The sequence below is a fragment of the Hyunsoonleella ulvae genome (genome assembly GCF_016827605.1).
GTDB classification, from domain to species: Bacteria; Bacteroidota; Bacteroidia; order Flavobacteriales; family Flavobacteriaceae; genus Jejuia; species Jejuia ulvae.
The window spans coordinates 288356-346026 of sequence record NZ_JAEPJQ010000003.1 but is presented as its reverse complement, the minus strand read 5'-3'; the positions used below and the strand labels follow the sequence as shown (position 1 = coordinate 346026).

Annotated in this window: 43 protein-coding genes and 1 riboswitch (2 of these 44 running past the window's edge); of the genes, 10 read left to right on the top strand and 33 right to left on the bottom strand. The window is 35.1% G+C overall.

Features of this window, described 5'->3' with window-relative positions:
• The 21 genes from metH to JS605_RS10390 form a co-directional block, all read right to left on the bottom strand.
• Window positions 1-568, bottom strand: partial view of a methionine synthase gene (gene metH, locus JS605_RS10490; protein WP_203257676.1) — the beginning only. It extends 2105 nt beyond the left edge of the window; the window shows 568 of its 2673 coding nt (coding positions 1-568); its start codon is at window positions 566-568; the stop codon falls past the left edge of the window.
• Between the two features lie 40 nt (window positions 569-608).
• Window positions 609-1193 (bottom strand): hypothetical protein, encoded by a 585-nt coding sequence (locus JS605_RS10485; protein WP_203257675.1) that lies wholly within the window; start codon window positions 1191-1193, stop codon window positions 609-611.
• Window positions 1194-1215: 22 nt separating this feature from the next.
• Window positions 1216-2229, bottom strand: a complete 1014-nt coding sequence (locus JS605_RS10480; protein WP_203257674.1) for a hypothetical protein — start codon at window positions 2227-2229, stop codon at window positions 1216-1218.
• Between the two features lie 69 nt (window positions 2230-2298).
• Entirely contained in the window at window positions 2299-3309 is a 1011-nt protein-coding gene (locus tag JS605_RS10475; RefSeq protein ID WP_203257673.1) for a homocysteine S-methyltransferase family protein, read from the bottom strand.
• Between the two features lie 57 nt (window positions 3310-3366).
• Entirely contained in the window at window positions 3367-4257 is an 891-nt protein-coding gene (gene cysM / locus JS605_RS10470; RefSeq protein WP_203257672.1) for a cysteine synthase CysM, read from the bottom strand.
• Window positions 4241-4984, bottom strand: a complete 744-nt coding sequence (epsC, locus tag JS605_RS10465) for a serine O-acetyltransferase EpsC (RefSeq protein ID WP_203257671.1) — start codon at window positions 4982-4984, stop codon at window positions 4241-4243. The genes cysM and epsC overlap by 17 nt, the downstream gene beginning before the upstream one ends.
• A gap of 124 nt (window positions 4985-5108) precedes the next feature.
• Complete coding sequence (locus tag JS605_RS10460; RefSeq protein ID WP_203257670.1) at window positions 5109-6164, bottom strand: NAD(P)/FAD-dependent oxidoreductase; 1056 nt, start codon at window positions 6162-6164, stop codon at window positions 5109-5111.
• A gap of 39 nt (window positions 6165-6203) precedes the next feature.
• Window positions 6204-6782 (bottom strand): precorrin-2 dehydrogenase/sirohydrochlorin ferrochelatase family protein, encoded by a 579-nt coding sequence (locus JS605_RS10455; RefSeq protein WP_203257669.1) that lies wholly within the window; start codon window positions 6780-6782, stop codon window positions 6204-6206.
• Between the two features lie 3 nt (window positions 6783-6785).
• Complete coding sequence (gene cobA, locus JS605_RS10450; RefSeq protein WP_203257668.1) at window positions 6786-7547, bottom strand: uroporphyrinogen-III C-methyltransferase; 762 nt, start codon at window positions 7545-7547, stop codon at window positions 6786-6788.
• Between the two features lie 6 nt (window positions 7548-7553).
• Window positions 7554-9659 (bottom strand): HEPN domain-containing protein, encoded by a 2106-nt coding sequence (locus JS605_RS10445; RefSeq protein ID WP_203257667.1) that lies wholly within the window; start codon window positions 9657-9659, stop codon window positions 7554-7556.
• Window positions 9660-9830: 171 nt separating this feature from the next.
• Complete coding sequence (locus JS605_RS10440; protein ID WP_203257666.1) at window positions 9831-11078, bottom strand: sulfate adenylyltransferase subunit 1; 1248 nt, start codon at window positions 11076-11078, stop codon at window positions 9831-9833.
• Window positions 11079-11221: 143 nt separating this feature from the next.
• Window positions 11222-12127 carry a sulfate adenylyltransferase subunit CysD gene (cysD, locus tag JS605_RS10435; protein ID WP_130964606.1) on the bottom strand — a complete coding sequence of 302 codons (906 nt, stop codon included), beginning with the start codon at window positions 12125-12127 and terminating at the stop codon, window positions 11222-11224.
• A 121-nt stretch (window positions 12128-12248) separates the two neighbouring features.
• The gene (locus JS605_RS10430) at window positions 12249-12869 is read right to left on the bottom strand and encodes a phosphoadenosine phosphosulfate reductase domain-containing protein (RefSeq protein ID WP_203257665.1); all 621 of its coding nucleotides are present in this window, start codon (window positions 12867-12869) and stop codon (window positions 12249-12251) included.
• Between the two features lie 10 nt (window positions 12870-12879).
• Window positions 12880-13125 (bottom strand): DUF2061 domain-containing protein, encoded by a 246-nt coding sequence (locus JS605_RS10425; RefSeq protein ID WP_371870108.1) that lies wholly within the window; start codon window positions 13123-13125, stop codon window positions 12880-12882.
• Window positions 13126-13304: 179 nt separating this feature from the next.
• On the bottom strand, window positions 13305-13718 hold the full coding sequence (locus JS605_RS10420; protein WP_203257664.1) for an RrF2 family transcriptional regulator: 414 nt from the start codon (window positions 13716-13718) through the stop codon (window positions 13305-13307).
• Window positions 13719-13771: 53 nt separating this feature from the next.
• A complete protein-coding gene (locus JS605_RS10415) occupies window positions 13772-15067 on the bottom strand; it encodes a POTRA domain-containing protein (RefSeq protein ID WP_203257663.1) in 1296 nt (431 codons plus the stop codon).
• 59 nt (window positions 15068-15126) lie between these two features.
• Complete coding sequence (locus tag JS605_RS10410) at window positions 15127-15924, bottom strand: PhzF family phenazine biosynthesis protein (protein ID WP_203257662.1); 798 nt, start codon at window positions 15922-15924, stop codon at window positions 15127-15129.
• 1 nt (window position 15925) lies between these two features.
• Window positions 15926-17098: a trans-sulfuration enzyme family protein gene (locus JS605_RS10405; protein WP_203257661.1), complete on the bottom strand. Its 1173-nt coding sequence runs from the start codon at window positions 17096-17098 to the stop codon at window positions 15926-15928.
• Between the two features lie 422 nt (window positions 17099-17520).
• Complete coding sequence (locus JS605_RS10400; protein ID WP_203257660.1) at window positions 17521-18192, bottom strand: hypothetical protein; 672 nt, start codon at window positions 18190-18192, stop codon at window positions 17521-17523.
• A 12-nt stretch (window positions 18193-18204) separates the two neighbouring features.
• The gene (gene thrA, locus JS605_RS10395) at window positions 18205-21603 is read right to left on the bottom strand and encodes a bifunctional aspartate kinase/homoserine dehydrogenase I (protein WP_203257659.1); all 3399 of its coding nucleotides are present in this window, start codon (window positions 21601-21603) and stop codon (window positions 18205-18207) included.
• A gap of 172 nt (window positions 21604-21775) precedes the next feature.
• Window positions 21776-23050: an O-acetylhomoserine aminocarboxypropyltransferase/cysteine synthase family protein gene (locus tag JS605_RS10390; RefSeq protein ID WP_203257658.1), complete on the bottom strand. Its 1275-nt coding sequence runs from the start codon at window positions 23048-23050 to the stop codon at window positions 21776-21778.
• A 157-nt stretch (window positions 23051-23207) separates the two neighbouring features.
• A riboswitch (SAM riboswitch) is annotated at window positions 23208-23332 on the bottom strand.
• 353 nt (window positions 23333-23685) lie between these two features.
• Here JS605_RS10390 and JS605_RS10385 point away from each other — a divergent pair.
• Complete coding sequence (locus JS605_RS10385) at window positions 23686-24594, top strand: NAD(P)/FAD-dependent oxidoreductase (protein ID WP_203257657.1); 909 nt, start codon at window positions 23686-23688, stop codon at window positions 24592-24594.
• Between the two features lie 267 nt (window positions 24595-24861).
• Window positions 24862-25530 carry a hypothetical protein gene (locus tag JS605_RS10380; RefSeq protein ID WP_203257656.1) on the top strand — a complete coding sequence of 223 codons (669 nt, stop codon included), beginning with the start codon at window positions 24862-24864 and terminating at the stop codon, window positions 25528-25530.
• A 453-nt stretch (window positions 25531-25983) separates the two neighbouring features.
• Here the strand turns inward: JS605_RS10380 and JS605_RS10375 are convergent, their stop codons facing one another.
• The 3 genes from JS605_RS10375 to JS605_RS10365 all read right to left on the bottom strand — a co-directional run bounded on the left by JS605_RS10375 (window position 25984) and on the right by JS605_RS10365 (window position 28735).
• On the bottom strand, window positions 25984-26220 hold the full coding sequence (locus JS605_RS10375) for a hypothetical protein (RefSeq protein WP_203257655.1): 237 nt from the start codon (window positions 26218-26220) through the stop codon (window positions 25984-25986).
• A gap of 232 nt (window positions 26221-26452) precedes the next feature.
• Window positions 26453-26875 (bottom strand): Imm44 family immunity protein, encoded by a 423-nt coding sequence (locus JS605_RS10370; RefSeq protein ID WP_203257654.1) that lies wholly within the window; start codon window positions 26873-26875, stop codon window positions 26453-26455.
• Between the two features lie 315 nt (window positions 26876-27190).
• Window positions 27191-28735, bottom strand: coding sequence for a hypothetical protein (locus JS605_RS10365; RefSeq protein WP_203257653.1), 1545 nt, complete (start codon window positions 28733-28735; stop codon window positions 27191-27193).
• A 150-nt stretch (window positions 28736-28885) separates the two neighbouring features.
• Between JS605_RS10365 and JS605_RS10360 the strand changes: the two genes are divergently transcribed.
• Together JS605_RS10360 and leuB are read left to right on the top strand one after the other, a co-directional pair.
• Window positions 28886-30061, top strand: a complete 1176-nt coding sequence (locus JS605_RS10360) for a 2-isopropylmalate synthase (protein WP_203257652.1) — start codon at window positions 28886-28888, stop codon at window positions 30059-30061.
• An 81-nt stretch (window positions 30062-30142) separates the two neighbouring features.
• Window positions 30143-31261 (top strand): 3-isopropylmalate dehydrogenase, encoded by a 1119-nt coding sequence (gene leuB / locus JS605_RS10355; protein ID WP_203257651.1) that lies wholly within the window; start codon window positions 30143-30145, stop codon window positions 31259-31261.
• 121 nt (window positions 31262-31382) lie between these two features.
• Here the strand turns inward: leuB and JS605_RS10350 are convergent, their stop codons facing one another.
• The 8 genes from JS605_RS10350 to JS605_RS10315 form a co-directional block, all read right to left on the bottom strand.
• Window positions 31383-33047: an alpha-amylase family glycosyl hydrolase gene (locus JS605_RS10350; RefSeq protein WP_203257650.1), complete on the bottom strand. Its 1665-nt coding sequence runs from the start codon at window positions 33045-33047 to the stop codon at window positions 31383-31385.
• 5 nt (window positions 33048-33052) lie between these two features.
• A complete protein-coding gene (locus JS605_RS10345) occupies window positions 33053-34927 on the bottom strand; it encodes an alpha-amylase family glycosyl hydrolase (RefSeq protein WP_203257649.1) in 1875 nt (624 codons plus the stop codon).
• A gap of 78 nt (window positions 34928-35005) precedes the next feature.
• Complete coding sequence (locus JS605_RS10340; RefSeq protein ID WP_203257648.1) at window positions 35006-36970, bottom strand: glycoside hydrolase family 13 protein; 1965 nt, start codon at window positions 36968-36970, stop codon at window positions 35006-35008.
• A gap of 10 nt (window positions 36971-36980) precedes the next feature.
• Window positions 36981-39098: a glycoside hydrolase family 97 protein gene (locus JS605_RS10335; protein ID WP_203257647.1), complete on the bottom strand. Its 2118-nt coding sequence runs from the start codon at window positions 39096-39098 to the stop codon at window positions 36981-36983.
• Window positions 39099-39119: 21 nt separating this feature from the next.
• Window positions 39120-41429 (bottom strand): glycoside hydrolase family 65 protein, encoded by a 2310-nt coding sequence (locus JS605_RS10330; RefSeq protein ID WP_203257646.1) that lies wholly within the window; start codon window positions 41427-41429, stop codon window positions 39120-39122.
• On the bottom strand, window positions 41410-42099 hold the full coding sequence (gene pgmB, locus JS605_RS10325; RefSeq protein ID WP_203257645.1) for a beta-phosphoglucomutase: 690 nt from the start codon (window positions 42097-42099) through the stop codon (window positions 41410-41412). Before pgmB ends, JS605_RS10330 begins: the two co-directional genes overlap by 20 nt.
• A gap of 72 nt (window positions 42100-42171) precedes the next feature.
• The gene (locus JS605_RS10320; RefSeq protein ID WP_203257644.1) at window positions 42172-43530 is read right to left on the bottom strand and encodes an MFS transporter; all 1359 of its coding nucleotides are present in this window, start codon (window positions 43528-43530) and stop codon (window positions 42172-42174) included.
• Window positions 43531-43684: 154 nt separating this feature from the next.
• On the bottom strand, window positions 43685-44758 hold the full coding sequence (locus tag JS605_RS10315) for a LacI family DNA-binding transcriptional regulator (protein WP_203257643.1): 1074 nt from the start codon (window positions 44756-44758) through the stop codon (window positions 43685-43687).
• Window positions 44759-45006: 248 nt separating this feature from the next.
• On the opposite strand from JS605_RS10315, the gene JS605_RS10310 reads away from it, so the two are divergent.
• The 6 genes from JS605_RS10310 to JS605_RS10285 all read left to right on the top strand — a co-directional run bounded on the left by JS605_RS10310 (window position 45007) and on the right by JS605_RS10285 (window position 56547).
• Window positions 45007-47952 carry a SusC/RagA family TonB-linked outer membrane protein gene (locus tag JS605_RS10310; RefSeq protein WP_203257642.1) on the top strand — a complete coding sequence of 982 codons (2946 nt, stop codon included), beginning with the start codon at window positions 45007-45009 and terminating at the stop codon, window positions 47950-47952.
• A gap of 10 nt (window positions 47953-47962) precedes the next feature.
• Window positions 47963-49567: a RagB/SusD family nutrient uptake outer membrane protein gene (locus JS605_RS10305; protein ID WP_203257641.1), complete on the top strand. Its 1605-nt coding sequence runs from the start codon at window positions 47963-47965 to the stop codon at window positions 49565-49567.
• Between the two features lie 17 nt (window positions 49568-49584).
• Entirely contained in the window at window positions 49585-50718 is a 1134-nt protein-coding gene (locus JS605_RS10300) for a SusE domain-containing protein (protein WP_203257640.1), read from the top strand.
• Window positions 50719-50742: 24 nt separating this feature from the next.
• On the top strand, window positions 50743-52419 hold the full coding sequence (locus JS605_RS10295) for a SusE domain-containing protein (protein WP_203257639.1): 1677 nt from the start codon (window positions 50743-50745) through the stop codon (window positions 52417-52419).
• 82 nt (window positions 52420-52501) lie between these two features.
• Entirely contained in the window at window positions 52502-55819 is a 3318-nt protein-coding gene (locus tag JS605_RS10290; RefSeq protein ID WP_203257638.1) for an alpha-amylase family glycosyl hydrolase, read from the top strand.
• Window positions 55819-56547 carry a hypothetical protein gene (locus tag JS605_RS10285; RefSeq protein ID WP_203257637.1) on the top strand — a complete coding sequence of 243 codons (729 nt, stop codon included), beginning with the start codon at window positions 55819-55821 and terminating at the stop codon, window positions 56545-56547. Before JS605_RS10290 ends, JS605_RS10285 begins: the two co-directional genes overlap by 1 nt.
• A 90-nt stretch (window positions 56548-56637) precedes the next feature.
• On the opposite strand, the gene argH is transcribed toward JS605_RS10285, so the two are convergent.
• On the bottom strand, window positions 56638-57671 hold the 3' portion of the coding sequence (gene argH, locus JS605_RS10280) for an argininosuccinate lyase (protein WP_203257636.1). Its footprint extends 241 nt past the window's final position; only the last 1034 of its 1275 coding nucleotides appear in the window; its start codon lies beyond the right edge, outside the window; it ends in the stop codon at window positions 56638-56640.

Below are 57671 nucleotides of genomic sequence, written 5' to 3'. Positions count from 1 at the left end.
AAATGATGTCTTCTGAGGGAAAGCCAACTTTATTTACTAAAACATCATAAGAACGTTTGGCTATTTCAATCCTACGCTCATAATTATCAGCTTGCCCAACTTCATCAAAAGCCATAACGATTACCGCAGCCCCATAACGTTTAATTTGTGTAGCTTCCCAAATAAATTTTTCTTCGCCTTCTTTTAAAGAAATAGAGTTTACAACACATTTTCCCTGCACCACTTGCAAACCTGCCTCAATAATTTCCCATTTGGAACTATCAATCATGATGGGCACACGACAAATATCAGGTTCGGCTGCTATCAAGTTTAAGAAACGTACCATCGCTTCCTTTCCATCAATCAAACCATCATCCATATTAATGTCGATAATTTGAGCTCCTCCATCCACTTGATGTCTTGCTATATCTAAAGCCTCATCAAATTTCTCTTCCTTTATTAAACGCAAAAACTTTCTTGAACCAGCAACATTGGTACGTTCTCCAACGTTTATAAAGTTGCTATTCTCATTTAAAACCAAAGGTTCTAAACCTGATAACTTCATGTATTTTGATCGATATATTTTCATTACCCCCTCCGTTTCCAATATTCTTTTTAACTACAAAACTCTAAAAACTATTAATACAACCAACTATTTCTTCGTAACCACTACTTTGTGATATTTGATGCCTGTAAGCGACTTTTAAGCATTTGATTAAATTATTTGGCAATATGTGCTCATTATTTTTCTTCACTGCCTTATAAACTTTGTGCGTTTTACCTGTTAAATTATATGAATAAAGAAACATATTCTTAAAACTAGGTTTTATCGATATGCGGTAATTAATACTAATAGGTGTTTTTGAAAAATCTAATAGTTTTGAAATACCATCCATATAGAAAACTTTTTCTTTTTCCCTTAATACCAGAAGAGGCCTTCTAAGTTTAAATATTCTAAAACAGTAATTATCTAATTCAAAACCCCAATAGTCTTTGTCAATTCTTTTTTTGAGTTTTTGACCTTCTTCATTCTTTAATTTCAAAACAAAACTACCAGTAGATGACCAACTATAATCTAAATATCTACCTGCTAATTCTTTAATACCATTCTTATAATCGTTACTTGATTTGTACAAATAAACTTTTAAATGTTTTTCTTGAGATAATAGATTCAAAAAAGAAAACAAAAAAAGTACCATGAAGAATTTATTCATAAATAATCTGTTTAGACTAGAGTTATTTTATTAGTTTACTTATCTGCTTCAAATCTTTAGGTTTGACATTGTGGGAGTTCTCTTGAGTCATATAGATAACATCACCAGATAAACTATTTATAATTGATAAAATCTTAATTTGATTAAATCTAGTATACATCAAATAATATATATTCTCTTTGTTCAAAATTTTAGTGTTCAATTCATTATTAGAAACAACTTTATATTGAAAATCATAATCTTTAAACTGTTTTTCAGGAGTTATCGTATTTTTATAAATACTTTTCATTGGATCAATTTTCTTTAATATCCAATCAGGAGTATAAAGTACTTGGTTCCTCAATTCACTTAACTTAACTTTATTTTCAATTCCATCACGAATTTTAAGGTTTTCAAATTTATTTAATTTAGTATTTAGTATTTGAAGGTAATTCTTTATGTATCCAAGGTCAAAATTATAATATCCCGATTTTTCTGGATTCTTTTGATTTAATTTTTTATAATTCATCATTGATAAAACCAATGGATTTATTAATCCAGATGAATGAACAAAATCCCTTATTAACCTGATATTTGGAGTGAAAAAAATCTCTGCTATTGTTTTCGGATACAGTTCCCCCTTTTTGCCAATCACATGATTAATTAAAGCCAATTTAAACTCTATATACACGGCCTTGATATCCTCTCGAACTGTAAACTTTTCTTTGTTAAGATAATTATTATTGATTAGTTTTATTATTGACTTATCAACCGAATAAAAAAAATCTCTTTTTTTATCATATTCCTTTTCTGTGACGAACTCAATCTTATTAAAAGTCCAAATCTCACTTATTACATTTTTAACTTGATCTAACTTTAAGTCAAAATTATCAGGTATGACAAAATAAGTTATCGTTTTTTTTAGATCGTTGAAAACCTTCTTATCATGTTCCTTCACATATAAGTTTATTGGTGATGTACTATGCCCAATATTAACTTGAGAACTTGACTTTAATCCACTAATTACTACTAAGAAAAAGAATACTAATTTTTTCATTCAGTTTGTATTTAAATTTATTCAATAATATTTTAAATTTTAAAGCTGCACATTAAAAACATGCTTCGGCTATGTTCTGCACAGGGGTTCAGCATAACGACGCGGTTTATATTTAGCTGCAATATCTGCTATCACTTTTATATGCTCAGGAGTTGTCCCACAACATCCCCCAACAATATTCATTAAATTCTTTTTTAAATACTCTTCAATTTGTGCACCCATTTCCTCAGGAGTTTCGTCATATTCTCCAAAGGCATTTGGTAATCCCGCATTTGGATGTGCCGAAACAGCAAAGTCTGTTTTATTTGCAATCGCTTCTAAATGCGGCTGTAGTAAATTAGCACCCAAAGCACAGTTAAAACCAACAGATAATAATGGCACATGTGATACCGAAATCAAAAAGGCTTCGGCTGTTTGTCCTGACAAGGTACGCCCCGAGGCATCTGTAATAGTACCACTAAGCATTATAGGGACTTCTATATTACGCTCTGCTTTTACTTCTTCTATAGAAAATAAAGCTGCTTTGGCATTTAAAGTATCAAAAACCGTTTCTACCAACAATATATCGGCACCACCATCTAATAACGCTTCAACTTGCTGCTTATAAGCGATGCGCAGTTCATCGAACGTTACAGCACGATATCCAGGATCATTTACATCTGGAGACATACTTGCGGTACGGTTTGTTGGACCAATAGACCCCGCTACAAATCTTGGTTTGTGTGGTTCCTTTGCAGTAAACTCATCAGCTACTTCTCTGGCTATTCTTGCAGATTCGTAATTAAGCTCGTATACCAAATCTTCCATTTGGTAATCTGCCATAGCGATAGTTGTACCAGAAAATGTATTGGTCTCTGCAATATCGGCACCGGCTTCAAAATACTTGGCATGAATGGTTTTTATAGCTTCAGGCTGCGTTATAGATAACAAATCGTTATTACCTTGTAATGGTGTTGGATAATCCTTAAAACGTTCCCCTCTATAATCTTCTTCCGTAAATTTATAGGCCTGTATCATAGTACCCATGGCACCATCTAATATTAAAATACGCTCTTTTAAAGCCTCGTATATTTTTGACATTTTCAATTTCTTTGACATTTACAGGGTTTTTAAAACCTTGTAGAAAAATTTCAGATATTATTCAAACAATGTTGATGATAAATACCTATCGCCTCTATCACAAATTATAGCTACTATAATACCTTCATCAATAGACTCTGCTGTTTTTAAAGCACAATACATAGAGCCACCACTGCTCATACCCGCAAAAACACCTTCCTCTTTAGCCAAACTTATGGTGGTAACTTTAGCATCTTCTTCAGAAACATCAATAACAGTATCCACTCTAGACCTATCGAAAAACTTGGGTACATAATCTGGCGACCATTTTCTAATCCCAGGAATCCTAGCACCATCAGCTGGTTGTGCGCCTACTATTTGTATATCTGGATTTTGTTCTTTTAAAAACCGCGATGTACCCATAATAGTTCCAGTAGTACCCATAGTCGCTACAAAATGAGTGATCTTACCTTGGGTATCTCTCCAAATTTCTGGGCCTGTGGTTTTATAATGCGCCTTCCAATTGTCATCATTTTCAAACTGATTCAACAATGTATAGCCTTTTTCATCACGAAGTTTAAATGCTAAATCTCGTGAGCCTTCGATACCTATATCCGCAGGTGTTAAAATAACCTCAGCACCATAGGCACGCATGGTTTTCACGCGCTCTTCAGTAGAATTCTCGGGCATAATCAACACCATATTTAAACCTAAAAGCTTCGAAATAAAAGCTAATGCAATCCCTGTATTTCCACTTGTAGCTTCAACTAAAGTGCCACCCTTTTTTATGTCGCCGCGTTTTAAAGCTTCGTTTATCATATTAAACGCAGGTCGGTCTTTTACACTGCCTCCTGGGTTATTCCCTTCTAACTTCAAAAACAATTTCACACCATCTTTTTTAAGCAGATGTGTTACTTCTACCAAAGGTGTATTTCCAATCTGGCCAATAATGCTATTCTCGAATGCCATTCTTTTTCGGTCTTATTTTGATTTCAGTTTGATAGGTTACCAATGAATTTTCTGGAACAGATTGGGTAATCCAAACGTTAGCTCCAATAATACTATTTGCCCCAATTACAATGTCGCCACCCAATACCGTAGCATTGGCGTAAATGCACACACCATCTTCAATTGTGGGATGACGCTTTGTTTTTGCCAAACTTTTTGACACGGAAACACCTCCTAAGGTTACACCTTGATAGATTTTAACATCTTTTCCTATAATAGAAGTTTCGCCAATTACAATACCAGTACCGTGGTCTATATAAAATGACTCTCCAATAGTTGCACCAGGATGGATATCAATTCCTGTGATGCCATGAATATATTCACTCATCATTCTTGGCAAAATTGGCACATTTAGTTTATAAAGTGCATGACTTAGCCTGTGAATAGATATGGCATGAAATCCAGGATACGCTAAATAAATTTCTTGTACAGAATGCGATGCAGGATCATTCTGCTCAAACGCAATAGCATCCAAATCCAATTTTTGTCTAATCTCGGGTAATTCTGCTTTAAAACTTTCCCATATAGCAGCACCGTTCTCTATCTCTAAAGCAGTAAGAATCTTTAAAAACGTTTTTTCCAAATACGCCCCGTGTTCCTCTTCCTGCGCACAATCAAACAAAGAATAAAACAAGCGTTTTGTAAACGTTTTAACCGTATCTTTTAAGCAAACATTATAGCTTTTCATCACATTAAATTTCGGTTGATAAAAATATAACTAATCCCTGAAACAATTTTACTTATTTAAATATTAAATCCCGCGAACTTAAAAAGAAACTCGCGGGATAATGGTATTATAAAAAGCTAAATATCTAATTTATAGCTTGAACAACCGCTTTAGGTGCTTCTTTTCGTGTGCCATCAAAACCATTAACACCAGAAACTGTTGTATATTTTAAAACAAACTTCTTACCCGGATTAATAATTTTGTAAGCTGCTTGACACATAATAGTAGCCTCATGGAATCCACAAAGAATTAACTTTAACTTCCCAGGGTAGTAGTTACCATCGCCAATAGCAAAAATTCCAGGTATATTCGTTTGATAATCTAAAGCGTTATTAACTTTTATTGCATTTTTCTCAATCTCTAAGCCCCAATTCGCAATAGGCCCTAGCTTTGGAGACAACCCAAACAAAGGAATAAAATGATCTGTTTCTAGAATAATAGGATCTTCATCTTTTTTAGTTAATTCAATAGCCTCAACTTTTCCATCGCCAATAATATTGGTAACCTCAGCAGGCGTAATCAAATTAATTTTGCCTTCATTTTTTAACTCCTGCACTTTTTCAACAGAATCTAAATGTCCTCTAAATTCATTACGTCTATGTACCAACGTTACACTTTTTGCAACATCAGCTAAAAAGATACTCCAATCTAAAGCAGAATCTCCACCACCAGCAATCACAACATTTTTATCGCGATACATTTCTGGCTCTTTAATCATATATTCAACACCCTTATCTTCGTAATCTGCAAGATTTTCAAGTTGTGGTTTTCTAGGTTCAAAACTACCTAAACCACTAGCAATAGCTACCACAGGTGCTTGGTGTTGTGTACCCTTATTAGTAGTTACTATAAACGTACCATCTTCCTGCTTTTCCACTGTATCAGCACGTTCTCCTAAAGTAAATCCAGGTTCAAACTGCTTACCTTGTTCTAACAAGTTTCTTGTTAAATCTCCCGCCAAAATTTCTGGAAACCCAGGAATATCGTAAATAGGCTTTTTAGGATATAACTCCGAACATTGTCCACCAGGTTGTGGTAATGCATCAATTAAATGACATTTTAATTTTAATAATCCTGCTTCAAATACAGTAAACAATCCTGTAGGCCCCGCGCCAATTATAATTATATCTGTTTTTATCATTTTTATAGATATGGTTTAAACCTGTATGGTCTATATTGATTATTTTTTTTCTATTAATCCTTTGGTAAATTCGTTAAGTGTTTCCACTTTCTCCTCGAAATCGCCTTTTATTGTTTTTCTATACTCGTTTAAATTCTTTACTAAATCGTCAATGTTTTCAGGTATTACAGCCTCAAAAAATTGTCGCAACCGTTTTGCTGTTGTTGGCGATTTTCCGTTTGTGGAAATAGCCACTTTCACATTGCCTTTGGTTACAATACCGCCCATATAAAAATCACAATACGGCGGATTATCAGCAACATTTACCAATTTAGCTTCTGCTCTACAGTCTTTCCACACCTGAACGTTAACTTCTGGAACATCAGTCGTAGCGACAACCATATGCTTGCCAATTAAGTAACTTTTTTTGTAAACATCGTCAACCAATGTTACACAACCTTTTTTTGCCAACGCAATTGTACCTTCTCTAAACATTGGAGACACCATGGTAACATGTGCATCTGGACTCGATTTTAATAAGAACGTTAATTTTTCTTCGGCAACATTTCCACCACCAACAATCAACACATTCAAGCTTTTCGCTTTTAAAAAAATAGGATATAAGTTATTCCGCTCCATTACCTATTTCTTGTTTACTTCATTATAAATTGAACTTAATACCGCTCGTTCTTTAACGACATCTCCGATGATGATAATTGCAGGATTCGCCAATTGTTTTTCTTCAACTATGTTTTCAATAGTATCAATGGTACCAATCCCTACATTCTCATTATCTCTGGTACCATTTTGAATGATGCCAATTGCCGTATCTCCTTTACCTTCTTTTGAAAAAATCTTAACAATTTCTCCAAGTTTTCCCATACCCATTAAAATAACAACAGTAGCAGTAGATTTTGCAGCTAAAGCCACATCTTCTGACAATTTGTGCTGCTTAGTTGTTCCAGTAATTACCCAAAAACTTTCTGAAGCACCACGTTTTGTAAGCGGAATACCTTGATACGCTGGTACTGCTACCGATGATGAAATCCCAGGCACCATAAAAGTTTCTAAACCAAACTGTCTTACATAATCAATCTCCTCTGCACCACGTCCAAAAATAAAGGGATCGCCTCCTTTTAATCGCACTACATGACCTTTTTCATTGGCTTTAGAAACAATGAGTTCGTTAATCTGTTCTTGTTGAAATGCATAACAACCCCTACGTTTCCCTACAAAAATTAGCTCTGCATCTTTTGAAGCATACTTAAGCAAAGATTCGTTGATTAGTGCATCATAAAGGATAACATTTGCAGATTCAATAGCCTTAATTGCCTTAAGCGTTATTAAATCTTCGTCTCCAGGACCTGCACCTACAACAGTTAATTTTGGGGTTGTACTACTCATATTTGTTTAAACTGCCTTTTGTTCTAGCTCTTGCTGTGCTTCTCTATATGCTCTAACTTTTGCTAAAAACTCATTTGCATTTTCAATATATTTTGAAGCAAATTCCTTGCTTGGTGCAAATTTATTAATTTGGTATATCAATTCTGAGAATGACGCTCCTAAATCTATGCGTCCACTTTCAATAAACAACTCATCAAACTGCTTTATAATTCCAGCATGTGTATTTGTTTTCTTGTTTTCTGCCAATAATAACGCTTTAGCTGAATTCACTAAAGATTGGTATGCTAAATAAATAGCTCCAGAATACACACCGTTTTCAAAAGACTCCTTGGCGTTTTCAATTTTCTCTTCGCTTTCAAAGAATAAGGTTGCTATTAAATCTATAACTACACCAGCACACTCGCCGATACCAATTTCTTTAACATACTTTTCTTCTGAACCCCAATCAATAAAATCGGCTTGCGTTAAGTTAGTTGCATCTTGTAAATCATTCAAGAAATCATAGAAATACTTTTCGCCTTTTTCTTGATAGTACTCCACAAATTGCTTTCCATTAGCATTCGCTTCAAAATCGTTTAAAATTCTGCGTAATGCCTCAGGACCTCTTCTACTTGGTACTTTTACTACTTTATCTGCAAAGGTTGCGTTACCATCGCCTTGATTACCACCACCAAGTAATACTTGTAGTGCTGGAGCAACTAATTTATCTGGCGTACGCACCGTCATCCCTTGGAATCCAATATTTGCCATATTATGTTGTCCACAAGCATTCATACAACCACTAATCTTAATTACTAAATCTTCATTTTTAAGATATTGTGGATATTCTTCTTTTATCATACGTTCCAACTCCTCTGTAATACCTGTACTACTCGCAATACCTAAATTACAAGTATCTGTTCCTGGACAAGCTGTAATATCTACAGCTTTGTTATAACCTGCTTCAACAAAACCTAGTTTCTCTAATTCTGTATAGAAAAATGGCACTAATTCTCGTTTTACAAAAGGAATTACGATGTTTTGACGCAGGGTTAAACGTACTTCGCCAGCTGCATACTTATCCACTAAATCAGCTAACAAACGTGCTTTATCTGTATAAAAATCCCCCAATAACACTTTAATACCTATACCTACATAACCCTCCTGCTTCTGAGGAATTAAGTTGGTAGATTTCCATGTTTCAAATGCTTGTTGGTCTTTAATAGTCACTTCTGGTATTTCGGTAATTTCTACTGGTGTAGATGCCACATAAGCATCAGCATCAATAGGAACACTTTTAAACTCTATTGCTTTTTGTTCTTCTGCAATTAAATCTTTAAACGCTTCTAAACCGATGTCTTTTACTAAAAACTTCATTCTAGCTTTTGCACGACTTTTACGCTCGCCATAACGGTCAAACACTCTTAAAACCCCTTCCATGATTGGAATGATTTTATCGGTCTCTACAAAATCATACAATACATCGGCATGTCGGGGCTGCGAGCCTAAACCTCCAGCAACCATTACTTTAAATCCGCGAACACCATCTTTTATTTTAGCAATGTAGCCTATATCGTGTAAGTACGACAAGCCTGTATCTTCATCTGTAGAAGAAAAAGATACCTTGAATTTACGTCCCATTTCTTGACAAATGGCATTACGTAAAAAGAATTTATACAATGCATCTGCATACGGCGACACATCAAACGGTTCGTTAACATCAATACCAGCGGTTTCAGAAGCTGTAACATTTCTTACCACGTTACCACATGCTTCCCGTACCGTAACTTCATCTTTTTCTAACTCTGCCCAAAGCTCTGGTGTTCTGTTTAAATCTACATAGTGAATTTGAATATCTTGACGCGTTGTAATGTGTAAACGCCCACGAGAATACTCATCCGATACCGCAGCTATTCTTCTTAACTGGTTACTTTTTAGCTTGCCGTAAGGTACTTTTATACGAATCATTTGCACGCCTTCTTGACGCTGACCGTAAACACCTCGTGCTAAACGTAAGCTTCTGAATTTTTCTTCATCTATTTTACCATTATGAAATAACTCTATTTTTTGAGCTAATTCTATAATGTCTTTTTGGACAACCGGATTTTCTATTTCTGTTTCGAAACTTCTCATATTAGAGGCCCGTTTCTAATCCCGCTTAAAGCGGGAAACTCTTACTCGGGCGGAGTAAAAATTTTTATTACTTAATATTTCTTTTATTTCATACCTACAAGGTTTTCAAAACCTTGCAGGAAAAATTTATTTTTTCGCAAACCTGCTAGTTCACTTTCAAGGGCTAGGGGCTTACTGAATAAACCCTGCACCAACTGTATTATTTGACTGTGGATCAATTAAAATGAAAGACCCGTTAGTTCTATGATTTTTAAACTGATCGTAAAAAATTGGCTTGTTTAATTTAAACGTTACTGATGCAATATCATTAATTCCTAAACCTGTAACGCCTTTTTCAAAACCAGAATAATCAGGATTTATTTTATGGTTGATACGATCTACTTTTGCTAGCACCTTATTAATACCATGCTGAACGATATATTTTCCACCAGGGTTTAACTCTTCGGTATCCATCCAACATACATTAGCTGTAAATTGTTTGTCTATAGTTGGCAAATCGTTCTCTTTCACAATCATATCGCCACGACTTACATTAATATCGTTTTCTAAAGTGATGGTAACTGACGAACGTCTTGATGCTGTTTCGTACTTTTCATCGTAGAAATAAATATCTTTTATTTTTGAACGTGTTTTTGATGGTAATACAATTATATCATCACCTACGCTTAAATCGCCACCGTACACCTTACCAGCATACCCTCTAAAATCATGGTAATCTTCTGTTTTTGGACGAATTACATATTGCACTGGAAAGCGTGGTGTACCTACATTAAAAATATCGGCCTTATCAATTGCTTCCAAATGCTCCAATAATGCTTCTCCAGTATACCAAGGCATGTTATCAGAACGATTTACCACATTATCGCCCTTCAAAGCACTTACTGGAATAAATGTAATTTTTTGATCTTGGTAATCACGTTTACTCATCAATTCCTCAAAATCAGCCTTAATTTTGTTGTAAACATCTTCTGAATAGTCAACCAAGTCCATTTTATTAATAGCTACAACTACATCTTTAATTCTTAGTAAATTATTGATAAAAAAGTGACGATTAGTTTGCTCAATAACACCTTTTCTAGCATCAATTAAAATGATAGATGCCTGTGATGTTGATGCTCCAGTTACCATGTTACGTGTATATTCTACGTGACCTGGTGTATCAGCAATAATGTAACTCTTCTTTTTAGTTGAAAAATAAATATGTGCTACATCAATAGTGATACCTTGCTCTCTTTCTGCAACCAAACCATCCGTAGCTAAAGAAAAATCTAAGTAGTCGTAACCACGTTGCTTACTTGTTTTTTCAATGGCTTCTAACTTATCTGTAGTTAAAGATTTTGTATCATAAAGAATACGTCCTATCAAGGTACTTTTTCCATCATCTACACTTCCTGCTGTTGCTATTTTTAATACTTCCATTTCTTTTGTTATTGGTTATTGGTTTTTAGTTTCTGATTCATTACTCATTCTCTAAAAACCAACAACTTATATTTTTTATACTCGTTTGAATATTTATATGTTGACAATCACTATTAACTAGTAACTAACAACTATTAACCATTTTAAAAATACCCTTGTTGTTTACGTTTTTCCATGGCTGCTTCAGAGCGCTTGTCATCAATTCGTGCGCCACGTTCTGAAATTGAAGAATCTCTAATTTCTTCTACAACTTTATCAATTGAAACCGCATCAGATAATACAGCTGCCGTACAACTCATATCCCCAACAGTTCTAAAACGTACCATTTCTTCAATAACCTCTTCATGCTCGTCTCTGTAAACCACCTCATCATCGGCAGACCAAATCATACCATCTCTTAAAAACACTTTACGCTTGTGAGCAAAGTAAATTGATGGAATTTCGATGTTCTCTTTTTCTATATATGACCAAACGTCTAATTCTGTCCAGTTTGAAATAGGGAACACACGCACATTCTGCCCATGGTCAATCTCGCCATTCAACATATCAAACAACTCTGGGCGCTGGTTTTTCTCATCCCATTGTCCAAAATCATCACGTACTGAGAAAATACGTTCTTTTGCTCTCGCTTTTTCTTCATCACGTCTTGCACCACCTATTGCTGCATCAAACTTAAATTCTTCTAAAGCATCTAGAAGCGTGGTAGTTTGCAACATATTTCTACTAGCGTAACGCCCAGACTCTTCTTTTACTTTTCCTTGATCGATAGAATCTTGTACGTTTCTAACAATCAACTCTAAACCTAGCTCTTTTACCAAACGGTCTCTAAATTCAATCGTTTCAGGGAAGTTATGTCCTGTATCAATATGCATTAAAGGAAACGGTACTTTAGCTGGATAAAACGCTTTAACAGCTAACCTTACTAAAGTGATAGAATCCTTTCCTCCTGAGAATAACAATACTGGTTTTTCAAACTGTGCTGCTACTTCTCTCATGATGTAAATCGCTTCGTTTTCTAACGAGTTGATATGTGATGTATCTTTATTCATAATTAGAAGCCCCTCCTAACCTCCCCAAGAGGGAGGAAAACTTACTCGGGCGGAGCAAGTGTTTTTTGTTACTATTTTAATGTCTTAATCGGTTTCACTGTTTACTGTCACTGCTTACTGACTAGGCGTGTAAACCACACTCTCTATTTTCTAATGCTTTTGTTGGGTCGAAATATTTAAATTCGTTTGGTAAACTGTTGTCTTCTAAATAGGTGTCTAATTTCTTATCTGTCCAATAATAAAATGGACTCACTTTTAAAACGCCATCTTTACTCAAACTAAAAATACCAATGCTATTTCTAAATGCTGTTTGCCCTTGACGTAGATTGGTAAACCATACATTTGGTTTATGCTCATCCATGGCTCTTTTAAAAGGTTCTAACTTTACTTGCTCTGTAAACTCTGCGTGTTTTGGATCGTCTATTGATGGAATACCCATAACCACATCTCTATGTGATGATGTTTGCTTAGGCACATATAAATGTACATTTAAACTTAACTCTTTAATAACTTGCTCTGCATGCTTATACGTTTGAGGTGTATTATAACCCGTATCACACCAAACCACAGGAATATCTGACTTCTCTTTACTTACCGCATGAAGGATTGCAGCTTCATAAGGTCTAAAGTTGGTAGTTACTACCGCGTTATTATTAAGTTCGAAAGCCTTCTGAATAATTTCAGATGGCAACGCTTTTTCAAAACTTTTATTTAATGCTTCTATTTGATCTTCTGTAAACATATCCTTTTGTTTATTTCCCCCATTTTATAGCGTTCCAAATACGCTCATGAAAAAAGTACAATACTAATTTTGTTAAAAAATCTACTGAAGCAATAGAAGCTGCAAGAGATATTCTTCCTGTTAATATGTAAGACACTACTAATGTATCTAAAGTACCCACCACTCTCCAACTAAGTGCTTTTGCTACACTTCTAATTGGTTTTTCTCCAACACTATCCTCCTTGTAAGTGGACTTTTGTTTACTTTTAACTAGCATTTGCGCAATCATTTGTCATTATTTTATATTAATCCTATCAATTTAGTAGGGATTACAAAAATAATACTTTTTTTGGCTCTACAAACTTTGATCTTAATTTTTTAGAATAATTGCCTATTTGGACGATAAAATGAAGAAAACTTACAGGGTTTCCGTGTAAATTGTGAATCTTTTAATAATTAAAGACCTGAAAGATCTGCTAATGTTGTATTTCTAAACACTTTAAGTGTACTATCCCTTACTTCAATCATAAGTTTATGGACACTACATTTATGTTCATCAGGACAATCGTCGCACTTTTCATAATAATTTAAACTTACACAGGGCACCATGGCAATGGGGCCTTCCAGAACGCGCATGACGTCTGTCATTTTAATTTCAGACGGTTCACTTCGCAGATAGTAACCGCCGTGTTTTCCCTTTTTAGACCCTAAAACACCCGACTTCCTGAGCGTTAATAAAATACTCTCCAAAAACTTTTGAGGTATTTGCTCACTCTTGGCAATTGCACTAACCTGTACTGGTACATCATCGCCACTTCTTGCAATAAACGTTAAGGCTTTTAGTCCGTATTTTGTTTTTTTAGATAACACATTGCGAAGATAAATAATTTACCAACAAACTTTTGGGCAAAATCAGGTAACGATTAAAAATATTGGCCAATACCAAACACAAAACCGTTGCCTCCATTACCAGTTAGGTTTACACCATAATCAAAGCGCAACACCGCATTAAAAATATATTTATGAATAAAACGCACCCCCAAACCTGAATATACACGTGTTGTATTTTGTGAAAATATATCTCCAAAATCAGCATCTGGTCGTTGCACGCCACTCACATCCAAAAAGCCATTTCCTTGCAACACAAACCAACCTTTTTCTAATAGCGTATGCCGATACTCACTGTTTAAGGCTACAATGGCGGAGCCTCTATCTGTTATATTCCCAACGCCTCTTGTATTTAATTGGTTATCGAGAACTAATGGTGCAAAAGCACTATTTTCAATCGGATTACTAAATTGTAATTGTAGCTGACTCGCAAAATTACCTTTACTTCCTATTCGTTTAAAATACTGTGTCGTGTTATTTATAATGAAATCTGTTTGTAAAAAGGCATTACTATTACTAAACACGGTAGTTTCAAAAAGATTTCTAAACCCTGAAACGTTTTGATATTCAATATCAATATCTACATATTCATGAGAGCCTCTAAATGCTGTTCTCCTGATACTTGGTTCTGCTGAATTTATGGATTCTATTTCATCATCGGATATTAACACATAACTTTCATCTGAAGTTCTTACACCAAACTCAAACCTATTATTAAAGTTCAATTCATAAAATAAAATGGTTTCAAAACCTTTATTCGTAAATACATAATCGGTATCATTATCAATGGCATTAGGATCAAAAAAAATAGGCTGTTGCGTACTATCATCCATGTAATTCACGCCTAAACCTAACTTGTTTGTAAACACATACGGATGCTCTAAAAACACACCAAATGCATTAAAAACTTCCTTCTTAAAAAAGCCTCCAAATATGATATTACGACCTAATCCGTTAAATTCAAACGCTGAAAATCGATACGAAAAACTATCATCTGCCGCTTGTCCTATACGCACTCCTGGAATGATACTGAAGTTCTCTTCAATAGTATAAGTTATTTTATAACCATCATCTTGTGTAGATTCTACTTTATAATCCGCGAAAGCGATACCATCCAAACGTTTAAAGCGTTCAATATCCGTAATAACAATTGTGCTATCGGTTTCTTGTCCTGCTTTTACCTTTGCTATTCTTGCTAAAAAACTGGCTTTGGTTTTTTTTAGGCCTTCAAAGTTTAGGCTTTCAACTTTAAATTTGATTTGGGAGAATCCCTGAAAGCTTAACAACACCAACAGTACAAGTATTGGCATGCTTTTATACCTCGATATCATAGTCACTTTTTTTGTGACAATCAGTCGGTATATTTAAAAATACATTACCAAGCTTATGCTTAAAGTTTCAATTTTGCTTCAAAAACGGTAACCGCTTTCCCTTTAATCGCCACGCTATAATCATTCAAAGCTACTTGCAGCACACCACCCCGTTTAGAAATTTGATGAGAAACCATAGAAGTCTTTCCCAACCTACTCGCCCATAAAGGCGTTAAAGCACAATGTGCAGAACCCGTAACAGGATCTTCATTAATTCCAGATTGTGGTACAAAACAACGTACAACAAAATCTACATTACTATCTTTCCCTTCTGAAGTAACCATCAAATGTCCCAGTCCGTTTATATTTAAAGCTTCAAAATTAGGCTTACACCCCTCTATAGCATCTTGATTTTCCGCAATAGCAATCATCCAATTATCATTACTTTTATAAAATCCAATGGGCTGAAAACCCAACAACGCTTTAAAATTGGCAGGTACTTGAGCTTTTGACAAACGATACTGCGGAAACGTCATCACTATACCATCACCGCTCTTAGTAATGGTTAAATTATCTTTTAAAGCTTTAAAATGAATCTGTTCATCAGCTGTTTTAATTCCTAATTCATAAATAATATGTGCTGATGCCAAAGTCGCATGTCCGCATAGAGGAATTTCAACCGTTGGTGTAAAATAGCGAATATCAAAACCAGAACCATTAGGCGCAACAAAAGCTGTTTCAGACAAGTTCATTTCAGCAGCTATATTCTGCATAAATGCCTCAGATGGCATCGAGTCAAGAATCATCACACCCGCAGGATTTCCTTTAAATGCTTCTTCTGTAAAAGCATCAACTTGGTATATTGTGTTGTTATCCATATTATTTCAAAGCCTGCTCCAAGTCTGCAATAATATCATCTACATGTTCTAAACCAACCGAAACGCGCACCATCCCATCGGTAATTCCAGCAGCAGCTTTAACCTCAGCCTCAACTTTAGCGTGCGTAGTACTAGCAGGATGGGTTACAATAGTTCTGGTATCTCCTAAATTTGCTGACAACGAACACATTTTAATAGCATCCAAAAAGGTACGACCACCATTTAAACCGCCTTCTACTTCAAACGCTATAATATTTCCACCTAAGCGCATCTGCTTTTTAGCAATATCATACTTTGGATGCGACTTTAAAAACGGATATTTTACCCATTTCACTTTAGGATGTCCTTCTAAAAATTCTGCTAATTTTAGAGCATTCTCGCAATGCCTATCTACTCTAATCGATAAAGTTTCTAAAGATTTAGATAACACCCATGCATTAAACGGACTCATAGATGGTCCCGTTAATCTCGAAAACAAATAAATCTCACGAATTAAATCTGCTCTACCAACTGTAACACCGCCTAAAACACGTCCTTGGCCATCCATTAATTTTGTAGCCGAATGTATTACCAAATCCGCACCAAACTTTATAGGGTTTTGCAAATACGGTGTCGCAAAACAGTTATCAATTACCAACAATAAATCGTGTTTTTTACAAATGGCACTTAAAAACTCCAAGTCCAACACATCCACACCAGGATTAGTTGGCGTTTCCGCGTAGATAAATTTGGTATTTGGTTGTATCAAGGCTTCAACCGCATCTACGTCGTTAATGCTAAAATACGAACACTCAATATTCCATTTTGGGAAATATTTGGTAAACAACCCATGTGTCGCACCAAATACCGAACTGCACGACACCACATGGTCGCCCGCATCCAGCAAAGTCGCAAATGTTGAAAACACCGCTGCCATACCACTTGCAAAGGCAAACCCCGCTTCCGCACCTTCCATGTTACATACTTTATCTACAAACTCGTTGGTGTTGGGGTTACTGTAGCGGCTGTATAAATCGCGCTGCTTTTCCTCGGCAAACGAGGCACGCATCTCCTCGGCATCCTCAAATACAAATCCCGATGTTACATATAATGGTACCGAATGCTCTGAAAACTGTGTGGTTTCAGATTGTGTTCTTATGGCTTCGGTTTCGAATTGTTTTTTATGCTCTTTCATTTTATGTTTTTCAGACCTGTAAGGTTTTGAAAACCCTACAGGTTTCACTACTAATTCTATTTTTTATTTGGGCGTTACCTTCCGCTCATACCTACAAGGTTGAAAACCTTGCAGGATCGCTACTGGTCGGGCTTTTCACTATATCTTTTTTTGTTTTAGCATCTGCGTCATTGCGAATTTACCGAAGCAATCACCTAAACCCAAAAGATTACTTCGTCGTGCCTCCTCGTAATGACGATCCATTTGCCATTACAAAAAAGGATTCCGTTGCAATCCCTAACGCGGGTGTGTTTGCTAAAGTATTTTTTAACTAGCAAGGTTATGCTACTTAATAGGTTTCATTACTCTTATTTTTACGTCATAAAAGATTCCTAAAGCCTTGTAGGTCTATTTTTAGATATGTTCATTATTGTGCTTTTAAATCATTTTAGCTTTTTTACACCCAATAGCATTCTAAATTCATCTTCTAACTCGCTTATTACCTTCGGAAATTCGTCTTTCACTAATTCAGATATTTCTTTGGTTTTATTTGAGTATTCTTCATAAAGCTCCTTTGTCATTCCTGATTCACTTAGATATCTACTCATGTAAGCATAATCCCAACCTTTACTTCTATATTCATTTGATAATTTATCCAATTTTTCAGCCAGTTCTTTATCAAAATAGATTCTATTTGGCATATAAAAATTAACAAAATTTGAAAGTCCTTTATTTACTCTTTCAATTCTTTCTTGTTTTTCTTTTTCAGCATCCTCAACTATAGGATGTATTCTTCTTGTGAAAATCGTCATAGCTGATTGAAGCTCGATTATCTTATAATACAAATCTTTTACAACTTCCGCTCTGTCCTGATGAAGTTTAGAAAATTGAATATTAAATTCATTAAGTTTTAGGTCCAAACTATGTTGAAAATCCTTATTCTGCTGTGCTAATTTATTTTTATGGCTCTCTAATTCTTGATTAAGTTCAGTTTTCTTTAATTCAATTGTTTCTGAAAAAAAATATTCAATTAATTTTTTTCCGAATAGTAAAACAGCAAGAATAATTAATACTCCTGGTCCATTTGTTTGAATTAGGCTATAAAGTTCTTCCATAATTGTTCATAATTAACTCACATGCTTACTCAACCTCAAAATATCTCCAAAAACACCACGCGCCGTCACTTCTGCACCAGCACCAGCACCTTGTATCACGATAGGTTGCTCGCCATAACTTTCGGTAAATATTTCAAAAATAGCATCGCTGCCTTTTACATGGCCTAAGGTAATATCCTCTGGAATAGACACCAATTTCACTTCTAAATTCCCTTTATCTTGCGATAAATCGCCAGACAAATCTCCAACATATCTTAGCACATGCCCTTCTTCTTGGTTGTCTTTTAATTTTTGATACTGCTCATCCAACACCTCTAGTTGACTTAAAAAGTCGTCAACCGAAATATCACGATACGCCTCAGGAATTAAATTCAACACCTCCACATCTTCAAACTCATTTTGCAAATCCAATTCTCTAGCTAAAATCAATAGCTTTCTCGCGACATCATTTCCTGAAAAATCTTCACGTGGATCTGGTTCTGTAAAGCCTTTATCTACCGTTTCCTTGATAATCGCACTAAACGGTTTGTCTTCCACAGAAAAATTATTGAATAAGTAACTCAATGTTCCTGAAAACACTCCTCTAATTCTTGTGATATTCTCTCCAGATTCGTGTAACAATTTTATGGTATCAATTAGTGGTAAACCTGCACCAACTGTAGTTTCATATAAATATTCCTTATTGTTTTTTGCTAAATGCTCTCGCAACTCTGTATAAAACCCATGTGAAATGGTATTGGCTATTTTGTTACTCGACACCAAATCGAAACCAGCTTCAACAAGTGGAATATAGTTTTTATAAAACACATTACTCGCCGTATTGTCTACAGCAATTAAATTTTCTAAATGGTGGTTTTTGGCATAGGTAATCACATCTTCAATAGAACTTTTAAAAGTGCTTGATGCAATCGCCTTTTCCCAATCTCCATTTACACCATTTTTATCCAAAACTAATTTTCTGGAGTTGGCAATAGCAAACACATTTAGGTTGATGCCTTTGCGTTTTTCAATATCGTCTTTCGACTTTAAAATCTGGTTAATCAATGCACCACCAACGCCACCATGACCAAAAATGGCAATATTAATCTTTTTAGACACACCGAAAATCTCCCCATGTACCACATTTACAGCCTTATGTAATTGTGTCTTTTTTACCACCAAACTCACATTCTTGCCCGTTACGGTATTATTGAATAACAATGGGGTAATCTGATTTCGGATTAAAGCATTAAATGGTTTGTGGAAAGAGCTCAACTCTATACCAACAATTGAAATTACCGCCACATTATCGTTTACAGAAATGGCATTAACATCTTGCGATTGAAAATCGGTTTTAAACTCACGCTCCAAAGCTCTTACGGCTTGTGCCGCTTGGTCGGCTTCAATAATCAACCCGATACCTCTTTCTGATGACCCTTGAGATACAATACTCACACTAATACCACTACTACCTAAAGCGCCAAAAATTCTAGCATCAACACCAATTTTCCCTAACAAACCGCGACCTTCTAAATTCAGCAACGCCACATTATCCATTACAGAAAGTGAGGTTACTTCTTTACCGCTTGGGTTTGCTGTGATTAAAGTACCTACATCATCCGCATTAAAGGTATTTAGTATTCTTAAATTAATATTCTTTTCAACTAAAGGAATAATCGTTTTAGCATGCAATACCGATGTTCCAAAATTTGCCAACTCGTTGGCTTCACTAAACGACAACTCACGAATCTGTTTGGCGTCTGCCACCAAATCGGGATTGGCTGTATAAATACCGCTAACGTGTGTATAGTTTTCTAGTTCTTCTGCTTCTAAAAAATTAGCAATTAAGGCCGCAGTATAATTACTACCGTTGCGCCCTAAGGTTGTTGTTTCATTCTTTAAATTTGACGCAATAAAGCCCGTAACCACATTAACCACATTTTTATTTTTTGAAAAATAATCTTGTGTGTTCTCCTTTGATAATTTGGTTAAAGGTTGTGCATTTCCAAACCCTTCATCTGTTTTTATCAATGCTCTAGCATCTGTAGCTTTTGCAGCTATTCCACGTTCATTCAGTAAACTGGAAATTAATTTTATAGATAACAATTCGCCCTGAGCCAAAATAGTATCCTTGGTTTTTTTGCTATAATCGCGCAATAAACTTACACCTTCAAATAACTGGTCTAACAATGAAAACTCTTCTGAAAAATCAATGGTTTTTAAAGGTTTGCTTTGGTAGGTTTTAAACGCTTCTAAATCCTCCTGATACGGTTTGCCGTCTAAAGCCTTGTTCAACATAGCTTCCAAATCGTCCGTAGCAGAACCTCTTGCCGAAACTACCACAGTAATCCGCTCTCCTGCTTCAACTTTATTAGTAATAATGGAAAGTACAGTTTCTAAACCTTTACCATTAGCCAAGGATTTACCACCAAACTTTAAGACCTTGATAGGCTTGCGTTTAGACTCTGGCACAAAAATACCTTCTACTATTTTTTCCAACTGCTCATATTCCATTAAAAAGGCATCATGACCATGCAGCGAGTGGATTTCACTATACGTTACATTTGGATTTGTTAGTGCTAATTGTTTTTGGGTTTCTCTGTTTTCTTCTGCTGTAAAAAACAAATCAGAATCCACACCGATAATATGGATCTTTGCTTCTATATTCTCCAACACATTAAAGTTGCTCGATCTTCCTTTAGTAACATCAATAGTTTTTAACAACTGATTCATCAACTTATATGCCGATAATTGAAAACGTTCCTGTAACTTTTTACCATGATGCAACAACCAACTTTCTACATTAAAAATCTCTAAATCTTCGTTTTTAGAACGCTTAAAACGCGCTTTAAACGACTCTGGTGTGCGGTAACATAACATCGCATGCATACGCGCATCATGCACAGGGTTTTTAGAGTTTAATAAAAACTGTTCTTGTATTTGGCAATTGGCAATCAACCAATCGGTAGATTTCCAATCGGTAGCTACTACCACCAAATGCTCAGTAAAATCGGGTTGTAACACTGCCATTTCCCAAGCAATGCCACCACCTAATGAGCCTCCAATAGTTGCAAACAATTTACCTGTATGCAGTGTTTTCAATCCTTGTAAAAACAATTTTGCAACATCCCGGGCTACAAAATCCTTGTAATTATCAATCACAAATCCATCGTAACCATTCCCAGGAATATTAAAAGCCAGAATAGAGTATAATTTAGTATCAATAACCTTATCATCTCCAATCAAATCTTTCCACCAACCATTTTCGCCCGCAACTTCACTATTTCCTGTAAGCGCATGATTTACCAACACAATTGGCGCATCGCCCAACGGCTTCCCAAATACTTGGTAGCTTAATTGTATTTTAGGGTTAAGCACACCACTTTCGGTAGTGTAATTTTCAATTGTAATATGTTGTAATTCGTGTTTCATATAGAAGCCCCTCCTAACCTACCCCATTAGGGGAGGAATATTTACTCAAATGTAATCAAGACCTGCAAGGTTTTTGCAACCTTGTAGGTCTGTTTCTCAATACCTACAAGGTCTCTAAGACCTTGCAGGATACTAGCTGTTTTTCAGACCTGACAGGTCTTGCAATTCTCAATTATATTTTGGAAAACGCCTGTTTTAAATCTGCTTTTAAATCTTCAATATCCTCAATACCTACAGACAAACGTATTAAATCTGGACTTACACCTGCTGAAGCTTGTTCTGCTTCATCTAATTGCTGATGTGTAGTACTTGATGGGTGTATGATTAATGATTTTGTATCTCCAATATTTGCCAATAAAGAAAATATTTGGGTTTCATCTGCAATGGTTTTTGCAGCATCAAAACCACCTTTATGTCCAAAGGTTACAATACCACTTTGGCCTTTTGGTAAATATTTTTTAGCTAAAGCATTGTACTTACTACTTTCTAATCCTGGATAGTTAACCCAAGCCACTTCGTCTTGCGCTTCTAACCATTTTGCCAATTCTAAAGCGTTTTCACTGTGTTGCTTAATACGAACTGGTAAGGTTTCTAAACCTTGAATAATGTTGAAGGCATTTGTTGGACTCATAGCACCACCAAAATCTCTTAATCCTTCTAAGATTAATTTAAACGTATACGATGCTGCACCTAAAGTTTCGTGATATTTTAATCCGTGGTATCCTGCTGAAGGCTCTGTAAACTCTGGAAACTTACCATTTGCCCAATCAAAAGTTCCGCCATCAATAATAGCACCACCTAGTGATGTACCTTGGCCACCAATGTATTTTGTTAAGGAGTGAATTACAATATTAGCACCGTGTTGTAACGGATTTAATAATGCAGGCGTTGCTACCGTATTATCCACAATAAAAGGTACACCTGCTGCTTTTGAGTGTCCTGAAATAGCTTCTAAGTCCAAAACATCTAATTTTGGATTCCCTAAAGATTCTACAAAAAATGCTCTGGTATTATCTTGTACAGCATCCTTAAAATTATCTGGGTTTGATGCATCTACAAATGTAGTTGTAATACCCAATCTTGGTAATGTTACACTTAATAAATTGTACGTTCCACCATATAAACTGCTTGAAGCTACAATATGATCTCCCGCTTTTAATAGCGTTAATAACCCTGTAGAGATTGCCGCAGTTCCTGAAGCAAAAACTACTGCACCTATGCCACCTTCCACAGCTGCTAAACGCTCTTGTAAAATTTGATTGGTTGGATTATTTAAACGTGTGTAAATAAACCCTAGTTCCTGTAATGAAAACAGATTTGCAGCATGATCTGAATCGTTAAAAACATAAGACGTAGTTTGATAAATTGGAACAGCTCTTGTTCCCCCAGTTGCTGTCACGTCATGCCCTGCGTGTAATGCGTTTGTTGCTAATTTTTGATCGCTCATTTTTCTAGTTTTTATTATTAATACCTAATATCCCGCAAAAAAGCGGGATTAGTTCATCTTACTATTTTGAATGCATTGCTACGCAATTTCTCAAAATAGAGTTTCACTAAAAAAAATGTTATAAAGAATTTTTTAAAACTACAGACTGTAATTTTTTGGGTTATCTATCCAAACTCTGATAAATGAATCTGAGTTTAAGTAGAATTTAGCACCTTCTTTAATAAGTTTAAAGGGTTGCTAAGGTTTCATCGGGTCTAATCCCTCCACCTTTCTTGATAACATTTCAATACGTTTTTGAACTTTGTGACTGCAAATATCGTGTAGAAAAGTTAATCTGCAAATTTTTATGGATACTATTTTTATTTTTATAGTATATATCCACAAACTAATTGTCGTAAACTGCGAATAAAATACTTGGTTTTATCAGGAAAAATGATAATTTCGTTTAACTACGGATAAGCCATTAAGAAACGGTCCGCATCCGTTAACATTATGTATACAACTAAAATAGTCACTAAAAAGAAAACATGGTGGATATTGAAAAAATATCAAGACGGAAAATGATAAAACAAATTAGGCATACTATAACTACTTTGCTTTGCCTCTTCCGTTTGTAGCCCATACAAGATAATACTATGACAGACAGTAAAAATTTTGATATAATTATCATAGGTGGAAGTTACGCAGGACTCTCTGCTGCAATGACTTTAGGTAGAGCAATGAGAAATGTTTTAGTTATTGATAGTGGAAAACCTTGTAATCAACAGACACCGTATTCGCATAATTTTATAACGCAAGATGGAGAAAAACCTAGTGTTATAATAAAAAAGGCTAAATCACAGGTTTTAAGATATGATACTGTTAAACTTTATCATGGACTTGCTATCAGTGGAAAAAAAACTTCAAAAGGATATCTTATCAGTACAGAAAAAGATGAAGCATTTACAGCAAAGAAACTCATTTTTGCCACAGGTCTAAAAGATGTAATGCCTGACATTAAAGGTTTTGCTGATTGTTGGGGAATATCTATTCTTCACTGTCCATATTGCCACGGTTATGAAGTGAAAAATGAGAAAACAGGAATTTTAGCTAATGGCGATTTAGCCTTTGATGTTGCACAACTCATTATAAATTGGACAAAAGAATTGACCATTTTCACAAACGGAAAGTCTTCTTTAACACAAGAACAAACTGACAAAATTAACAAACACAATATTCCAATAATTGAAAAAGAAATTGCAGAAATCGAACACAAAAATGGTTATGTAAAACAAATCGTTTTCAAAGACCATTCAATTTTTGAACTTAAAGCTATTTATTCACGACCAGCATTTGAGCAACACTGTAAAATACCAGAAACTTTAAACTGCGAATTAACAAAACAAGGATTGTTAAAAGTAGATGTGTTTCAAAAAACTACTGTAGATGGAATTTTCGCTTGTGGAGATAATGCAAGTCCGCTTAGAGCAGTTTCATATGCCGTTGCAACAGGTAACATAGCTGCAGGAATATTAAACAATGGAATGACTGAAAAAGATTTTTAAAAAGCATAAAACAAACACACCCGCGTAAGGGATTGCAAATACCATATAGAAAAGTTAATCTGCAAATTTTTTAGGATTATTTTTTGTTTTTTATTACTGAAATCTAGTTGATAAATTTTTTGAAATAAGCTAGATATACTTCCAATCTATAAATCATTGACTTTGTAAAAATTTTCGACTACCTTCGTTTACTGGCGGATATAAGATTCCGTATTGAATTTGTTTCATTATCTCAACGGTATATATCCGAAAACTAGTTACGAATATATGCAAATAAGTAAGCTATTCTTCTTCTTACTTTTCTCTTTTTCATCAATTTGTATTGCTCAAAACAATGACTTCATTTTTGAACTAAAACACCATCCAAAATCCGAATATTTATCTGAATTAGAAAAAATCACCAATTTTAAAGTAAAGAAAAAAGCAGATAAGGAAACATTGAAATATTTCGATTCACTAGGAATAAAGAGACTTCAAAAAGGAAATAAAAAAGAGACTTATAGCATATCAACAAAAACAAAAGAACTAAAAGAAAACAAAACTATTCCAGTAGAATTTTCAGCTTATAATTTAAATTTTCAAGGAGCTTTGAATAAAGTAAAAGTTGATGAAACGTATGATATAAAATTAATTCAGGCAAAAGGGTACGTAAATTTAGAAAATGACCTTACGATTAATGAAATTCTTATAGATAATGAAAGAAGCGATAGAGAAAATGAATTGATTGAAAAACTAAAAAATAGAGTAATCGGAATTGATTTTCCTGAACATAAAATCGGAATTGGAGAAACTATTTCATTTAAACATACAATTTACTACTCTGCCTTACCTGAAGGAAACAACTTCTATAATGTAAATTGTATAGCAAAATTAGTTAAAGTCAAGAGAGGTTTAGCTTATTTTAAAATTTCCTCTGACCAAAAATCTAAACTATGACTTAATTGTAAATGGAACTCTAAAATTTGATATAGAAAGAAATTTTATTCGCTTTATCAGTTTAGAAAGCACGTTATTCATTAACGAGTTCATTGAAGATGGAATTATATTCGAACATAATTATTCTGAAAAAAATAAAATAACAACGGAATTGAAAACACTAGTTGGTAAAAAAGTGTAAAAATAATTACTTGATTCTTGTCTGCTTTGTAAATCCTACGGATTTTCCTCTGGTTTGCTTTCTTTTACTAACTTAGTTCTTACATAACTAATATTATACCAGAGTGATAAACGAACCTCCCCAAAAAAGCAAAACCCAATAGTTTAACCCTAAATTAGCAAACAAACCCCGCGCAAGGGATTGCAGCTGCATGTTAGAGCTCCTGACTTTAGTAAGAGCGACTATTGAAAGCCTAGCGGTAGCCGTTACGCATACTCGCACCTTCAGAGGAATTAACTCTCATCATTACCTTTGATTTTTATCTTCAACTCATCGAGTTTATTTTTAGGTAAAAAATTACTCCACTCAATAATGTCATTGGCTAAAATTTCCATACCCTTTATATCTCCCAATTCATATGTTTCGATTACAATGCCTTTGTATCTTTCGGTCAAGGGATTACTTTCAAATTCATTAATAAAATCTAAAATGAGTAAATTTTTATTTTTAAGCATTTCTAGTGAGTTCATTCATTAATGTTAATTACAAATCATAATTTTAATAAATACGGTCTATATCGCGTAAAATTAGCAATATTACCAAAAGCTAAATTAGATGCCTCATGATATAATTCTCCTGCAGGATTAATTTTTGAAACGCCCCTTATGACATTTCCAATGTTAGGGTGTCTTGTCCTGAAATAGGTTTACACAAAACGTGTAAAATTATGGAAAGGTATTCAAAAGAGCATTCCTCAAAATTTCAAACTATCTTTTCCTCTAAATAACCTTTTTTTTGAAAATAGCTTTCTAAATCTTGAATAAGTTTGATATCATCAAAACCATCCATTGCCCTTTCTAAAAAAACCTCTTTAGATTTCGATAAAATTTCTTGAGCTAACATACATTTTCTTTGTAGCTCATCTGACTCTTTGAATTTATCAAAATCTAATTTTAATTCGTATTCAATGGCAGATTTATTTTTTAGCATTTTGGGTTTACGAATTTTAAATTCACTTTCAAAATTCTTAGAAACACATGTGACTCCTATGTATATTCTCTTGATAAAACTACCATAATTCTTATTCTTAAAAAAAACAGCTAGCTCTTCTTCAAACCTTGTCGTAATTGAGCTTTCTTGAAAAGAAAATTCAAATGAAAACTCGGGGCTTAATAGTACTTCCATATATTATCTTTATTATATTCTATCTAAACATCCGATTTCCTGGGGGTAGACTTCCATTCATATTATAATATTGATAGAGTAGTACTTTTTCAGTAACTTTAATTTCTATAAGGCTTCCATAAAAAATTGGAACCATTGTTACCCCCAAGTATCATATCTCTTCTTTGACTCGGGCTATATCTTTTAAAGCCCTTTGTTGTTTCTCCTATTTTCCAAATTTCCCCAGCATTTAACATAATTTCATTTCCTCTAACGTCTTCGACCATCCCAAGTAGCCGTTGCGCATACTCGCACCATCAGGGGGCGCCCAAAAATTTAAACTTGTGTTTGCAAAAATTTATCGCGGATAACTTGTCCGATTGGTCGGTTTTCAATTTTAGATTCAAGCCATGAAATAATATCTAAGTACAAGAACGCTCTACTTTGATAGGGGTCGTTCTCAAACTCTTTTAACTTTTTGTGTAGTTTGATGAATTCGCCTTTTACTTCGTGCGGATATATATCTGGCAACACACGTAAAAACTTGATAAACTCTTTTTGTACTTCGTACAAATCTTCCATTTTTATTAGAAACTTATACGTACTCCTGATAAGCACATCTAAGTTGTAATCTAAACCTGCTTCGTAGTGCGCTACCAAATTCAATATGCGAGAAAAGCACAACAAATCCTCCCGCATTTGCAGCGATTTGTTGCTTATTATTTTATCTAAATAATAGATACATTTTCGGCTATCTCCTGCACCAAAATACATACTCGCCATTTTGTAGTAGAAGACCATAATATGATGTTCGTCTATGCGATTTTTATAGTCTTTCAGCTTTTCTAAAACCTCATCAATAAGCGGTAATCCCTCTTTAAAACTCCCTTCTATAAAATGCAAATTAAATTTATTGTTATAGATATACAAAAATGCCAAAGCTGCATTGTTATCGTCTAGTGGGAACCATTTTTCTTGGGTAATCTCTTCTAGTTGCGCGAGTGTTTCTTTAAACTTTTTGTGCTGGCGTAAATAAAATAAAGCTTCTAGCAAGTAGTGATTCCCTCTTAGGAAAAAGACAGGATTCAACACTATCATATCTTTATTTTCCATAAATAAGTCTACCCATTTCGAGGCATACTTGTAACAGGACAAAAAGTCTACCGTTAAAAAGCTATACCACAATTTAGCTTTGTATAACCATAATTTTTCACGAAAGCCAAGCTTATTAATATCATATTTAGGTAACCTGTCGTGGTAGTATTTATCAATAATTTGAAATTCCTCATCATTTTTTACATAGCCTGTTTTTAAAAACAAGCCATAAAGTTGAAGGGATAAATTAGAGAGCTTACTTGCCAAAACATTTTGTAAACTTAATTCTTTGGCTTGTATGGTAAGTTCGTCTGCACGATTGCTTATACTTCTTGTAATGTACTGGGATTCTATAACTTTTTCTAGCTCTACAATTTCGTACGCCACATTTTTTTCTTCGTGGGTAATGGCTAAATTTTTTGCTTTGTCTAAAATTTTAAGGCTCTGTTTATAAAGCCCTTTATGGTATAGAATGGTGGCAAAATCCAGCTGTTCCCTAATTTGAATGCGTACATTTTGATGTGAGGGATTTAAACGCAAACTAATTAAAATCTGCTTGTAAAGATGTGCTTTAAGATTAGATAATTGTTGCTTTTTTACAATACCCTTTTTTAATATCGTAGCCTCATCGTAATACTTTAATTTGTCTAAGATATTAAAGAGCATCAAGAATTTAGAGTCCTCATTAACCCCCAATCTTCCTACATATAATTTAAATTGACGCTTCTCTGACTTTGAAAGCGATTTTACCAAAACAAACAAATTATCTTTTTGCTCTTTTACCATAGTCACAAAAACATATTTAAACTATTGATTTTTAAATATTTAAATCACATCTAATCTAGTTAAACGTCGTAAAAAAAATAAGTTGAATAGTAGTTTTTACATAACCAAAATATAAATTCGTAATACAATAAGAAAATATATTCTAAATAAATGTCTGATAATCACGTTCAAATTTTTGACACCACCCTTCGAGATGGAGAGCAAGTTCCTGGTTGTAAGCTAAATACAGAGCAAAAACTAGTTATTGCAGAACAGTTGGATAACTTGGGAGTAGATATTATTGAAGCTGGTTTTCCCGTCTCCAGCCCTGGAGACTTTAAATCGGTTGAAGAAATTTCTAAGATTGTTAAAAACGCTACGGTTTGTGGTCTTACACGATCTGTAGAAAATGATATAAAAGTTGCTGCGGAAGCTTTAAAATATGCAAAAACTCCCAGAATCCATACTGGAATTGGCACTTCAGAATCCCATATAAAATTCAAATTTAAATCTACTCAAGAAGACATCATAGAGCGTGCTGTGAAAGCCGTGGGTTATGCAAAGTCTTTTGTTGAGGATGTTGAGTTTTATGCCGAAGATGCCGGTAGAACCGACAATGCATTTTTAGCTCGTGTGTGCGAAGCTGTAATTAAAGCTGGTGCTACTGTACTAAATATTCCTGACACTACAGGTTACTGTTTACCGCATGAGTATGGTGCAAAAATTAAATACTTAAAAGAAAACGTAAAGGGTATAGAAAAGGCTACCTTATCTTGCCATTGCCATAATGATTTAGGTCTGGCCACAGCTAATTCCATAGAGGGTGTTATTAATGGTGCGCGCCAAATAGAATGTACCATAAACGGTATTGGGGAACGCGCTGGAAACACTGCTTTAGAGGAAGTTGTAATGATTTTACGTCAGCACCCTTACCTAAACTTAGACACTAAAATTAATTCTGAAATGCTTTATGGCATTAGTCAATTAGTATCCGATAGCATGGGCATTTATACGCAACCTAATAAAGCAATTGTAGGTGCAAATGCCTTTGCCCATAGTTCTGGAATCCATCAGGATGGTGTGATAAAAAACCGAGAAACTTACGAAATTATTGACCCTAAAGATGTTGGTGTGACCGAATCTGCTATCGTATTAACTGCTAGAAGCGGAAGAGCAGCTTTGGCATATAGAGCAAAAAATATAGGGTATGAGTTAACCAAGTTACAGTTAGATGAAATTTATACTAGTTTCTTGGATTTTGCTGATAAGAAAAAGGAAGTGGATGATAACGATATTCACAAAATTATAGAGGGTAGTACGGTGTATAAAGAAATTGTATCCTCTTAGTCGAAAAAATTTTATTTATAAATGAAAAGCTTCTTAACTTACAAGGAGCTTTTCAATTTAAAAGAAATAAATACATATAAAATGAAATTAAACATAGCTGTTTTACCTGGAGACGGTATAGGCCCTGAAGTAACTGCAGAGGCAGTTAAGGTGCTAAAGGCTATTGGTATGGTGTTTGAACACACGTTTAATTTCAAATATGGTTTGGTTGGTGCTGCTGCTATTGATAGCCATGGCAATCCCTTACCTGAAGCAACAATCGACTTATGCAAAGACACTGATGCTGTTCTTTTTGGTGCTATTGGAGATACAGCTTACGATATTGATCCGGACGCAAAAGTACGTCCAGAACAAGGCCTTTTGGGCATTCGTAAAGCATTAGGACTACATACCAACATTCGCCCTGTAATTGCTTATGATGATTTATTGAATAAGTCATCTTTAAAAGTTAAGCAAATTAAAGATACTGATATTCTCATCTATCGCGAGCTCACTGGAGGTATTTATTTTGGAGAAAAAAGTTTAAGCAGTGATGGCAATACCGCATATGATGTTTGCGAGTACCACCGTTTTGAAATTGAACGTATTGCTCATGCTGCATTTAAAGCGGCTCAATCTAGAAAAGGTAAAGTTACCTTAGTAGACAAGGCTAATGTTTTAGAAAGCTCGCGACTTTGGCGCCGTGTAGTTTTAGAGCTAGCCAAACATTATCCCAACGTAGTTTTGGATTTTATGTTTATTGATAATGCTGCCGTTGAGCTTATTAAAAATCCCAGACAGTTTGATGTGATTTTAACCGAAAACATGTTTGGAGATATCATATCTGAAGAGGCTAGTGTTATTGTTGGTTCTATAGGATTATTAGCATCGGCTTCTACTGGAGACACTCATGCTATGTTCGAGCCTATTCATGGCTCCTATAGCAAAGCGAAAAACAAGGGGATTGCCAACCCAATTGCATCTATACTTTCTGCTTCTATGCTGTTGGATCATTTTAATTTATCTGAAGAAGCGGCTTTAGTAAGAGAGGCTGTAGAAAAATCGTTAAAATTACATATTACCACTCCAGATTTAAATACTAAATACGATAATATCACCACAAGTAAGGTGGGAGATTTTATAGAAGATTTTATAAACAATCCAGAAGAAACCAATCTAAACTTTACTAATATTCACTTAGGACAGTCCACAATTATTTAATTATTTGAATTAGTCACCAATACAATTAAATACCAAACTAAACTTTACGGAAATGTCCGGAAACGAGAGCCCAATTCTAGGGCTCTTTTTCTTGTTGAATGGTTTATTTTAATAGCTAATATTAACGTGGAGATTTAAACAAATGTAATGGTTCCAATAGAATAGTAGATCCTAAGGTCTCTACATTAACGTTCCCATTTTTAACCTTTAGTATGTTACCACTATAAAACTCGGTTAAAGTTTGTCCTTCTAAAAAAACATCCGACACGCTAATTTGTTTGATGTCTGTTGAAACATTTAAAGCAATAACCACTTTATCCTTAAAATCTCCTCTTGAATATACTCTTGAGAACACATAGGGTGTTTCAGTTAATATTTGATGCACCCCAGCTCCAACAGCAGGATGGTTAGCTCTAAATTGCCCTAATTTTTGCCAATGCCTTAAAATGGCTTTATTTTTTTCTAAATCATCCCAATTCATCACTGAACGCAGTGTTGCATCTCCTTGAGCACCTTCAACCAGTAAAGACCTAGCTATTTCGTCCCCATAATATACTTGAGATGCTCCTGGACATAACAATAATTTGTTAGCTGTTTCATAAGGTTTTTCTCTTGAGGGATCGAATGGTTGACCATCGTCATGTGAACTTAAATAATTCAATACACCATAACCTTTTAGATCTGAATTTAAAATACCTGAATATTTAGTAAAAAAATCATCCACAGACATTTGTGCAGCATTCCATTTTGCCTCAAAGTTTATCAACCCATTAAATGCATTATCAAAATAGTTAACTTTTTTATCCCCAAAATCAAAAGCTTTTTTTGCCGAAATACTATAATTGTAGACCTCTCCAACTAAGTAAAAATCATTATCATCTAAAACCTTCTCTGGATTATTCTCCTTGTATTGAGAAAAGGCATAATCACATTCTTTTTTAAATTCTTGCCATACATAAGGCTCCGTATGTTTTACCGTATCTACGCGATAGCCATCAATTCCAAATTCTTTAATATAATCGGTTAGCCATTTCATAATATAAAACCGTGGCGCTCTTGGGTACCCCGTTCTACTAAAAAATTCATCTAATTCAGCAACCTCTTGGTCGTACCTCCCTTCAGTTTTCCATGTATCAATTAACTGAGGAGGCAACGCAACCGCTTCATTACTTTCTGTTTTAATGTCTGGAAGGTTTTTTACCAGTGTACAGGTTATTGTATTTTTATAAGACTTATAGTTACATTGTGGCAATGTACGCACCCATTCTTCTGGCCATAGTGGGTCTTTTTCAGTTACTGGTCCTGTATGATTAATCACAGCATCCAATACTATACGAATGCCTTTTTTGTGAGCTGATGCTACCAACTCTTTTAAGTCTTCTTTTGTCCCAAAATTCGGATCAATTGCAGTCCAATCTTTTGTCCAGTAGCCATGAAACCCATATGTTATACCTGTACCTTCATCTGCGCTACCATGAATCTGTTCCACTATGGGTGTCATCCAAATGGCATTGATACCCAAATCTGTAAAATAGCCTTCTTTAATTTTTTCGGTTACGCCCTTAATATCGCCTCCTTCAAAACCACGCAGTTTTCCTGTTTCTAGACTTCTATCAAAATTAACATCGTTGGACACGTTACCATTGTTAAATCTGTCGGTTAGTAAAAAGTAAATGTTTGCTCCTTCCCATACAAATGGTGTTTCTAATGTTTCTGCGAGGGTTTCTTTTTTCTTTTCACAATTAAAAACAATGAAAACCAACAGCAAGGCATATATGTATTTCATAAATTCTATTTCAATTTTAAAATAAAGGATTCTAGTGGTTTTAATTCTATATCTAGGCTACCCAATCCATTTTCAACATATAAAGAGGTGTTGTATATTTTGTACAACTGATCTTCTACTTGATATTCCCCGCTGGTCAGCCTCCATGTTGCAATAATTGCTTTTGGAAGCTTTAAATCGAATTTATACCGTTTTTCATCATCAAAATTTGAAACAATAATGAGTTTTTCATTTTTATTCCAACGCACGTATGAAAGCAGTTTGTGATTATAGTTTAGAGTGTTTTCCCTATTAAATTGGTGGATATCTTGATACGCACCCATTAGTGCTTCACTATTAACAGTAAAATTTAAAAGCCTTTTATAGAACACTCTAAGTTCTTTTTCTTTTGATGATGATTGTCCTCCATCAAACCGTCCATTATTCATCCAACGTTGATGTGCAGGCACGCCTACATAATCGAAAATTGAGGTACGTGATGGTTTTCCAAAACCTGCATCTTCACTCCCATCTTCCCCAACTTCCTGACCAAAATAAATCATGGTTGGCGCAGTTGAAGATGTAGCACAAACAACCATAGCTGACTTACCTTTTTCTGCATTTCCAGCAAACTCAGGACTCGCTAATCGTTGTTCATCATGGTTTTCTAGGAAATGCAACATGTGATGTTCGATATCCTTTAAGTCTTCTAATATTGGTGGAATATTATCCGTTTTCCCATGTCCTTGTATCACATGTTTTATGGTATCATACAATTGTACTTTATCATACAGATAATCCATCTTTCCTTTTTTAATATAATCGTGGTACAATGCGGGATTGTAAACTTCTGCCAATAAAAACGCTTCTGGATGCTTCATTTTAATTGATGAATTCATGTAACTCCAAAACTCCACGGGTACCATTTCTGCCATATCATAACGAAAACCATCAACACCCTTACCTATCCAATACAAGGCAACATCTCTGAACTTTACCCATGAATTTGGCACATTTTTATCTCTCCAAAATTCAAAATGCTTCTTATAATTCTTATTTTCAAAACTATCTGGAAGTAGATCAAAATCTTTTTTACCATCAGGTAAAATTCCATAATTTACTTTTACGGTTTCATACCAATCGTTCATATCTGGTTGCGATAATCGCGAACCGTTACCTGTCCATTTTGCAGGTTGTTCTGGAAATTTACCATCTTCTAATGGATGTGTTTCATTGCCCAATGGCGAATAGTCATTTTTCCATTCAGGTACTTTAAATACCTCATATGGGTTATAGTAAAAATTGTTATCCCTAGCATAAACTACAGAAACATCGTCGTTTTCCCCAAAATCTTTCACACCTTCTGGTTTAGAATTACTCTGGTAGTTACGTGCTACATGATTTGGTACTATATCAATAATCACTTTCAATCCAGCTTTGTGAGTACGTGCTATAAGCATTTCAAACTCCTCTAAACGGTTTTCAACATGCTCTGCCAAGTCAGGATTTACATTGTAATAGTCTTTCACGGCATAAGGCGATCCTGCTCGTCCCTTAACCACATCTGGATCGTCATTTGTAATACCAAATTCTGTATAATCATTAATTACGGCATGATGTGGCACACCTGTATACCAAATATGGGTAACCCCTAAATTTTTAATTTCTTGTAAAGCTTTTTCGGTAAAATCATTGAACTTCCCAACGCCATTCTCCTCAATTGTTCCCCAAGGTTTATTTGTTGTATTAGTATTACCAAATAAACGGGTAAACACTTGATATATCACGTATTTTTTCTTAGTTGGCTTTTCATCAATTACTGCTAAATTTTCTCTAACTTCAGATTTACAACCCAGCGTACCTATTACCAAAACAACTATAAAAAAATGGACGAATTTCATACTAATTTGCTCTCAAAAGAAAAGTTAATAACCTATGTAAACGTAGATTCCATAAAACAATAAACACTCATTTCATTACTACAGCTTCTTTGTAGTTAACATCACACTACCTTTAGTATTGAATTTTAATGTCTTATCCCATTTTACAGTTGCTCCTGTTACTATATTTTTTAAAGATTTTCCATCTAATCCTATCTCCTTAAATCTACTCAAATCTAAATCTACTTCGTCTATATTCTTGTTAAGAATATGAACAAACGTTTCATCTTTATGAACTCTAAATAACACGTATATACCATTTTCAGGTGCAAAATGCACTGTCTCTCCTTTGTGAATAGCCTTGCTGCTCTTACGATAATTCAACACTTTTTTTAAAAAAGACTGCATATTCATCTGATCTGGTTTTAATCCTTCTCCGGAAAAAGCATTAACCTTATCATTTGCCCAGCCCCCAGGAAAATCACTTCTAATTAATCCGTGATCTCCAGGTTTATCAAAATCATGCATCAAGATTTCTGTACCGTAATATATTTGAGGAATTCTGGGTAATGTTAATATATAACTTAGGGCCATTTTGGTATTCACTAAGTTACCATGTAGTTGTGTAAAAATGCGGCTCATATCATGATTGTCTGGGAAAATCATTATGTCTTTCGGATTGGCATAATGAAAATCGTTGGCCAATCCTTCGTATATCTTAACCAAACCTGTATCCCACTGTTCATCTTCGTTTAATGCTTCCACTATTAAACGTTGCATCGCAAAATCCATTGGAGACTTTAAGTTAGATTTATATCCATCACGATTGTTAGCACCATCTTGCCAATAACCAATAAGTAATGGATTATAACTCCATTCTTCTCCTACGATACTAAAATTAGGATACTCTGTCATGATTTCGCCTGCCCACTGGCTCATAAAGTCCTTATCTGGATATGGGTAGGTGTCTTGACGAATACCACCCAAGTTAGCGGTTTCTATCCACCAAATACTATTTTGAATGGTGTAACGTGCCATAAACGGATTGCGTTGGTTCAAGTCTGGCATTACAGAGACAAACCAGCCTACACTCATGTTTTCTTTATCAATTTTAGAGGCATATATATCTTGGTTCGTAGTACGTTTATGATTAGTGGTTTTGCTCATATTACCCGTCCAATGCTCAATGTTTTCTTCATAATGTGCCTGATGATTAATCCAATCCTTAAAAGGTAAATCTTTCATCCACCAGTGCTCCAATCCACAGTGATTGGCTACTTGATCCATGATTAATTTCATACCGCTTTCTTTCAATTTTAAAGATAAAGACACATAATCCTCCAAGGTACCATAGCGAGGGTCAATCTGATAATAATCCGTAATAGCATACCCATGATACGAACTCTCTGGCATATCGTTGGTTAATAGCGGACAAGACCAAATAGCGGTAAACCCCATATCTTCTACATAATCCAAATGATCGATGATCCCCTGAATATCTCCTCCATGTCGTGCATAATTATCTTTTCTACTTATGGCTTCTTCCTTCATACCTAAAACCACATCATTCTTAGGATTACCATTAGCGAAACGGTCTGGTGTAATTAAATATACGACATCACTACTATCAAAACCTTTAAAATCATCCGAAGGTCTTTGGCGCTTTTTCAACTCATAAGTATGCACTAAATCTTTTTCGCCTTCTTTTTGAAATATGATGTTAAATTTTCCTGAGACAGTTGATTCTGCTATATGCAAATCAATGAAGAGATAATTTGGACTATCGCCTTGGTACACTTTTTTTATCACGACGCCTTGGTAGGCTATTTTTGGTTCCCAGTTTGAAATATTAGGATGATGCACCAATAATTGTAATTTAGGATTTTTAAAACCTATCCACCAATGCATTGGCTCAATACGATTGATATCGTTTTGTTCAATAACCTCAGATGGTACTGAGAATTCTTCTTTAGACATATCCACTTCTTTTTTGCACGCTACAGTAAGTGCTACTAAAAATAGTAATACACCTACAAAATATCTGTATTTTGAACCTTTAATCATTATTTAAACTTTAATTCATTGGTTTTATGCTAATTGCATACCCTCCTCCCGAAGCAGACCATAACTTAAGTTTAGATTTGCTGGTAACTTTTTTTGTTTTTATAGTATATGCCTGCGGATTTGTTTTATAATGTGCATCTTTAGCATCGGCATAAATTGTGGCTTTATATGTCTTGCCTTTATCCAAAAAGTCCAAAGTAATTGAAGATTTTCTTGGTTGCTCACCATTTACATTACCTAAAAACCAATTATCACTGCCTTTTTCTTTTCGTGCTATGGTAAGAAACTCTCCTGGTTCTGCCTCCAGATATTCACTTGCTTCCCAATCTATGGCCACATCTTTTATAAACTGGAACGCATCCATGAATTGCTCATAATGTTCTGGTAAGTCTGCCGCCATTTGCAATGGACTATACATAGTAACATATAACCCCAATTGATTAGCAAGCGTGCTGTTGACATGCGAATTATTTTCTGGATTTAATTTGCTAATGTCCATTACAAAAATACCAGGCGTGTAATCCATTGGCCCACCTATTAAACGTGTAAATGGTAAAACGGTAACGTGATTTGGTTTTGAACCTCCAAAAGCTTGAAACTCTGTTCCCCTGGCAGATTCATTTCCAATTAAATTAGGAAAGGTTCTACATATGCCTGTGGGGCGCACCGCTTCGTGAGCGTTTACCATAATTTGATATTCAGCAGCTTTTTCTAAAGCATACTGATAGTGATTCACGATATACTGACTGTAATGATGCTCACCTCTTGGAATGATGTTACCAACGTAACCACTCTTTACGGCATCATATCCATTGTCTTTCATAAATTGATACGCTGTATCTAGATGACGCTCGTAGTTTCTTGTTGAGCCGGAGGTTTCATGATGCATAATCATTTTTACTCCTTTAGACTTTGCGTAGTTATGTATTTCGGAAACATCAAAATCTGGGTAAGGCGTTACAAAATCAAACACATAATCTTTAGATTTTCCAAACCAATCTTCCCAACCTTCGTTCCAACCTTCTACTAAAACACCATCGAAACCATGTGCTGATGCAAAATCTATATAGCGTTTTACCTTTTGGTTGTTTGCTGCATGTTTGCCATTTGGTGTTACTTTAGAATAATCAGTAACACCCAATTGTACTGCGGGTAAATCATCAGTGTATGTCCAGGAACTTTTTCCTGTAATCATCTCCCACCAAACTCCAATATATTTTACGGGCTTTATCCAAGATACATCTTCTATAGCACAGGGTTCGTTTAGGTTTAGGGTTATTCTTGATGCTAAAATATCTCTCGCATCATCGCTAACCATAATGGTGCGCCAAGGCGAATTACATGGTGCCTGCATATACCCTTTATCTCCATTTACATCTGGTGTTAAATGAGACTCAAACACCATAGTTTCAGTATTTAAATCTAAATGCATGCAAGCGTAATTGAGTAATGCTGCTTCATGTAAATTGATGTATAGGCCATCTTCTGTCTTTAGCATTAATGCCGTTTGCACCCCTGTTTTCGAAAATTCTGTTTGAGAAGCGTTACTCTGACGTGAACTATCAAATTTGGCTTCAATTTCTGAGAGCTTAGATTTTGTATAATCGTATTCTTGAGAGTCGTAATCTCCCGCAATCCAATGCGCTGTATGATCTCCCGTCATAGCAAATTGTGTGCGCTCTTCTTTAATAACAAAATATACTAGGTTATCCTGCTGTGGAAATTCGTAACGAAACCCTAAACCTTCATTAAACAGTCTAAACCTAATCATCATCAACCTATCTGTCTCGCCTTGTTTTAAGGTTACCGCCAGCTCGTTGTAGTGGTTTCTTATCTGACTTTCTTCTCCCCAAACAGGTTGCCAAGTTTCATCAAATGATGATGTATCTGTATCAATCACTTCAAAATCATCTAAAAGTGATGTAGCATCATCCTTTAACTCCAATCCTAAATAACTAGGTTTAATAACTTGTTGGTTTTTGTATGTTAATTGATAGGTTGGCTTTCCATTATTTTCTAATGAAAATGTCATAAGTATTTCGCCATTTGGCGATTTCAATTCTTGCGCAATACCATATTTAACATATGATACTACACTAATAAGAGCTACAACTATCTTTAATTTCATTTTATATTTTGACTTTTAAAATTAGCTTACAGCCTTGAGCACATTACTTTCTAGTACTAACGCCTTGTCGTTAAAAAGAATCTCTAATGCTTCACCACATAACATTTCAAAACAGGTTTGCTCTTGGGTTACGTTTACTTTTAAAACGTGGTCTCTAAAATTAATTTTAAATGAGTAGCCTTTCCATTGCTTTGGGATTTTAGGCGCAAAGGATAACTTCCCGTCCTTTACTCGCATACCACCAAAACCTTCAACAATACTCATCCAAGTTCCTGCCATTGAAGTAATATGCAACCCTTCATGAACTTCGTGGTTGTAATCGTCCAAATCTAAACGAGAGGTACGTAAATAGAACGTATAAGCTTGCTCCATTCTGCCTAATTTTGCGGCTTGTATACTGTGTACACATGGCGAAAGTGAACTTTCATGTACTGTAAAGGGTTCATAGAAATCAAAATGACGCTCTAATTCCTCATCTGTAAATTGATCTTCAAAAAAGTAAAACCCTTGCAGCACATCTGCTTGTTTAATATATGGTGAGCGTAATATTCTATCCCAACTCCATTTCTGATTTATTGGTCTTTGTGTTTTTGGTAAATCTTTTACGGAAATCAATTCCTTATCTAAGAAACCATCTTGTTGCAAATACACTTGATGTTTCTCTGAATACGGAAAATACATATTGTCTGCCACGGCTTTCCATAGTGCTAATTCCTTTTTAGTAAGTTTTACTTTTTTAGCAATTCTAGAAAAATCCGAAGCAAACTCTAGTTCTACTTTTTCAATTTGTTGTAAAGTATAATCAATACACCACTTTGCTAGGTAATTTGTGTACCAATTGTTATTGACATTATTTTCATATTCATTAGGGCCGGTAACTCCTAAAATAACGTATTTATTTTTTGCTTTAGAGAAGTTAGCACGTTGCTGCCAAAAACGTGAAATACCTATCAACACTTCAAGACCTTTTTCTGGAATGTAACTATAATCTCCAGTAAAACGATGATAATTATAAATGGCAAAGGCTATAGCGCCGTTTCTATGTATTTCCTCAAAAGTAATTTCCCATTCGTTGTGGCACTCTTCTCCATTCATCGTAACCATTGGATATAGTGCTGCTCCATCTTTAAACCCTAACTTTTCAGCATTTTCAATGGCTTTTTCTAAATGGTTGTAACGATATTCTAAAAGTGTACGGGCTACGTTTTGGTTTTTTGTAGCCATGTAAAATGGAATACAATAGGCCTCGGTATCCCAATAGGTACTACCTCCATATTTTTCTCCTGTAAATCCTTTAGGTCCTATGTTTAATCTCGAATCTTTACCCAAATAGGTTTGATTCAATTGAAATATGTTAAAGCGAATACCTTGCTGCGCTTTTACATCGCCTTCAATTGTGATGTCTCCCATTTCCCAGATAGTGGCCCACGCTTTTTCTTGGTCTTTCAACATCTGCACAAATCCTTTCTTTGTAGCTGTTTTTAGAACCTGTTTGGCTGCTTTAACCAATTTACTTTTATCATGATACCTATCTACAGTATAACCTCCATATTTTTGAATACTATACGTTTTACCTTTCTTTACTGAATAACCATAACTAAAGGCCACAGAATTTGCATCGGCCACAATATTATGTTCCACTAAAATGGGTTTACCTGAAATATAAACTTTAGATTCCATAAACGTACAGGTATGGAAATCGGTTTTCATGGTTTTTGCCTCAATAAAAGCTTGCTGGTTGATATGACTTATATGTGTTGTATCCCAAAATTTATCATCCCAATTGGTATCTTCATTTGTAATTCCTGAATCTAAATATGGTTCGTATACTATTTCAGCATCCATATTTAGTGGTGTTACTTCATAATTAATAACACCTATTTCATCTAAATCCAAGCTCAAAAAACGTTTGGTTTCTACCTGCACTTCTACATCATTTTTTAATGTTGCCTTAAAACTTCTTGATAGCCAACCTTGTTTCATATTAAGCTCTCGCGTAAAATCTTTTATGGATTTACAAGTGTTTAAATCAAGAGGTTCTCCGTTTATAAATACATTTATTCCTATCCAACTTGGAGCATTGAGTACTTTTGCAAAATACTCTGGATAGCCATTTTTCCACCAACCCACTCGTGTTTTATCTGGATAGTACACCCCCGCTATGTAACTGCCTTGAAAGGTATCTCCTGTGTAAGATTCCTCAAAATTAGCGCGTTGCCCCATGGCACCGTTGCCTATACTAAATAAACTCTCTGAAGACTTTACGCGACTTGCATCAAAGCCTTCCTCTATAATCGACCAACTATCTGGTTTAATATAATTTTGGTTCATTTTTCTTGAATATTTTTTCTGAAATAACACTGGTAAAAAAATCTTCGGGTATTTCAGTTAAATCGTTAAAATTAAAATGGGCATCTTTAAGCGTTTGCTTATCCCCAATACCTACTGATATCATGTTTGCCGCATTAGCAGCTTCAACTCCAGCAATTGCATCTTCAAAAACCACACACTGTCTTGTGTCTAGATTCAGTTTTTTGGCACCTATTAAAAATACTTCTGGATCAGGTTTTGCCCTAGAAACACTATTTCCATCAACTATATCTACAAATCGATGGAGAAGCCCCACCTGTTTCAAAATCAATGGTGCATTTTTACTTGCAGATCCCAATACATACTGTATACCTAGAACATCTAAAGCATTTAAAAGCTTGTTTACTCCTGGCAGAATTTCATCTGCCCCCATTTTATAGATGTACTCTAAATACTGTTCGTTCTTACTAATAAGATATGCCTGTTTTTTTGCTTCGGAAATTTCTATTTTACCAATACTTAAAAGTATTTCTAGAGACCGTACACGGCTCACACCTTTAAGTCGTTCGTTATGGGCTTCGGTAAACTCAAACCCTAATTGGTCTGCTAAATCTTTCCAGGCTAAAAAGTGATATTTAGCGGTATCAACAATAACACCGTCTAAATCGAATATGACTCCTATTTTATTCATTTTAAAAGCCCCCTAGCCCCCAGTTGGGGGAACTCTTACTCGGGCGGATAAGAGTATTTTGTTAATACTATATTATTCAATTACATCATCAACGTCTTTGACTTTAAACACCAAAGCCGCTGCTATTAAAAAACTAATACCACTCATTACTAAAGCTATTACGGCTTGGTTTCCATACAGATACTTTACCAAAGGACCGCCAATAAGCGCATTAATAATTTGAGGGATAACAATAAAGAAATTGAAGATTCCCATGTAAACCCCCATCTTTTTGGGAGAGATAGACCCCGCTAATATGGCATAAGGCATTGCTAAAATACTTGCCCATGCTACCCCAACACCAATCATTGATAGTATTAACCAATTTTTATCTGGCATAACGTAAATGGAAAGTAACCCCAAACCACCAATAATTAAGGATATTGAATGTGTTTTCTTCCTCCCTACTTTTTTAGCGATATAGGGTAATGCAAAAGCATAAAGTGTAGATACTAAATTGTAAACCCCAAAGAGAATTCCAACCCAATCCCCAGCTTCTTGATACGATACACTATTGCTATCATCAAAAGCTAAACCATAAGTATGTTGTGCAATTGCTGGGGTTGCAAATACCCACATTCCAAAAAGACCAAACCAAGAAAAGAATTGCACCCAACTTAGTTGACGCATAGTTTCCGGCATCTTTTTAAAATCCTCAAAAATATCCAGCAAACTTGATTTTTCCTCCGCTCCATCTTTTTCCAAAGCTGAGGAATGTGCTTTTACATCTTCAAAGCTAGCTAGTTCTTCCGGCGAGTATTCCTTGGTATTGGTAACCGTCACTAAAATTGAAACTATTAGTACAATAGCTCCAATAATAAATGATAATACTAAATGAAAAGGTACTGTTCCTTCAACTGATGCGTTGGATACTCCAAACCAGTTAGCCAAAGCATAAGGTAAAAAAGATCCGATTACAGCCCCAAATCCAATTAGGGCGGTTTGTATACTAAAACCAAGGGTTCGCTGATCTGTTCTTAAATTATCACCAACCAGAGCGCGAAAAGGCTCCATGGCGATATTGAACGAAGCATCCATAATCATGAGCATACCAGCACCTACCCACAATGCAGGCATAAATGCTATAAAAATATCTGCCTGAGGCATTAATATTAAACCAATAGAGGCAAGAATAGCTCCTACTAAAAAATAAGGCTTACGTCTACCAAAGCGTCCCCAAGTTTTGTCGCTGTAATGTCCTATGATTGGTTGAACAATTAGCCCCATTAATGGTGCAATTATCCAAAACCATGATAATTCGTGAACATCTGCTCCAAATATTTGGAGGATCCTACTGGCATTAGCATTTTGGAGGGCAAAACCCATTTGAATTCCCAAGAATCCGAAACTCATGTTCCAAATTTCCCAGAAACTTAATCTACGCTTTTCCATGAATAGTATATTTTGTTAATACTATTTGATAAGCGGTATATACTTATCAAAACTTATTGAGAAGTGAAAATATAAGTCTTGATTTCAATACCAAAGATAGAAAAGAATTTCGGTTTTCCTAATACAACATTAAATGTAACTATGTTGTACGAAACTATTTAGTAGATTCCCGTTCTATGATTTCGGTTTCTATAACTACCTTTATAAAGTCTTTCTTTGTGTCGTTATTTGTGAAGTACTGTTCAGCATCAGCCTCCTCTGCTTCCAATCTATCAATCAACAAGTTAGCTGATTGTTCTCCCATTTTTTGACCATGTTGACTCACTGTTGTTAGGCTCGGCGTAGCATGTTTGGAAAGCACACCATCTGTAAAACCAATTACTTGCATATCATCTGGAATACTTAAACCTAATTTCCTAGCAACTTTCATTGCCGTAACGGCATAAAGCTCGTTTACCGCAAAAATACCGTCGATACTTGGGTTTGATTTTAAAAAATGTGCAATTTCAGTTTCTAAAACTTCTACATGATTTTCAACGTCTAAACTATCATCTATCTTAAGAATAAGGTTAGAATCTGCCGCTCTTCCACTATTTTGGAGTGCCTCTAAATATCCTTGAGTCCTTAATCTACCAACACTCACATAATCCATAGTGGTAATAAGCGCTATATTTTTACAATCGTTTTCAACTAACTTTTTTACTGCTTTAACTGCCCCATTAAAATCATCTACTATAACCTTATCACAATCTACTTCACTTACCACCCTATCAAACATCACAATGGGCATCCCTTGATTTATGGTTTCATTAAAATGATGATAATCCTGTTTAAGTAATGTCTCTTTAGAAATCGAGAGAATAAACCCGTCAATACTACCATTAGCCAGCATTTCCATGTTTATAATCTCCTTGGTAAACGATTCGTTTGACAAACCAACAATTACATTATAACCACGCCTATTAGCCACCCGTTCAATACCTCGAATTACAGTTGAGAAAAAATGATGTACGATTTCTGGAATTAGTATGCCTATAGTTTTGGTTTTTCTATTCTTTAAGCTAAGTGCAATATTATTGGGCTTGTAATTGTAAAGTTTAGCAAAAGCTTGAATCTTTTTTGTTGTATCCTCACTAATCTCCTTACTATTACTCAGTGCCTTAGAAACTGTTGAAACAGAGACATCTAACTCCTTGGCAATCTGCTTTAATGTAATCTTTTTCTTCATAGCTAAAATTTAGCTCTAAAATAAACAATAATCTTTGGTTTCTTCAATTTTAAATTTCATTTCTATTTGGTTTGAAAATGAGAATTTATTAATTTATACGTAAAAAAATAAAAAGTTGTCAACACGAAAACGTTTTCGTTGTTTTTTTCGTAATACAAAATTATTTCTTAACAATTTCTTTACATAGTTTTGGTCTGAGAAGTGAAAATATAAACTGACTAACTCAGAACATTAAATTAACAAAACTAATGAAAACAAATACTCAAAAATTACTGTTTTTGATGCTATGCTTACCTGTATTTTTGTTTGGGCAAACTGTAGTTAAGGGAACAGTAACAGAACAGTCAACTTCCATCCCACTTCCCGGTGTTAATGTCGTTATTAAAGGAACAACAACAGGAACTACCACCGATTTTGATGGAAATTATCAAATACAAGTCAATAACGGCGATGTTATTGTTTTTTCTTATGTAGGTTATGCATCACAGGAAATTACGTATTCTGGTCAATCTACTTTAGATGTGCAACTAAGTGAAGATGCAGCACAATTAGAGGAAGTGGTTGTAATAGGTTATGGTACTACTACCAAAAAAGATGCTACAGGCTCTGTTGAGGCCATTACTTCCAAAGGGTTTACTAAAGGTAATATTGTAACTCCTGAGAACTTAATTAACGGACGTATTGCTGGTGTAAGTGTTAATACCAGTGGCGCTCCAGGTTCTGGATCTCAAATTAGAATTCGTGGTGGCGCCTCTATTAATGGCTCTAACGACCCTCTAATTATCATTGACGGATTGCCAATTTCAAATGATGGCGTTACAGGTTCTAGAGGTGTGTTAGCCTCTATTAATCCAAATGATATTGATTCCTTTTCTGTTTTAAAGGATGCTTCAGCCACTGCAATTTACGGTTCTCGAGCATCAAACGGTGTAATAATTATTGTTACCAAAAAAGGAAAATCTACATTTAGTGCCACTTATGATACACAGTATAGCTTTGGTGAAGTAACCAATACCATTGATGTGTTTTCAGCTGATGCCTACAGACAATTAGTAGCATCTCAGCCCATTAATGGTACTACAATCGATGAAAGCTTGTTAGGAAACGCTAACACAAACTGGCAAAATGAAATTTTTAGAAATACTGTGTCTTCCCAACATAATATTTCTATGCAAGGATCTTTATTTAAAGTGTTACCCGCAAGATTTTCTTTTAGTGTTGTAGACCAAGAAGGTGCTTTAAAAGCATCTAAATTCGAAAGACGTAACTTAAGTTTATCATTAAACCCTAAGTTTTTTGATGATCATTTAAAAGTAAGCCTTAATGCGAACTTTGCATTTGAGGATAACCGATTTGCTGATGCAGGACAAATTGGTGCTGCAATGCGTTATGATCCTACACAACCTGTATTTGATGCTGATTCTCCTTTTGGTGGATTCTATCAGCATAGAACTGGAAACCAAGTAGCAAACGGTACTACCAACCCTGTTGCGCAATTATTACAAAGAACTAACCTTGGTGATGCCAATAGACTTTATGGTAATTTAAATTTTGATTATAAATTTCACTTTCTACCTGAACTGAGAGCTGTAGTAAATCTTGGTTATGACAAAACTGAAGCTAAAGGCTTTGATACAAGAGATAGATTACAAGCAACTACAGATCAAGACATTCTATTCAAGGGAGAGTCTAGACAAAACACTCAAGAGAGAACAAACGAGCTATTTGATGGATACCTTAACTACAAAAAAGACATAGATAATGTAGGTTTAGATTTTACTGCTGGTTATTCTTACCAAAGATTTACTAATGGAGGTAAAAATGGTAGAAATATAACTGATCCATTGAGTGTTGATGATTTTTACACTGATCCTGATGTAGTACTGATTGGCTTCTTTGGTAGAGCTAACTTCTCATTAGATGATAAATATTTATTGACTCTTACTTACAGACGCGATGGAACTTCTCGTTTTAGCAAAGAAAACCAATGGGGTAACTTCCCAGCTGCTGCTTTTGCTTGGAGTATTAGTGATGAAGATTTCATGAACGATTCTAAAGTATTTTCAAACTTGAAATTACGTTTGGGTTATGGTATTACTGGTCAACAAAGTATAACTGAAAAGGATATTTTCTTAAACCGTTACAGAGGAGGTATAGCAAACTCTCAATTTCAATTTGGTAATGAAATTATTGAGTCTTTGATAGCTTCTGAAATAAATCCAGATCTAAAATGGGAAGAAACCACTACAATGGAAGTTGGGATAGATTATGGACTATTCAATAACAAAGTTTCTGGTTCATTAAATTTCTTCCAAAAAAACTCAACAGATTTATTGTTTACGGCTGCTGTTCCTGATGGTGCCAACTTTTCCAACAGTGTTATTCAAAACATTGGAGAATTACAAATACAAGGTTTAGAATTCTCTGTGAATACTGATGTTATAAGTAATGACGACTTAAAAGTAGACTTTAACTTTAATGCTACATTATTAGACAGAGAAGTTAAAGAATTAGCTTTAGGGCAAGATGTGAGAACTGGGGGTATTAGTGGAGGAACCGGTACAAATATTCAATTACACAGAGAAGGCGAAGCACCAAATTCATTTTATGTCTTCAAACAATTGTACGATGGTAATGGAAGGCCTATTGAAGGGGCTTATGCCGATTTAAATGGGGATAACATTATCAACGATAATGATAGATATATTAAAGAAAACCCTGGAGCAAATGCAATTTTTGGTTTTCAATCTAATGTTTTTTATAAAAACTTAGATTTCTCATTTAACTTAAGAGCAAACCTTGGAAATTATGTTTATAATAACGTAAAATCTTCTAGAGCACAATACGAATTATTATTGGATAACGCAGTACTAGGCAACATCCCTACTAGTGTTTTAGATACTGATTTTCAAAGAACTGCCGATGTTATTATTTCAGATCTTTTTGTTGAAAATGCATCATTCTTAAGAATGGACAACATAACTTTAGGATACACCTTTAACAAAATATCTAAAACACTTAAGAGTGTTAGAGTTTGGGGTGGTGTTCAAAATGTATTCACAATAACAAACTACAGTGGTTTAGATCCTGAAGTTACCGATAATGACTCAGACCTAACACTTACGTTAGGTATAGATAATGTAGTATATCCAAGACCAAGAACTGTTTTGGTAGGAGCTAACATTAAATTTTAAAAAAACAACTATGAAAACAAGATTTAAAATGCACAAAACAATTGGAGTAATATGCTTTTGTCTCTTAGCGCTAGTATCGTGTACCGATGATTTAAATATTACCCCTAACGATGATCAAACTGTTTTAAGTGAAAACCTTTTTGAAGATGAAAGCGCTTACGAACAAGTTTTAGCTGGTATTTATGCAAATTTAGCATTAACAGGAACTGATGGCCCTGAGAGTTCTAACTTAAAAGATATTGATGCTGGTACTAGTCAATTTGGGCGTGTATTATTATACACTCAAACACTTACTACAGATTTAATGGTATGGTCTTATGAAAACGATGCTGGTACCAGAGAACTTCAAAGAAATATCTGGACAGCCCAAAACCCTCTATTATTAGGAATGTTTAGTAGAGCTCATTTATCTGTAGCATTGGCAAATAACTTTTTACGCGAAACTACTGATGATAAATTAGACTCTAGAAATGTTTCTGAAAGCACAAGAAATAATATCCCTGAATATAGAGCGGAAGCAAGACTAATGAGAGCTATGGCATATTATTATTTGATGGATTTATTTGGAAAAGCAAACTTTACAGATGAAAACACACCATTAAATACACAACCAGAAGTTTATGAAAGAGCACAACTATTCTCTTTTATAGAGGCAGAATTATTAGATATTGAAGATGATTTAGTTGCCCCTAGACAAAACGAATATGGAAGAGCTGATAGCGCTGTTGCCCAAATGATTTTAGCTAAAATTTATTTAAATGCTGAAGTTTACATAAGTGAGAATCGCTATAGCGATTGTATGAGTTATTGTGAGAAGATCATTGGTGGAGGTTATGAATTAGCAGATAGTTATTTACATAATTTTATGGCAGATAACAATACTAATTCTGCAACCAAGGAAATTATTTTTCCAATTGTATCTGATGGAGTAACCACTCAAAATTATGGACCGACAACAGTTATGGTAAATGGCTCTGTTGGAAGTTTAGAAAAAAATGGAGATGAAGTTGGTGTAGGCACCGAAGGCTGGGGAGGTGCTTTAAGAATAAAAAGACAATTTGCTGAACTTTTTGGTGCTGCATTTGCAAATGATGACAGAAACACTGTAATCTCTGCAGACAGACCAATCGATATCCCAGACATATCTGATAGAGATACAGGATATGTTATCCAAAAATATTCTAATGCAACCTCAACGGGCGGATTCGGTGCCGATAAAACATTTGTTGACACAGACTTTCCTCTATACAGACTTGCTGATGTATACCTGATGTATGCTGAAGCACACTTAAGAGGCGGTGGAGGCAATTTAACTACTGCCGTTGAATATATTAATGCATTAAGAACCAGAGCAAATAACCCTAGTACCATTTCATCTGGAGATCTAACCCTTGATTTTATTTTGGATGAAAGAGCTCGTGAGTTACACTGGGAAGCGCACAGAAGACAAGATTTAATTAGATATAGTAGATACACTGGCGGGAATTATAACTGGGCTTGGAAAGGTAATGGGAGTAATGGAATCGCAATACCTTCACATTTTGATGTATTCCCAATACCAACAGGTAGTATAGCTGCTAATCCAGATAACTTGAAACAAAATACAGGGTACTAAAACTAAATAAAATTAAGATGATGAAAACAATAAAACGAATTTCAGCACTTTGCATGATTGGGTTAGTTTTACTATGCCTTGGTTCATGTGATGATGATTCAACACTATTTACCGTATCTGATCCTAACGCACCTGTATTGGCAGATTTAGGAATTACTCAAATTGAATTAGATGCTGCCAATACAGGAAACCCTGCCATAGCACTAAACTGGTCTGAGTCTGATTATGGACAACCAACAGCAGTAAGCTACGCCGTACAATTTTCAATGGATGAAGCATTTACTGCGCCAGTTACGGCAACAAGTGTTACAGGACGCAATAACATTACATTATCCATTGGAGAAGTAAATGCTGCAGCTGGTAATGCAGGTTTAAACCCATTTGAATGGGCTACATTGTACACAAGAGTTGTTGCTTCATTAGGTACACAACAAAGTGAAGCAATAAATTCTAACATCCTTCAATTTGAAGTATTTCCTTTTTTCAATTATACATTTAATGACTATTATTTAGTTGGAAACGGCACTGCTCCTGGGTGGGATAACAATGCTAATAACCCACCATTATTTAGAGACGCAGATAATGCTAACCAATACTATTATACTGGTTTCTTTACTAAAGGTGGAGGCGATTTTAACGACGGAAGATTTAAAGTTTTAGAATTTAGAGGTTTATGGCAACCACAATGGGGCGTAACTGATAATGAAGGCGAGGATGAAATCAAAACTGATGGGGATATAGCAGGAAATCCTGCAACTCAAGATGGAGACCCTGGTCGTTTTGGAGTTCCATCTGATGGATACTACGAATTCACAATAAACTTTTCTACAAAGAAGTATACAATGACCCCTTTTGATGCTTCAGGAGCTACTATGTTCTCTGGTATGAGCATTCAAGGATCAAGTGTTGCAACTACTGCAATGACACAACTAACATTTGACGGGCATATTTGGTATGCTGCTGGAATTCGCTTAACACCCGGCGAAGTATCATTCTTAACAGACACAGGAGCTACTTGGGGTGCTGGTACTGGTTTTTCAGGTGTAGCTACAAACGGAGGAAGTGCTATTCCTGTGGTTGTTGAAGACGATTATGATGTTTGGTTTAACACCTTAACCGGTCGTTACATCCTTATACCATTAAATTTATAAGACTAACGTAATAATTAAAGAGAAATGAAATCAATTATAAATAAAATAGGTCTTCTACTGCTAGTAGTAACTCTAGTGTTTACATCTTGCGAGACAGAAGAAACCTTAGAAATTACAACTCCAGAAGCAGAGTTTATATTAAATACACCAGGTATTAGTACCGTGTTTTTAAATTTTGCATTACCAGATAACCCTGCGTTTACAATTTCATGGAATGATGAGGTAACTGGAAGCTCATCATATACTGTTGAGATGGCAACTGATGCCGACTTTACATCTCCTATGACGTTAGGAACTTCTGATTCCAATAACTTTTCAATGTCAGTTTCAGAATTTAATAATGCACTCACATCAACTGGAAATACTCAATTTAAAGATATTCCTGTTTATATGAGAGTTCTGGCTAGTAATCAAATTAGTAATAGCATTTTAATACTAGCCACTACTTATCCAGTTAACGAGCCTACCATTAATAGTGTAGCTGATGGCGATACATTTGTATTATCCATTGACAATAATGACGCTGTTGCAATGACATTTGAATGGACAGATCCTATTCTAGACTCTTCTTTAAATTTAGATGTTGAGTATATATTACAAGCTGCTTTAGCCGGTACTAATTTTGCAGTACCCGTTGAAGCAGGAACTGCGACAAACACAAACAGTATTACTCTTACTAACGCTCAACTAAATGCTGCAGCTATTCAAAGTGGCATTGAAGCTGATACTACAGGTAATTTAGATTTGCGTTTAGTTGCTATAATTACAGATAACGCTTCTGGCAGTGTTCTAGAAAGAACTACAGATCCAGTAACTATCACAGTAACAACCTATGCTACAGCTTTAGATTTATCAACTAATTGGGGAGTAGTTGGATCTGCTGCAAATGATTGGGGGGCAACTCCTGATTTACCATTCTTTAAAACAGATACTGATGGCGTATTAGCTGCCTATGTAAACCTGATTGATGGTGAGATCAAGTTTAGAGAGAATAATGATTGGGCAAACAATTTAGGCGACAATGATGCCGATGGCACACTAGAACAAGGCGGAGCAAATATTGCAGTAACTGCTGGTTCATATAAAATTACAATGAACTTAAATGACTTTACCTATACCATTGAACCTTTCTCTCTAGGAATTGTGGGTGGTGCCTATAACGATTGGGGGGCAACTCCTGATTTTATGCTAGAGTATGATCAGTACTCTGATGTATTTAGAGGTATCGTTACGCTTATTGATGGCGAAATGAAATTTAGAATGAACAACGATTGGGGTACCAATTGGGGTGATGATGGTGCAGATGGCACTTTAGAACTTAACGGAGCAAACATTGTTGTAACTGCTGGAATTTATATAGCCACAGTAAATATGAATGATTTAACATACACCTTAGAACCAATCGATTATGTTTGGGGGCTTGTTGGTGGTGCTTATAATGATTGGGGGGCTACGCCAGATGCACAATTCACAAGAGATTGGTCTCGTCCATTTGATGATATTTGGATTTTAAATGATGTAACACTTATTGATGGTGAATTTAAGTTTAGAGCCAATAACGACTGGGGAACAAACTATGGAGACGATGGTGGCGATGGTGTATTGGAGCTAAACGGTGCCAATATTTTAGCAACCGCTGGAACATACTCTTTCGTTCTAGACTTCTCAGACCCTGCAAACCCAACATATACACAAAATTAAGTTTAGTTTAGTTGAGAGTGTCTAAAAAAGGCTGTGTCAATTCTTGTACAGCCTTTTTTGATTAAATTTTAAAGGAACAAATATGAAAAAGAAAATATTTTTTTTCCTCTTTCTGTGTAGCGCATTAGTTTATGGACAGTCTGTATCTACTGTACCCGCAATTCCAACTGCGGATAATGCCCTAACCATAACATTTGATGCGACAGGTTCTGAGCTTGAAAATTACACAGGAGATGTTTACGCTCACACTGGTGTTCTTACCTCAGAATCTACAAGCAATACAGATTGGAAATATGTTATAGGCTCTTGGGGAAACAACGCCCTACAGCCAAGGTTAACACGGTTAACGACTAACACTTATGAGCTTTCTATTACACCAGACATTGCATCGTTTTATAACGTAGGTACTGGAGAAACCATAACCAATATAGCCATTGTGTTTAGAAGTGCTGATGGTAACCAACAATCTAGACCAGATCTATTTATAGAGGTTTTTGAGGCTGGTTTAAACATTACAATCACAAATCCTTCAAACGATGATGTTTTTGATGTAAACGATAACATTACGATTACAGCAGAATCCAGCACTACAGCTAATTTAGAGCTAAAAGTTAATAACACTACCATTGGTACCGAAACCGCCTCAACTAGCATTGCTACATCATACACATTTACTACTACAGGGGCATTCACTATTAATGCAAGTGCTGTACAAGGTGCAGAAACTAGAGAAGAAACCATTTGGGTTTACGTAAAAACACCCACGCAAACAGAAACTGCCCCAACTGGTCTAGAGTATGGTTTAAACAAAAACAATGATGGCTCTGTAACTTTTGTATTGCAAGCTCCGATGAAAACTGATGTTTTCCTCATAGGGAGTTTTAACAATTGGGGAGTAGATCCAATGTACCAAATGAAAAAAGATGGCGATACGTTTTGGCTTACATTAAACGGCCTTGATCCCGATACCGAATATGCATATCAATACTTTATAGATTATACGTTGCGTCTTGCAGACCCTTACTCAAAAAAAGTACTAGACCCTAGTAATGACCAATTCATTTCAGATACCACTTACCCTAATTTAATGGATTACCCAGAAGGTGCTTCAGGCATTGTATCCACCTTTCAAATTAATGAAGTAGCCTATAACTGGCAAGTCGATTCATTTTCTAAACCTAACCAAGAAAACCTGATAGTTTACGAAATGTTAATTCGTGACTTTACCGAAAATGATTCGTTTTTAGCAGCTATGACGCATCTAGACTACCTTGAAAATCTAGGTATTAATGCAATCGAATTAATGCCAGTCAGCGAATTTGAAGGTAACGATAGCTGGGGTTATAACCCGTCGTTTCATGGGGCTTTAGATAAATATTATGGCACTCAAAATCATTTTAAAGCATTTGTAGATGCATGTCATGAAAAAGGTATTGCTGTTATAATTGATGTAGTGTACAACCATGCGTTTAGTCAAAGCCCGCTTGCACAAATGTATTGGGATAGTGCTAATTTTAAACCAACAGCAGATAACCCTTGGCTAAACCCAGATGCACGACACCCATTTAATGTAGGATACGATTTTAACCATGAAAGCGAATACACTAAAACCTTTGTAAAACAAACCCTAAAATATTGGATTGAGGAATTTAGAGTAGACGGGTTTAGATTTGACTTATCTAAAGGATTTACACAAACCAATAATCCAGATAACGTAGGTGCGTGGGGCAATCGTGATGCTTCACGTATAGCGATACTTCAGGACTACGGCAACTACATTTGGAATAATGTGTCAAGTGATGCTTACTTGATTTTAGAACATTTTGCAGACAATTCTGAAGAAAAAGAACTGGCGGACTATGGTTTTATGTTCTGGGGTAACTTAAACCACAGTTTTAACCAAAACACAATGGGATTTGCCTCTGATACTAATGTATCTTGGTTATCCTATACCGAGCGTAATTGGAACGCCCCTCATGTTGTTGGCTACATGGAGAGTCATGACGAAGAGCGACTTATGGTTAGAAACATTAACAATGGTAATTCCAATGCAGAGCACGATACTAAAGATTTTCAAACGGCATTAAACAGGATTAAAGCCGCTACAGCAATTTTTTATAGCGTACCTGGACCTAAAATGCTATGGCAATTTGGCGAACTGGGTTACGATAAAAGTATAAACTGTGAAAACGATATTACCAATGGTAACTGTCGCTTAGATAGGAAGCCAGTAGCTTGGACTTTAAATTATGATGAAGATGAGGACCGTTTAGATTTATACCGAGTTACTGCCAAAATGATACAATTAAAAACAGATTACCCTTCAACGTTTAACACAGATGATTTTAGTTACAGTTTAGACGGCCTAGTAAAACGTATTAATTTAAATGATAATACTGGAAACTTTGATGTAGTGGTAATTGCTAATTTTGATATTGTTGAACAATCCATAACCCCAAACTTTTCAAAAACAGGCACATGGTACAATATTCTTGAAAACAATAAACCTCTTGATGTTACCAATGTATCATCTTCAATAGCATTAGCACCCGGAGAATACCGTGTTTATGGTACGCAACCTGTTATAGATCCTAATGATTTAGATAGTGATGGTGTTCCTAATACAGATGATGCCTGTGCCAATACACCAATAGGAGCAAACGTTGACGCTACAGGCTGTGAAGTATTTATTTTACCAGCCACCAATTTTAGGCTACAAATTGCCAGTGAAACATGCAGAAATAGTAACAACGGCATTATTGATATAATGGCAGTAAAAAATTTAAACTACACAGTGGCAATTACTGGAAATGGTTTAAATACTTCTGAAACTTTTACAAGCACATACATAAAATCCGATTTAAGCGCAGGAGATTATCGTGTATGCATCACTGTGGATGGACAAGCTAATTATGAGCAATGTTTTAATATCACTATTACAGAACCTGAGGATTTATCAGTATCCTCCAAAGTTATTGAAAGTAAAAATGTAGTTGCTTTAAGTTTGGATGGTGGCGAGTTATATAAAATTGACATAAATGGTACCATTACCGAAACTACAGCATCACAAATAGAATTACCATTACAAATCGGGAAAAACAATATAACAATTAAAACCGATAAAGACTGCCAAGGTGTTTATAAAACATCACTCTTTTTAGAGAGCAAAGCCCTTATAAGCCCCAATCCTTTTGATGGTTATCTTGATGTATTTACAGGTGTATCAAATGGTACAAATGCATCGATAGAAGTGTACTCCATTCTAGGAAATCAAGTTTATAATACTACCAGTATAAAGTCTAACTTAAACATTGACACCACTGGTCTTTCAAAAGGCATTTATATACTTAGAGTTACCACAGATGCAAGCATTAAAACATTTAAAATCATAAAAGAATAATGAAAAAGTTAAGTACATATATCTTAGTGGGTGTTATCATATGTGGCTTCCATTTTAGCTGTAGCAGTGGTGGAGGTGGAGATGATGATATGTCAAGCCCAGATCCTGACCCAATTGCCATGGACCCGCCAAGTGCAGCTGCGTTGGTGTTTCCAGAACAAAACTCAGAATGTACAACGGGTTCTAATCTAACCAGTACAGAAAGTACGATTGTTTTTAATTGGAATGATGCCAGTAATGCAACTTCATATCAATTATTTGTTAAAAATTTAAACACACAAAACACTCAAAATTACACCTCTAACGTTTCAGAAAAAAGTGTAACGATTATGAGAGGCACACCTTATTCTTGGTATGTTATTTCAAAAAATTCAGGTACAGAAACTGCTCAAAGTCCAACATGGAAATTTTACAATGCAGGAGAGGCTGTATCATCCTATGCTCCTTTTCCAGCTGAATTAATATCACCTGCTCTGTCTGAAACTCTAGATGCAACAACTACAAGTGTTGTATTAGAATGGAACGGAGCCGATGTAGAAAATGATATAAAGGAGTATGATGTGTTTTTTGGCACTGAAAACTCTCCAACAAATAAAGAAGTTACTACTAACAGTAATAGCACATCAGTAAGCGTGAGCTCAGGAAACACATACTATTGGAAAATTATAACTTACGACGAGCAGAATCATAATTCTGAATCGCAAGTATTTCAATTTCATATAGAATAAAACTTCTAGTTTAGTTTGTTTATTGGTTGACTTTGATCAACTCTCAAAACTAAAAGGCTTCCTGTCGGAAGCCTTTTTAATAACGTAAATTTAATTAGGAAACTTAGCTTTAATTCTATCTAAAGATAGGTTGTGGATGCTTCCTATATGGGTATGCTGTTTTGAGGTATCTGGAATATAAGTACCATCCTGTACTTGCCCACCTATTTTTTGGTAGGCCTCTCTAAAGCTCTGTCCCTCAACTACAAGCGTATTTATATTATCTACCGTGAATAGGTATTTATATTTATCATCATTCAAATCAATATCTTTTACAATGACTTGTTGAATAGCGTAATTAAAAATATCTAAAATGTCTTTCAACTCTTCAAAAGCTGCAATCATGTTTTCTTTCAATAACTGAAAATCTCTGTGATATCCGCTTGGTAAATTATTGGTAATTAATACCATTTCGGTTTGTAATGCTTGTATTTTATTGCACTTACCACGAATCAACTCAAATACATCTGGGTTTTTTTTATGTGGCATAATACTACTACCAGTAGTTAACTCGTCTGGGAAAGTGACAAAGCCAAAATTCTGACTCATATACAAACACACATCCATTGCAAATCTAGATAGTGTGTTGGCTAAACTTCCTAAAGCCGCAGCAATAGTGCGCTCGTTTTTACCACGTCCCATTTGTGCAGCTACTACATTATACTTTAGCGTAGCAAAATCCATTTCTTTAGTAGTTAGCTCTCTATCGATAGGAAATGAACTCCCATAACCAGCAGCCGAACCTAGTGGGTTTTGGTCCACCGTTTTTAAGGCAGCGTTTAGTAAATACACATCGTCAATCATTAATTCAGCATAGGCCGAAAACCATAATCCAAAGGATGAAGGCATCGCGACTTGTAAATGTGTATATCCTGGTAAGAGTTTGTCTTTATGTGTTTCAGCTAAATCTAAAAGCGTATCAAACAGTGTTTTTACTTTAGATTGTACTACCTGTAAATTCTCTTTATAGTATAAATGGCATGCCACTAAAACCTGGTCGTTTCTAGAGCGTGCCGTGTGTATTTTTTTTCCAACCTCTCCCAAAGATTTGGTTAATTCGAACTCTATTTTAGAGTGTACATCTT

What these genes read in the sequence shown, in the direction of transcription:
- JS605_RS10485 (WP_203257675.1), bottom strand. Translation starts at nt 1,193, where the DNA reads ATGAATAAATTCTTCATGGTACTTTTTTTGTTTTCTTTTTTGAATCTA.
- JS605_RS10480 (WP_203257674.1), bottom strand. Translation starts at nt 2,229, where the DNA reads ATGAAAAAATTAGTATTCTTTTTCTTAGTAGTAATTAGTGGATTAAAG.
- JS605_RS10475 (WP_203257673.1), bottom strand. Translation starts at nt 3,309, where the DNA reads ATGTCAAAAATATACGAGGCTTTAAAAGAGCGTATTTTAATATTAGAT.
- cysM (WP_203257672.1), bottom strand. Translation starts at nt 4,257, where the DNA reads ATGGCATTCGAGAATAGCATTATTGGCCAGATTGGAAATACACCTTTG.
- epsC (WP_203257671.1), bottom strand. Translation starts at nt 4,984, where the DNA reads ATGAAAAGCTATAATGTTTGCTTAAAAGATACGGTTAAAACGTTTACA.
- JS605_RS10460 (WP_203257670.1), bottom strand. Translation starts at nt 6,164, where the DNA reads ATGATAAAAACAGATATAATTATAATTGGCGCGGGGCCTACAGGATTG.
- JS605_RS10455 (WP_203257669.1), bottom strand. Translation starts at nt 6,782, where the DNA reads ATGGAGCGGAATAACTTATATCCTATTTTTTTAAAAGCGAAAAGCTTG.
- cobA (WP_203257668.1), bottom strand. Translation starts at nt 7,547, where the DNA reads ATGAGTAGTACAACCCCAAAATTAACTGTTGTAGGTGCAGGTCCTGGA.
- JS605_RS10445 (WP_203257667.1), bottom strand. Translation starts at nt 9,659, where the DNA reads ATGAGAAGTTTCGAAACAGAAATAGAAAATCCGGTTGTCCAAAAAGAC.
- JS605_RS10440 (WP_203257666.1), bottom strand. Translation starts at nt 11,078, where the DNA reads ATGGAAGTATTAAAAATAGCAACAGCAGGAAGTGTAGATGATGGAAAA.
- cysD (WP_130964606.1), bottom strand. Translation starts at nt 12,127, where the DNA reads ATGAATAAAGATACATCACATATCAACTCGTTAGAAAACGAAGCGATT.
- JS605_RS10430 (WP_203257665.1), bottom strand. Translation starts at nt 12,869, where the DNA reads ATGTTTACAGAAGATCAAATAGAAGCATTAAATAAAAGTTTTGAAAAA.
- JS605_RS10425 (WP_371870108.1), bottom strand. Translation starts at nt 13,125, where the DNA reads ATGCTAGTTAAAAGTAAACAAAAGTCCACTTACAAGGAGGATAGTGTT.
- JS605_RS10415 (WP_203257663.1), bottom strand. Translation starts at nt 15,067, where the DNA reads ATGATATCGAGGTATAAAAGCATGCCAATACTTGTACTGTTGGTGTTG.
- JS605_RS10410 (WP_203257662.1), bottom strand. Translation starts at nt 15,924, where the DNA reads ATGGATAACAACACAATATACCAAGTTGATGCTTTTACAGAAGAAGCA.
- JS605_RS10405 (WP_203257661.1), bottom strand. Translation starts at nt 17,098, where the DNA reads ATGAAAGAGCATAAAAAACAATTCGAAACCGAAGCCATAAGAACACAA.
- JS605_RS10400 (WP_203257660.1), bottom strand. Translation starts at nt 18,192, where the DNA reads ATGGAAGAACTTTATAGCCTAATTCAAACAAATGGACCAGGAGTATTA.
- thrA (WP_203257659.1), bottom strand. Translation starts at nt 21,603, where the DNA reads ATGAAACACGAATTACAACATATTACAATTGAAAATTACACTACCGAA.
- JS605_RS10390 (WP_203257658.1), bottom strand. Translation starts at nt 23,050, where the DNA reads ATGAGCGATCAAAAATTAGCAACAAACGCATTACACGCAGGGCATGAC.
- JS605_RS10385 (WP_203257657.1), top strand. Translation starts at nt 23,686, where the DNA reads ATGACAGACAGTAAAAATTTTGATATAATTATCATAGGTGGAAGTTAC.
- JS605_RS10380 (WP_203257656.1), top strand. Translation starts at nt 24,862, where the DNA reads ATGCAAATAAGTAAGCTATTCTTCTTCTTACTTTTCTCTTTTTCATCA.
- JS605_RS10375 (WP_203257655.1), bottom strand. Translation starts at nt 26,220, where the DNA reads ATGAACTCACTAGAAATGCTTAAAAATAAAAATTTACTCATTTTAGAT.
- JS605_RS10370 (WP_203257654.1), bottom strand. Translation starts at nt 26,875, where the DNA reads ATGGAAGTACTATTAAGCCCCGAGTTTTCATTTGAATTTTCTTTTCAA.
- JS605_RS10365 (WP_203257653.1), bottom strand. Translation starts at nt 28,735, where the DNA reads ATGGTAAAAGAGCAAAAAGATAATTTGTTTGTTTTGGTAAAATCGCTT.
- JS605_RS10360 (WP_203257652.1), top strand. Translation starts at nt 28,886, where the DNA reads ATGTCTGATAATCACGTTCAAATTTTTGACACCACCCTTCGAGATGGA.
- leuB (WP_203257651.1), top strand. Translation starts at nt 30,143, where the DNA reads ATGAAATTAAACATAGCTGTTTTACCTGGAGACGGTATAGGCCCTGAA.
- JS605_RS10350 (WP_203257650.1), bottom strand. Translation starts at nt 33,047, where the DNA reads ATGAAATACATATATGCCTTGCTGTTGGTTTTCATTGTTTTTAATTGT.
- JS605_RS10345 (WP_203257649.1), bottom strand. Translation starts at nt 34,927, where the DNA reads ATGAAATTCGTCCATTTTTTTATAGTTGTTTTGGTAATAGGTACGCTG.
- JS605_RS10340 (WP_203257648.1), bottom strand. Translation starts at nt 36,970, where the DNA reads ATGATTAAAGGTTCAAAATACAGATATTTTGTAGGTGTATTACTATTT.
- JS605_RS10335 (WP_203257647.1), bottom strand. Translation starts at nt 39,098, where the DNA reads ATGAAATTAAAGATAGTTGTAGCTCTTATTAGTGTAGTATCATATGTT.
- JS605_RS10330 (WP_203257646.1), bottom strand. Translation starts at nt 41,429, where the DNA reads ATGAACCAAAATTATATTAAACCAGATAGTTGGTCGATTATAGAGGAA.
- pgmB (WP_203257645.1), bottom strand. Translation starts at nt 42,099, where the DNA reads ATGAATAAAATAGGAGTCATATTCGATTTAGACGGTGTTATTGTTGAT.
- JS605_RS10320 (WP_203257644.1), bottom strand. Translation starts at nt 43,530, where the DNA reads ATGGAAAAGCGTAGATTAAGTTTCTGGGAAATTTGGAACATGAGTTTC.
- JS605_RS10315 (WP_203257643.1), bottom strand. Translation starts at nt 44,758, where the DNA reads ATGAAGAAAAAGATTACATTAAAGCAGATTGCCAAGGAGTTAGATGTC.
- JS605_RS10310 (WP_203257642.1), top strand. Translation starts at nt 45,007, where the DNA reads ATGAAAACAAATACTCAAAAATTACTGTTTTTGATGCTATGCTTACCT.
- JS605_RS10305 (WP_203257641.1), top strand. Translation starts at nt 47,963, where the DNA reads ATGAAAACAAGATTTAAAATGCACAAAACAATTGGAGTAATATGCTTT.
- JS605_RS10300 (WP_203257640.1), top strand. Translation starts at nt 49,585, where the DNA reads ATGATGAAAACAATAAAACGAATTTCAGCACTTTGCATGATTGGGTTA.
- JS605_RS10295 (WP_203257639.1), top strand. Translation starts at nt 50,743, where the DNA reads ATGAAATCAATTATAAATAAAATAGGTCTTCTACTGCTAGTAGTAACT.
- JS605_RS10290 (WP_203257638.1), top strand. Translation starts at nt 52,502, where the DNA reads ATGAAAAAGAAAATATTTTTTTTCCTCTTTCTGTGTAGCGCATTAGTT.
- JS605_RS10285 (WP_203257637.1), top strand. Translation starts at nt 55,819, where the DNA reads ATGAAAAAGTTAAGTACATATATCTTAGTGGGTGTTATCATATGTGGC.